Here is a 54528-nt window from a genome sequence, read left to right as displayed (position 1 = left end):
CGCAATAAAGCCCCGCAACACGATCATGGATGAAGGAAAAGTCGATCACCGCGTCGATCTTGCGCAGCAGGTGATCCTTCGGCACCAGACTGTCGAGCGTCACCATCTCAAGAGCCGTCTGGGTGGGAGCAGGTTTCTTCAACATGTCCCAATGAATCACAAACCCCCAGACGGTGCCAGGGGTTTGTCAGCAATCTGAGCCCCGCCGAAGCGGGGCTCTTTCAAACTCTGCCAAGCGACAGCGATTAGAGGCCGAGGCCGCCGAAACGCTTGTTGAACTTGGAAACGCGACCGCCGCGGTCCATGAGTTGCTGGTTGCCACCAGTCCATGCCGGATGCGACTTGGAGTCGATTTCGAGGTTCATGACTGCGCCTTCAGAACCCCAGGTCGAGCGGGTTTCGTATTCGGTGCCGTCGGTCATGACTACCTTGATCGTGTGGTAGTCGGGATGGATATCTGCCTTCATAACAATCTTCCTGCCATGCAACGTCCAATTTGACGCATATTCGTTGCGACAAGAGGACCGATTGAATAAATGAAGCCGCAGACGCAAAAGGCTACGGCTTCCCATTAGGATGGGCTGCCTATACATGAAGGCCGGCAGGATAACAAGAGCCATCAGCCGCGGATGAGCGGTGTCGAAGGCGATCGGAGACGAATTGGCATACGCAGGGCAACCCGAGGAAAAGAAGTCTCGTTCGCTGAAGCCGCTCGGCAGGTTGACACCCTATGTGATGCACTATCGCGGCATGGTCACAGGGGCGCTTGCCGCCCTGGCACTTGCCGCTGTCACTTCGCTTGCTCTGCCGCTCGCCGTCCGCCGCATGATCGACCATGGCTTCACACAGGCCGACGGCAGTTTCATCAACAGCTATTTCCTGATGCTGATGATCATGGCGATCGTGCTCGCCATCGCGAGCGCCCTTCGCTACTACTTCGTCATCACCCTTGGTGAGCGTGTGGTATCCGATTTGCGCCGCGATGTTTTCAATCACGTCACGCGCCTGTCTCCCTCGTTCTTCGACGTCAACCAGTCCGGCGAGATCGTCTCGCGCCTGACGGCGGACACGACGCAGATCAAGTCGGCTGTCGGCGCGACGGCCTCCGTCGCCCTGCGCAACCTCATTCTCTGTCTCGGCGCGATGGGCATGATGATCGTGACGTCGCCAAAGCTGTCCAGCCTGGTGATCGGTGCGATCCCGTTGATCGTCTTTCCGTTGGTCGGCTTCGGCCGCTCCGTCCGGAAGCGCTCGCGCTCGGCTCAGGATACGCTGGCCGACGCCTCTGCTTTCGCCAACGAAACGATTGCGGCCAGCCGTACCGTCCAGGCCTTCGGGGGCGAGGATGCCGCCGCCTCGCGTTACGGGATGGCCGTCGAAACCGCCTATGACGCTGCCCGGGCCGCAATTCGCTCGCGCGCCCTGCTGACCGGCATCGCCATTACCCTCATCTTCGGCAGCGTCGTCGCCGTTCTCTGGGTCGGCGCCCATAACGTCCTCGCCGGCACGTTGTCGCCAGGCACTCTTGGCCAGTTTCTTCTCTACTCCGTCATTGCCGCAGGCTCGCTCGGCGCACTCTCCGAGGTATGGGGCGAGCTCTCGCAGGCCGCGGGAGCGGCCGATCGGCTGACGGAATTGCTCGACGAGGTTTCCCCGATTTCCGCACCGGCTGCGCCCGTTGCCTTGCCCGCTCCGGCGCAAGGCCGTGTCCAGTTTACCGACGTGCATTTCGCCTATCCCTCACGGCCGGAGCGATCCGCGCTGCATGGCTTGAATTTCGGCGTCGCTCCCGGCGAAACCGTCGCGATCGTTGGCCCCTCCGGCGCCGGAAAAAGCACCGTCTTCTCGCTGCTGCTGCGCTTCTATGACCCGCAGAAGGGCGCCGTGATGATCGACGGAGTGGATGCACGCAGCAGCGACCCCGACGAACTGCGGAAGCGCCTAGCGATCGTGCCCCAGGACGTCACGATCTTTGCGGCTTCCATTCACGACAACATCGCCTTCGGCCGTCCCGAGGCAAGCCGCGAAGAGGTGCGGGCCGCCGCGATCGCTGCACAGGCCGACGAATTCATCGCTCGTTTGGAGAAGGGATACGACACCGAGGTGGGAGAGCGCGGCATCACGCTTTCCGGCGGTCAACGCCAGCGCATCGCCATCGCCCGCGCCATCCTCAAGGACGCACCGGTCCTGCTTCTCGACGAAGCGACGTCGGCCCTGGACGCCGAAAGCGAAACGCTTGTGCAGAAGGCCCTCGACGGGTTGATGACCGGCCGCACCACGCTCGTCATCGCCCATCGCCTCGCGACCGTGCTGAAGGCCGACCGTATCCTCGTCATGGATCAGGGACGCGTTGTCGAAGAGGGAACACATCAGAGCCTCATCAGGGAGGGCGGCATATACGCCAAGCTTGCGAGGCTGCAGTTCGAAACCGGCGCCGGGGACTTTCTCGCCGCTGCAAGATGATTGCCTGACCACACGCTCTTCCTCGACCCCCGGCCTCCGCCGGTTGCAACGGCGTGTAATCTTTGCGTGTATATTGACATAATGCACGCAAAGATTACACCCGATTTATGGGTGAACGCCATGTCGTCGCGTTCTGAGGGGAGGCTCAGTTGAACTCGATAAGCTTTGCCCAGATGCTAGTCGTTCTCGTCGCCGTAGCCGTCGTCATATCGATGCTGCTGTGCTATCGCTCGCTGCGGGAGGCCCGGGATTGGTCGCTCACCGATGCCTTGTCGGAGGAAGTCGCCTTGACTAAGACTGATACGGCCGGAAACGCCATTGATGCCGCCGGCAATGCGCTCGCAGCAGGGCAAGTCCCTCTCACCGTCACGATGATGAAGGCGAGCTCGAGCCGCTTTATCGCGCTTGTCGGAACCGTCGCGATCCTGATGCTCTATGTCGGCTTTGGCCTTGCCTCCTCCATCGCTTCGCCAGCGGCAACGAGATCCCCGATATGACGAAGGGCGCCAACTTCTTCTATTCCGGCCTGGTGCTCTTTGCGCCCTACCTGATCAACAAGTTTTCGTCGGTCTTCTCGATCTTCAAACCGTAAGACCTATACATCAGGGGCGTATGTCGTCCCTGACGGCCCGTCAGTCGCGTCGGTTGCAAAGCGCGCAAATATCCCGATGGAATAGTTGCGTTTTTTGTTCTAGGCTGCACCTGCAGATAGGACAACATCCTGATTCCGGGAGAAAAATCGATGTATAAGTTCGAAGTTTACAAGGACAAGGCTGGCGAGTTCCGTTTCCGTTTCAAAGCTCCGAATGGCGAAGCCATGTTCGGCTCCGAAGGCTATAAAGCCAAGGCATCGGCGCTCAGCGCCATCGAATCCATCAAGAAGAATTCTCCCGGCGCAGAAGTCGTCGACACGACGAAGGCTGAGGCCTGATCACATAAGGCGGCGCCACAAACGCCGCCTTTAAACTGCCCGCCCGGCTACCCTGGCGGAAAAGATGCAGCCGCCGAGGAAGGTTCCCTCGAGCGCATTGTATCCGTGCATACCTCCACCACCAAAACCCGCCACTTCACCCGCCGCATAAAGCCCCGGAACCGGATCGCCACCATGGCCGATCACGCGCGCGGATAGATCCGTCTCCAGACCACCGAGCGACTTGCGTGTCAGGATGTGCAGCCGCACGGCAATGAGCGGCCCGGCCCTGGGGTCAAGCAGTGCATGCGGCCTGGCCGTCCGCATCAAGCGATCCCCGAGATAGCGCCGCGCCCCTCGAATGGCGACCACCTGTGCGTCCTTGGCAAAGGGATTGGCGATCTCCCTGTCGCGCGCCTCGATCTGCGTCCTGAGGCGGCTCGCATCCACACGTTTTTCACCCGTCAACCCGTTCATGCCGTCGACAAGCGATTCCAGCGTGTCGCGAACGACGAAATCCTCGCCTTTGTCCATGAACGCACGAACCGGCCCCGGCGGCTCCTTGCCCAACCGCTTGAGAAGCAGGCGGATATCCTTGCCCGTGATATCGGGATTCTGCTCGGAACCGGAAAGGGCAAACTCCTTCTTGATGATTGCCTTGGTCAGGATGAACCAGCTGTGGTCCTGCCCGGTTGCGCAGATCGCCTTCAGAGTCCCCAGCGTATCGAAGCCGGGCATCGCTGGCGGAGTAAAGCGGTTACCCCAGGCGTCGCACCAGAAGGAGGAGGGACCCGGCAGGATGCGTATGCCGTGATTGCGCCAGATCGGGTCCCAATTCCTCACGCCCTCCGTGTAGTGCCACATCCGATCCGAATTGATCTCCCGCCCGCCAGCACGCTCGGCGATCTCGATCATTCGACCGTCTACATGGGCGGGCACGCCGGCGACCATTTCGGCCGGGGGCCGCCCCAACCTATCGACCGGCCATCTCCGGCGCACCGCGTCGTGATTACCCCCGATACCCCCTGATGTGACGATCGTCGCGCCGGCCCGAACCTCGAAGAGCGCCGAAAACATACGGTTTGTCTCCCGCCCTCGCACGGAAGCATCGGGCTGAAGGACCGAGCCGCGGGCGCCGCAGACGACGCCGTCCTGAACGAGAAGATCATCCACCTGATGCCGGAACAGAAGCGTAACAAGGCCCTTCGCTTCCGCTTCGCGCACGCGGCGAACAAAGGGGGCAAGCACAGCCGGCCCGGTTCCCCAGGTCACATGAAAGCGCGGTACGGAGTTTCCGTGGCCGTGCGCCAAGCCGCCTCCCCGCTCGGCCCAACCGACCACCGGGAACCAGCGCATTCCCTGCTGATAAAGCCATGAACGCTTTTCGCCTGCGGCGAACTCCAGATAGGCCTCTGCCCAGCGACGCGGCCAATAGTCTTCCGGCCTGTCGAATGACGCGGACCCCATCCAGTCCTGTCGCGCCAGGCCGAGGTTGTCGCGAATGCCCAGCAGCCGCTGTTCAGGGCTGTCGACGAAGAACAGCCCGCCCAGAGACCAGAATGCCTGCCCACCGACGCTCTGTTCGCCCTCCTGCTCGACGATGCAGACCTTCCGTCCGCGCTCCGCTGCCTCCGCCGCCGCCACAAGCCCGGCAAGTCCTGCGCCGATGACCAGCACATCACATTCAATCAAAGCATTCTCCCCCAAACGACACGAGCCTACGCGGAGCCCCGCCCGGCGACAACGCCACTTTTCCGCCGTGAAATTTTTTTGGCCGGATGTCGAAATGAGCCAACGCCGAGTCTCATTCTCTCGGAACGGTCTACCGCCGATCCCCCAAGCGTTGCAGCTTTCTGCTTTTGGTTCTTAGATGCCTGCACGCCGGTCAACACAACCATTCTGGAGGAATACAAATGCAATACGCGCTCATCGTTCGCGAATCGTCGCGGGATTTTGCCCGCCGCGCCGATCCCACCTACCGCGACGGCTGGATCGCCTACACGCAGGCTCTGATCCAAGCCGGCATCATGACCGGCGGCGCCGGCCTGACCGCGCCCGAAACCGGCACGGTGGTGCGGCGCAAGGGCGAGGACCACGACGTGCAGGATGGTCCATACCCTGAGGGCAAGGAGCAGTTGGGAGGCTTCTATCTGATCGACGTACCCGACTTCGATACGGCGCTCGAATGGGCGACCCGGGTTCCGGTCTCCGCAGAAGGTTCGGTCGAAGTGCGCCCTCGCCTTCAGATGTGAGGCGGACATGACGGTCGAAGCCGAACGCGTCGCCGAAAGGGTGGCGCGTCAATCCTATGGCAAGCTGGTCGCCTTCCTGGCGGCCCGCTCCCGCGATCTGCCGGCCGCCGAGGATGCGTTGTCACAAGCGCTCGTCGATGCTCTGCGGGTCTGGCCGGAACGCGGCATCCCCGACAGGCCGGAGGCGTGGGTGCTGGTCGCTGCGCGGCGCAACCTCATGCGAGCTGCACGCCGTCGATCCGTTCGCGAGAATGCGCGACCAACGATCGTCCTGGCCTTCGAGGAGGCCGAGGCGAGGATGAACGAAGTGGCCACAGACGCGTTGCCCGACGAACGCCTGAAGCTGCTTTTCGCCTGCACTCATCCGCAAATCGACAAAGGCATTCACACGCCGCTGATGCTGCAAGTCGTGTTGGGCATCGACGCAAAAGCAATCGCGCAGGCCTTCGTGGTTTCGCCTGCCGCCATGGGCCAGCGGTTGGTCCGGGCCAAGGCGAACATTCGCGATACCGGCATCGGGTTTGCCATACCCGATCGACACTCGCTGCCCGAGCGTCTGTCCGCCGTTCTTTCCGCAATCTACGCGGCCTACGGGCTTGGTTGGGACAATCTCGATGGCGCCGATGGCGGTTGCAGTGGCCTTTCCAGCGAAGCCATCTGGCTCTGCCGGGCGCTGCTTTCAATGCTTCCCGAAGAGCCAGAGGTGATCGGTTTGCTTGCCCTGATGCTCTATTGCGAGGGTCGACGTGCCGCGCGGCACAATGCCGAGGGCGAGTACATCGCGCTCGACAAGCAGTCGACGGATCGCTGGAATGCGATCATGCTCACCGAAGCCGACACGCTGCTCCGCAAGGCAGGCGCCGCCAACCGCTTCGGTCCGTTCCAGTGCATGGCCGCCATTCAATCCGTTCATGCCGCCCGGCGGCTGACAGGCCTGACGGACTGGGACGCTCTCGTGATCTTGTATGATGCGCTGCTGATGATGCAACCGACGATCGGCGCCCGCGTCAGCCGTGCCGCCGTCCTCGGTCGCACGAAGGGACCCAAAGCTGGGCTGGCGTCTCTCGACGCCATGGACGCAAAGGAAGTCAGAGCCTACCAGCCCTATTGGGCCGTTCGCGCGCACTTGCTGACGGAAGTTGGAGACTATCCGGCGGCAGAGGCCGCCTACCTTTCGGCAATCGGCCTCAGCGACAGCCCGGCGGTGCGCTGTTTCCTGATGGATCGCCTCACCGACGTTCGGTCGGGCGTCGCGTAACCCTACTTCTCGGTCAGCTTGAGCTCGATACGACGGTTGGTTGCGCGCGCCTCGGGCGTGTCGCCTGGTGCGATCGGCTGGAACTCGCCGAAGCCGGCGGCGACGAGACGGTCGGCCGGCACGCCGTGGGAAATCAGGAACTTGACGACCGAGATCGCACGTGCGGACGACAGCTGCCAGTTATCGACATATCGTCCGGTGCCCGCGAGCGGCACATTGTCCGTATGCCCATCGACACGCAGTACCCAGTTGATCTCAGGCGGAATTTCCTTGGCAACGTCGAGGAGCGCCGTCGCAAGCTTTGCCATCTCGACCTGCCCGTCCGGATTGAGATCCGCACTGCCCGAGGGAAACAGCACTTCCGACTGGAAGACGAAGCGGTCGCCGACAATCCTGATATTCTCGCGGTCGGACAGGATCTCGCGCAGGCGCCCGAAGAAGTCTGACCGGTAGCGGTTGAGCTCCTGCACGCGTTGCGCAAGAGCGACGTTCAGGCGCCGTCCGAGATCGGCGATCTTCGCCTGCGAACTCTGATCCTTCTGCTCGGAAGCCTGCAGAGCAGCTTCGACAGCGGCGATCTGGCTGCGCAAGGCGGCGATCTGCTGGTTGAGAAGCTCGACCTGGCTCATCGCCCGGTCACTCATCTGCTTCTGTTCGTCGAGTTCCTTCGTCAGGTTGCCGACACGTGCTTCCGCAGCGCTTTGTCCGCCCGACCCAGCATCAAGGAGCGCCTTCAGGCGGGATCTTTCGCTCTCGGCGGACGCTAGGGAGGCCTGCAGATTGGCGACGCTATCCTCGAGGTCCTGCTTGCTTCCCTTCTCCAGGGCGAGAAGCTGCGTCAATTCGTTGATCTGGCTGTTCAGCCGATTCAACACCTCGTCCCGGCCCGTAATCTCACGGCTCAGGATATATTGTCCGACCACGAAGACGGTCAGCACGAACATGATGGAGATCAGCAGTGTCGATAGTGCATCAACGAAACCTGGCCAGTAGTCCACCGCGCGTTGGGGGCGACGATTGCGGGCAAGAGCCATAGCTTACTTGCCCTCGGTCTTTTCGGGTTGCTGCATGCGTTGAGAGCGTTCGCCTGAGCCGTGCTTTTCCTGCGAGCCGATCCTCTCAGCCAGGCGATCGAGCGTGCGCCGCATCGCCTTCGTCTCGTCCTGCTGCGCCTCGATCCAGTCGCGAAGCATCTGCTGTTCATTGCGCATGTTCTTGACTAGGCCCTGAATGCCTTCGGCAAGGTTTGCCATTGCCGCAACCGACCTCTGGGTGCCGCCGCTGCCTTCCTCTGAGATCCGGCGCATATATTCGGAGAGCGCCCGAACGTCGTCCGGTGAGACCGCCGAGTTGGGATTGATGGTCGGGATCGCCACATCGGAGCCGACGTCGGTCACTGACGAAAGCCAGTTCTCCAGCTCCATGTAGAAGCGGTTCTGAGCACGGCCTGCCTGCAGATCAAGGAAACCCAAGATGAGCGAGCCGGACAAGCCAAGCAGCGACGACGAGAATGCCTGGCCCATGCCCGAAAGCGGCATCGAAAGCCCCTCCTTCAGCGCTCCGAGAACATCGGTCGAACCGTTCGAACCCGCGTCGAGCGTCTGAATAACCGAGCTGATCGAACCGATCGTGCCGATAAGACCCCAGAACGTACCAAGCAGGCCGAGAAAGACGAGGAGGCCGATCAGGTAGCGCGACACGTCGCGCGATTCATCGAGGCGGTTGGCAATGGAATCGAGAATGGAGCGAAACGCCGCCGTCGAGATTCCCGCCGAAGCGCTGCGGCTGCCGATCAGAGTCCGCATCGGAGCAAGCAGCTTCGGATTGCGGCCGACCTTGTCGGCGCTGCCTGCAGCGCGGAACGAATTGAACCACCGTACTTCCGGGCGCAACGACAGCACATGGCTGAAGACGAGGATGATACCGACCGCCAATACGCCGAGGATCAAACCGTTAAGGCCCGGATTGTGCATGAAAGCGGTCTGCGTCTGCCGGAAAAGAATGGCTGCGATGAACCCGACGATGATCAGAAACAGCACCATCGTCCAAAGAAACGGCATCGGACTGGAAAGTTTATAGCTGTAATTACCCGTGGTTTTTTCGGTCGAGCCGAACTCAGCCACATTCACATTTTCCATAGGTTCCGCAGCCTCCGGATTCATTTCAGCCGGAGACTAGAGCAACATTGTGCCGAATTGAAGTATGCGCGGAACGAAAACCGTGCCTTTACAACAGCGATTTACCGAGCCGGGATCGGGCGCTTGGCGACTTCAAGCAATGCCTTTTGGATATACTCGTTGCCTGCAACCACCGAGCCCGTCTCGAGAATGGACGAGCCGCCTTCCCAATCGGACACGTAGCCGCCGGCTTCGCGGATGAGCAGGATGCCCGCAGCGATATCCCAGGCCGACAACGCAGTTTCCCAATAGCCATCAAACCGACCTGCAGCCACATAGGCGAGATCGAGCGACGCCGCGCCCATGCGACGAATCCCGGCAACTTCGCCCATGACGTGCCGGAGTTCAACGAGGAACTTGCCGTGGTTTCCGCGGCCGAGGTGCGGCACGCCGCAGGCAATGACGGAATCAGACAGCACGCGGCGTGCGCCGACACGCAGACGGCGATCGTTCAGGAAGGCGCCGCCGCCGCGTTCAGCGGTGTAGAGTTCGTCCGTCGCAGGATTGAAGACGACACCAGCCACGATTTCATTGTTGCGCTCGAGCGCGATCGATACCGCAAACATCGGGATGCCGTGCAGGAAGTTTGTCGTGCCGTCGAGCGGATCGACGATCCAGCGATGCGCTCCGTCCGTGCCCTTGATTTCCTCGCTCTCTTCGCCGAGGAAGCCATAGGTCGGGCGGGCCTTCAGCAGTTCGTCCTTAACGATCTTTTCGGCCTTGCGGTCGGCATTCGAGACGAAATCGCCCGGGCCTTTCACCGAGACCTGCAGGTTCTGCACTTCCCCGAAATCACGTCCCAGCGACTTGCCTGCCTTGATGGCAGCCTGAACCATGACATTGAGGAGAGCTGAACGAGCCATGTGAGCACTTTTCCTTGAGCGGTAAACGGTATGCGCTGTCAGGGTGGGAAAGGTCCCTGATCGCCGGAGAAGGCGGCGCTCGATAAGATTGGCGGCCTCAAGACCACAAAATCGGGAAAATTTCAAGAGGAGACCGTAGAACCACGACGCCGACGGAGAAATGCGACTCAAATATTTCTGGACAGATTGATCCGGAATTGCTATTTGCGTGTCCATGGCAAGGCACAAGGAATTCGACAAAGACAATGCTCTCGACGCTGCGATCGGCGTCTTCTCCCAGCATGGCTATGAGGGCAGCTCCACCGACACCCTGCTTGCGGCGATGAAGATCAGCCGGCAGAGCATGTATGATACCTTCGGCGACAAGCGCAGTCTCTACCTCCAGGCTCTGAAGCGTTACAATACCGACAGTATTCTGCGCATCATCGCGGACATGCAAAACGGCGCGCAACCGCTTGATGCCCTGGAGGCTGCCCTGTTCGCCTTCGCATCTCGACCTGCCTCGGAGGCGTCGAAGGGCTGCCTCGGCGTCAGCGCGATTTGCGAGTTTGGCCGCACCGACGCAGATGTGGCGACCTTGACTGACAGCGCCTCGGCAATGCTTGCCAAGGCAATCTTCACGCTGCTGAAGGATGGCCAGAGGAAAGGCCAGCTATCGGCGGAAATCGATCCCGAAACCGCCACCCAGTTTCTCGGTGCCACCCTATCCGGCATGAAAGTCAGCGCCCGCAACGGCGCAAGCCCCGAAACCCTGCGCACCATCGCCAGTCTCGCAATCCGCAGCCTTCGATAACAGCCCAATCGAAGAGCGCTGATTTTCCGCACCCTATTCTAGATTAAACAGTCCAATAAGGAGAAATGAAAATGACGAAACCACTTGAAGGAAAGGTCGCAATCGTGACCGGCGGCTCACGCGGCATCGGCGCGGCGATCGTTCGCAGGCTGGCGATGGATGGCGCCACAGTCGCCTTCACCTTTGCCAATTCCAAGGAGAAAGCTGAAGCAATCAAAGCTGAGATCGAGTTGAAGGACGGCAGGGCACTTGCCATTCAAGCCGACAGCGCGGATGCCGCAGCACTGCAGCGAGCCATCGACAAGGCTGCCGATCACTTTGGCTCCATCGACATTCTCGTCAACAACGCAGGAATCCTGTTGTTGAATAGCTTGGAAACCTTCCCTCTGGAGGACTTCGACCGCATGTTCGCCGTCAATGTGCGGGCCGTCTTTGCCGGCACGCAGGCCGCAGCGAAACATATGCATGAAGGCGGTCGGATCATCACCATCGGCAGCGTGACCGCGGAACGCAGCGGCTTTCCGACATCCGCTGTCTACAGCATGACCAAGGGCGCAGTCGCTGCGATGATGCGCGGCCTCGCGCGCGATCTCGGCCTGCGCGGCATTACCGTCAACACGATCCAGCCCGGGCCTACCGAGACGGACATGAATACCGATCCGCATGCCAATGAGATGTTGAAGGGGTTGATTGCCCTCGGTCGCATGGGAAAAGACCGCGAGATTGCAAGCCTTGCGGCCTATCTCGCAAGTTCAGAAGCGTCCTTCATCACCGGCGCCAGCCTGACGATCGACGGCGGCTATCTCGCCTGAGACAGAAAGCCGGCGGCACGAGCCGCCGGTCCGTTCAGAGCCTTTCAGGGGTTAAATCACTGAAGCCGGCGGAATTTGTTGGCAGCATCGATGGCCGCCTTCTGCTGGTCGTCCTCGATGCCGAGATAGAAGTCTTCAAGTTCCGGGTCGGGCAGACCGGCGCGGCGCGACAGGACATACCATTTCGCGGCCTCGACAGGATCCGGCTTGGTTCCAAGCGCGTTGATATAGAGGTGCGCGAGCTTGTTCTGCGCAACGACGTTGCCACGATTGGCGGCAAGCCTCAGCCACTGGAAACCCTTGACGAAATCGCGCGGGCCGTTTTGACCGTTGACCAGCCAGATGCCAAGATCGACTTGGGCGGTGTCGAAGCCGGCATGCGCAGCACGTGCCATCCATTCGCGCGCCAGCTGCTTCTTTTCCTCCGGCAAGTCGGGCAGCGAGGCGTAAATCTCCGCCACCGCATACTGCGCGTCGGCGATGCCCTGTTCGGCAGACTTCTCATAATAAGGCAGGGCAAGCTTCAATCCCTTGTCGCCGGGATTGTCGGTCGTGAGGATCTGGCCCCAGTTGAATTGCGCCGAAGCATTTCCGCCATCGGCCGCCTTGTGCATGTATTCGTCGGCCTTGGCCTTGTCGCGCTTGACGTACCGGCCCTCGATCAGCATCAGCGCGTATTTGAACATTGCTGCAGCGTCGCCGCCTTCCGCACCCTTGCTGTACCAGAAGGCCGCGTTCTTCATGTCGCGTTTGACGCCCAGCCCGTCCGCCAGAAGCTCACCCATAAGCGTCTGCGCTGCCGGATCGCCGAGTTGTGCGCGGGCCAGAGCCTTTTCCATCGCCGTCAGATAGTAGCCGCGCTGATAGGCGCCGTAGGCCTCATCGACAACGCCCTTATAATCCTTTTCCGGCGGCAGGTCCGGCAACTTCGCACCCATGCGGTCGAAAACGCCAACGCCCGTCGAGGGTCCCGTGCCATCGGTCTGCGGCCGCCCGGCTTTGAGCGACTCTGGGGCGGTCGCCAGTGGCCGTGTCACGACATTGTCGACAACCTGGGCCGAAGCGCCATGGGTAAATCCCACCAAAATGGCGACAGTAAAGGCAGCGGACAGGCGCAGATGACGGGCTAGGATCGGCATGAGCGCGATATCAATCCTCAAACCGTGGCGCTTTTTCGTCCAAGAGCGCATTGATCTCGGCGACGATGGACGGCGCACGCCCGGCGTCCGCGAAAACCGCCAGCCGCAGCGCGACGAACTCCGCGCCGGTTTCGGCAACGGCCAGTGCGGAAGCTGGATCCGTACCGCCCATCACGATGCATGGGATCTCGATCATCGAAGCCCACCACTCGCCGAGCGCGATGTTCTTGGGGTGCGCCTCCGGCTTGATGTCGCCGTCGAGCTTGCCGAAGAAGATGTAGTCCGGTCGCTCCTCGCCGATCTCAAGCGCATGGTGGCGATCAGCGGCATTGCCGCCGCCGACGATCAGCTTGTCGGCATACTTGTCGATCGCTTCGGAAATTTCGCTCGCCGGACCGGTCAGATGCAGGCCATCCGCCTTGCTGCGCCCGACGACGCGGCTGTCGCCCGCTAGCAGTGCGGCCGCACCTGACTCCTGAATGATGGGAACCAGCTTCTCGGCGTGCTTCTGGAACTCGCCGTCATTGAGGCTGTATTGCGGTACGATCACCGAGGCGACGTCACCGCCCTTCAAGGCGTCGCCGACGATCTTCGCCTTCTCGTCGACATCGGCAATGTCGGGCGCGATCAGAACTAGGCGGCAGCGGTTTTCCGGTTCGGTCATGAACTCTTTCCATTTACAGCAGGACAGGTCGTTTTGCGGCCTATCTGCACTCGTCTCGTGTGAGTAGTTCCGTTAGACGGGACTGGCAAGTGGAGGATTTCAAAAGCATGCCGATGGACTTGTCATTTTACTACGCCGCCGTTCCTGCTGTCATCCTCGTCGGATTGGCGAAAGGCGGCATGGGTGATGCCTTGTCGCTGATCGGATTGCCGTTTCTCGCTCTCGTCGTCTCGCCCGTTCAGGCCGCCGCGATCCTGCTCCCGATCCTCGTTTTCATGGACATGATCTCGCTCGTGATCTGGCGCGGACACGGCGACTGGACAACGCTGAAGATCATGCTGCCGGGCGCATTGTTCGGCATCGGGCTCGGCTGGGCGACTTCGGCGCTCGTTCCAGGCAATGCGCTTCGCGTCGTCATCGGCGCGGTCACCATCCTCTTTTGCCTTCGTTACTTCTGGAACAACTTCGGCCCGGCAGCCGGAAAGCATACGCCACCTCGAGCCCAACGGCCGCTGCTTGCGACGACGTGGGGAAGCCTGTCCGGCTATGGCAGCTTCGTCGCTCATGCCGGCGGAGCACCGTTCCAGATCTATGCCTTGCCGCTGCAGATGCAGCCACGGGAGTATACGGGAACCAGCGTCCGCTTCTTCGCAATTCTCAACGCCGTCAAGCTCATACCCTACTTCGCGCTCGGCCAGCTCGACACGCAGAACCTCTCCACATCGGCCACGCTGCTGCCGTTCGCGCCGCTTGCGACGATTGCCGGCGCCTGGTGCGTGCGCCGGATGAAGCCCGCGATCTTCTACCCTTTCATGTACGCCATGGCGCTCATTGCCGCCGTCCTGATCGCGAAGGAAGGCTTGGGTTTCTGACAATTTTGGGTTTCGTTGCGTCGCACAATTTCCTTGCCCGATTGCGCCGTTTGACGTAGCGTTTTCGCTATGTCGAACGTGGATCCCTTCACCGCGATAGCCGACCCTCACCGGCGCTTCCTGCTGGAGGAGTTGCGACGCGCGCCGAAGACCGTGAGCGAACTTGCCGAGGGGTTGCCGATCAGCCGCCCCGCCGTCTCCCAGCACCTCAAGGCGCTGCTGGACTGCAATCTGGTTTCGGTGACCGCAGAAGGCACCCGACGCATTTATGCGGTCAACAATCGCGGCTTCGACAGGCTCAATCTCTGGCTCGATCAGTTCTGGGCCTAGCCCGACCGCTCAAACGAAGGACGCCGGCTCGCGACTTTCCGTCGGAGCCGGCGCCATAACCGCCTGTCGAGCACGAACTGGTCTAAGCTTTTGGTGAAATTGGAGTTTTGCCCTCCTCGCCTAGGGCCGCGTTCGTTGATTTATTGCATCCTACTCAATGGAAGGATGATTTAAGGCGCTCAATCTCGTCCTTGATCCGCAATTTTCTGCGTTTGCACTCAGCTACTTCATTATCGTTTCGGGAGGGGGATGTCATAAGCGAATGCAACTCCTCCTCGAGAGCAACATGCTTTTTCTGGAGTGACTCAAGATGAGCTTGAACAGTCATTTGACCCTTCCTTCCTCTTACCTCTCCCCGGCCAACACCGCCGGAGATCCAAGGCGTCAACCCTTCGACTGTGACATATTTTTGAAGCCTTGTCGAAGGTGAAAGCAAGGAGAACACGTGGCAAAATCATGACGAACAGCCGCTAGCCGTTACCTCCAATTGGTGATAGGAGCTTGCGGAAATTATCGGCAGAACGGACGATGTCCGAAGACGGTTATGGGGAATGCAAAATGGCCGATCAGGAACAGGCGGAAATCAGGCTCATGGTCGCAAGACTGCGCCAGGAGCACGAGGATTACGACGCCGCCATCAACGCCATGATTGCCACTGGATGCGACGCATTGCGCATCCAGCGCATGAAGAAGAAGAAATTGGTCATCAAGGACAAGCTGTCCAAGCTGGAAGACCAGATCATCCCTGACATCATCGCCTGAAGGGAACGCCGTGACGATGACAGACAGACCATCCGTTGCCATCATCATGGGAAGCCAGTCCGATTGGGAGACCATGAAGAACGCCGCCGACACGCTGGAGGCGCTCGAAATTCCCTATGATGCGCGCATAATATCGGCCCACCGCACACCGGATCGCCTGGTGAACTTCGCAAAGTCCGCCCGCGATGAAGGCTTCAAGGTGATCATTGCTGGCGCCGGCGGCGCGGCCCACCTTCCCGGCATGGCCGCAGCCATGACGCCGCTGCCAGTTTTCGGCGTCCCGGTCCAATCCAAGGCACTGTCAGGTCAGGACAGTCTTCTTTCCATCGTCCAGATGCCGGGCGGCATCCCGGTCGGCACGCTTGCCATCGGCAAGGCGGGTGCGATCAACGCTGCTCTTCTGGCAGCAGCCGTACTGGCATTGTCGGACGAAGAGATTGCCGACCGGCTCGACGAATGGCGCGAGCGCCAGAGCGCCGCGGTAGCCGAATATCCGATGGACGACCTATGACAGTAAGAACGATCGGCATCATTGGCGGCGGCCAGCTCGGCCGCATGCTTGCCATGGCCGCTGCACGACTGAACTTCCGCACCGTCGTCCTGGAACCGCAGGCCGACTGTCCAGCAGCGCAGGTCGCCAACGGACAGATCGTCGCCGCCTACGACGATCCTGCAGCGCTGGCCGAACTTGCGAAGGCTTGCGACGTCGTTACCTATGAGTTCGAGAATGTCCCGGTAACCGCCGCCGAAACCCTTGCAAGCAAGGTCCCGGTCTATCCACCGCCGAAGGCTCTCGAGGCCGCACAGGATCGGCTGGTCGAAAAGCGCTTCATCAATAGATGCGGCATCCCGACGGCGGGCTTCCACGCGGTCGACAGCCAAGCCGATCTCGAAGCGGCCCTGAAGGACTTCGGCGGACGCGGCGTTCTCAAGACCCGCCGCCTCGGCTATGACGGCAAGGGACAGAGAATATTCCGCTCCGCAGCCGATGCGCCGGATGGCGCCTTTGCAGCACTCGGCAACGTGCCGCTCATTCTCGAGAGCTTCGTTGCCTTCGAGCGCGAGATCTCGATCATCGCGGCGCGCGCGGCCGACGGCACCGTCGCCTGCTACGACCCAGCCGAAAACATTCACCGCAATGGCATCCTGCACACGTCGACCATACCCGCGTCCATCGCTGCGGAAACGGCAGCCGCCGCCAGCGAAGCCGCCGAGAAGATCCTGGCGGCGCTCGGCTATGTCGGTGTCATCGGCATCGAATTCTTCGTGCTCGCGGACGGCAGCCTGATCGCCAATGAAATGGCGCCCCGTGTCCACAACTCCGGTCACTGGACGGAAGCCGCTTGCGTTGTCTCGCAATTCGAGCAGCATATCCGTGCCGTCGCCGGCCTGCCGCTCGGCAATGCCGACCGCCACTCGGACTGCGTCATGCAGAACCTGATCGGTGACGATATTCTGGCCCTGCCCGACTGGCTGCAGCGACCCGACACGCTGGTCCACCTCTACGGCAAGACGGAATCCCGCCCCGGCCGCAAGATGGGCCACGTCACCACGTTGACCGCAAAATTGCCGGTTTTTCCCTGACAAAAGCCGCTTCGGCCCCGGGAAAAACACCGTCATGTGGTTGACACAGCGGAACCGTCGGGTTATCTGCACGCCCAACCTGAAGAGCGCGCCCTGAGCGCGCTTTTGAATGTAATAGATACGGGCGAATGTGAATTCCCCCTCAAACATCGCGGATCAAAACAATGAAGATCAAGAATTCGCTCAAGTCGCTCAAGGCTCGTCATCGTGACAACCGCCTGGTTCGCCGCAAGGGCCGCATCTACATCATCAACAAGCTGAATCCGCGCTACAAGGCTCGTCAGGGCTGATATAGCGCGCCTGTACGGCTTCGTGGCATTCTGCGCCCGCCGTCCGGGGATTGCTTCTGCAATCAAATCAAATTGCTTTGATCTTCAGCGATGGCGGGCTACTATGTCCGCCATGCGTTTTTTTGCTATGACCTGCGCGGCGTTGCCGCTGTCCCTTTTCTTGTTCGCTCCTGTTTTCCCTGCCGCAGCTGCGGACAAGGATGTCATCGTCGAGCAGCCGGACGCAAACCTCTCACCCAAGCAGCATGTGAATCAGCTCTTCGAACAGCTGAAGCGCGAGCGCGACCCTGACAAAGCAAGCGGTATCGCCGATGAAATCCGTACCGAGTGGAACGACTCGGGCAGCGCGACCGTTAATCTCCTGATGCAGTGGGCCGACAAGGCGATCCAGGAGAAGCGCACCGCCGCCGCCCTCGACTTCCTCGATCAGGCGATCGCCCTCAAGCCGGATTACGCAGAGAGCTGGAATCGCCGGGCGACGCTCAACTACGCCAATGACAACTATCGCAAGTCCATGTCCGACATCGAGCGCGTGCTTGACATCGAGCCCCGCCACTTCGGCGCGCTCTCCGGCATGGCCGCCATTCTAATGGAAACGGGCAACGACGCGCTGGCCCTGAAAGCCTGGGAACGTTTCCTGGCGATCTATCCTGCCAATCGAAGCGCCCAGGAGCAGATGAATACACTCTCCGAAAAGCTGGCCGGCAGCCGCACCTGATCTTGACGGCGGCGCGCGCAGCCCAATCTTAGCCTCGGTTACGTGATTTCAGCAGATATTGCCATGCTTGCCGAAGCTTCCGCTTTCATTGCCTCTGTTGCCGCCGCTGTTGGCTACTCCATCTACATGGAACGGCAGTTCGAGGCCAATTATCCCAATATTGGCGAACTTACCGATATCGGCGGTTACCAGCTGAATGCCGTCCATGTTCCACGTCCCGCAACCGCCGATCTACCGCCGCTGGTCTTTATCCACGGAGCAGGCGGCAATCTGCTCGATCAAGTCGGCGCCTTCCTGGGATCGCTAGAGGGCCGTGCCGAGATGCTGTTCGTCGACCGGCCGGGTCATGGCTACTCGGAACGCGGCCGCCCCGAGAATGCCCTGCCGTCCGGACAGGCGGACGCGATCGCAACGCTGATGGAGAAGCGGGGAATCAAACGGGCTATCATCGTTGGCCACTCCTTCGGCGGCGCCATCGCGGCCGCCTTCGGCGTGCGCCATCCCGACAAGACGGAAGGCCTGCTCTTTCTCGCCCCCGCGACTCATCCCTGGCCGGGCGGCATCGATTGGTATTATCACCTAGCTGCAATGCCCATGCTCGGCTGGCTCTTTACCCACGCCATTGTCGTGCCGCTAGGTTTGCGACGGCTGGAGCAGGCGACGATGAACGTCTTCCGTCCCAATCCGCGCCCGGAAGACTATATCGCGAAGACAGGCCCCACCTTGGCGCTGCGTCCGCGCGCCTTTTACAACAACGCCATCGACTGCACCCGCCTGCTGGCTTACCTCAAGGCGCATTCTCCGCAATATTCCAGGATCACCGCACCTGCTGTCATCATCACCGGTGACAGCGATGCCATCGTCTGGGAACATATTCATTCGCAGGGGCTGGCCCGTGATATCGCCGGCTCCGAACTAGTGAAGATACAGGGCCTCGGCCACAAGCCGGACTATATGGTCACCGACGTCGCCATTGCCGCCATGGAGAAGATCGGCGGCGCCGCTCGCGACCTCCAGGCCGCCGCCCGCCAGGCCGAGCACCGCTTGGTGCACCAAAAGCCCGCGCGGCCGCCAGACATTGCCGCGCCCTTCGGCGATCCAGCCAGCCTGTCCGGGCCCGTCGCAACCGAAAACTAACCTTTCAGTAACGGAACACACCACTGCTGAGCGCAGTGCATTGCCGAGCGCTCGTTGCGTCCCATATCCATCGCACCGTCATGCTTTGAGGGAAGTCATGGATCAGCCCAACATCAGAATATTCGCGGTTGCCGCCGCACTGTCGCTCTCACTTGCACCGTCGGCGTTCGCCGCCTCGCCCGCGCCCGTTGAAGCCGAACATGGCATGGTGGTGACCGCACAGCATCTGGCGACCGATGTCGGCGTCGGTGTCCTGAAGAACGGCGGCAATGCCGTCGATGCCGCGGTTGCGGTTGGCTACGCCCTCGCGGTCGTCTATCCGACGGCCGGCAACATCGGCGGCGGCGGTTTCATGACGATCCGGCTGAAGGACGGGAAGACGACATTTCTCGATTTCCGCGAGCGCGCGCCGCTCGCAGCCACCAAGACGATGTATCTCGATGCGAAGGGCGATATCGTTCCCCGCGCCAGCCTCGACGGCTATCTCGCCGTCGGCGTGCCCGGATCCGTGATGGGCTTCGAGACGGCGCGAGAAAAATACGGCACGAAGTCGCGACAGGATCTGCTGGCGCCCGCCATTCGCTACGCCAAGGAAGGCTTCACGCTGGAACAAGGCGACGTGGCCAACATTTCCGGCAGCGCCAAGAGGCTTGCGAAGGATGAAGCCGCTGCAAAGATCTTCCTGAAAGCAGAAGGAAAGCCATACGCCGCAGGCGAAAAACTGGTGCAACCCGACCTCGCCGCCGTTCTTTCCAGCATCGCCGACAAAGGGCCAGACGCTTTCTATAAGGGCATGCCGGCCGACGCGATCACCAAGGCGAGCCAGGCGAAGGGCGGCATTCTCGCCAAGGAGGATTTCGAGCAGTACGCGGTGCGTGAACTGAAGCCCGTCGAATGCAGCTACCGCGGTTATAACATCATCTCCTCGCCTCCCCCCTCCTCCGGTGGCGTCATCATCTGCGAAATCCTCAACGTGCTCGAGGATTACCCGCTCTCCTTCCTCGGCTACGGTTCTGCTGAGACGGTTCACCTGATGGTAGAGGCGATGCGCCATGCCTATGTCGACCGCAACGCTGCCCTCGGCGATCCCGACTTCGTGGAGAACCCGATGTCGACATTGCTCGACAAGAGCTACGCCAAGGCGATCCGCGCCAAGATCGATCCCTATAAATCCGGCACGTCGGCCGACCTGAAGCCGCTCGGAGCCAAGGAAAGCGTCGAGACCACGCATTATTCCATCATCGACGATGAAGGAAATGCCGTCGCGGTCACCTATACGCTGAATGGTTCCTTCGGCGCTGGCGTTGTCGCGCCCGGCACCGGCATCCTGCTCAACAACGAGATGGACGACTTCACCTCGAAGCCTGGCGTTCCGAACCTCTACGGTCTCGTTCAGGGCGAGGCCAATGCGATTGCGCCGAAGAAGACGCCGCTCTCCTCGATGAGCCCGACGATCGTGACCAAGGACGGCAAGCCCTTCATGGTCATCGGCAGCCCCGGCGGATCGCGCATCATCACCATCACCCTCGAGGCGATCCTCAACGTCATCGATTTCGGCATGGACATCAGCCAGGCGGTCAACGCCCCACGCATTCACCACCAATGGCAGCCGGACAAGATCTATCTCGAGCCCTACACGCTCTCGCCTGATACGATCCGGGCGCTGATCGCCATGGGCCATACACTGGATGACGGCAGCGGCCCGCCGCAATGGGGGCAGGCCGCCGGCATCCTTGTCGGCGGAAAGAGCCTCGCCGATATCGAGAAGGGTGGCGGCGCACGCTACAACGGCGCGATGGACAGCCGCGCCTCCGAGGGCTCCGCCGGCGGATACTGATTGTCGGATGCGAGCGCGGAGGTAGTCGCCATTGATGCTGGCGCGTAGTATGGCGCTTTTCGTGTCACGGTGACAAAGTCGTCGTTCACAAGCATCACGTGTAGCCTTATGCAGGGGCGTACCGTCATTCGAAAGAGTCTCCATGACCAGCATTGAAATGATCGTTGCCGCCCGCGCCCGTCTGCGCGGACATGCGCGCCGCACACCCCTTCTCTCCTCTCCCTTCATCGACGAGCTTGCCGGACGGCGGGTGTTCGTGAAGGCCGAGTGCCTCCAACATACCGGCTCCTTCAAATTCCGCGGAGGCTGGTCCGCCGTTTCCGCACTCGATTCGGCCGTACGCGCGCACGGTGTCATCGCTTTCTCGTCAGGCAATCACTCGCAGGGTGTGGCGCTCGCCGCCAAGCTTCATGGCGTGCCTTCGGTGATCATCATGCCGTCGGACGCCCCGAAACTGAAGATTGCCAACACCCGCGCCCTCGGCGCCGAAGTCGTGCTCTACGACCGCGCCACACAGGATCGCGACGCCATCGGCGCCAAGCTTTCGGGCGAACGCAAGCTGACCCTGATCAAGCCGTTCGACGAGCCCCAGGTGATCGCCGGCCAGGGCACGACGGGTCTCGAGATCGCCGAACAGGCGGAAGAGGAAGGCATCAAGGCTGCCGAGGTGCTGGTGCCCTGCGGCGGCGGCGGCCTGACGTCGGGGATCGCGCTTGCGCTCGAGGCTAGCGCGCCTGCGTTCCGCGTGCGTCCCTGCGAGCCTGAAGGCTTCGACGATACGACACGGTCGCTGGCCTCAGGCAAGATCGAGCGCAACGCGGCGATGACCGGCTCCATCTGCGATGCGATCATTACCCCACAGCCCGGCAATATCACCTTCCCGATCCTGCAGCGCCTTGCGGGCCCCGGTATCGTCGTGACAGACGAGGAGGCGCTTCGCGCCATGGTGATAGCCTTTGTGCGACTGAAGATTGTCGTCGAACCGGGCGGCGCGGTCGCCCTTGCCGCAGCGCTGTTCCACGGCGATGAGATGGAGGAAGACAACGTCGTCGTCGTCACCTCGGGAGGCAACGTCGACGCCGATATCTTCGCCGGCGCACTGGCCCGGCACGGGTAGAGGCAGAACAAGCCTGCCCACCCCGTCTCTTACGCTACGCAGCCTTGTAGCGCGCCGCGGGTGCCGACCGTGACAGGTTCGGCATCAGCGCCTGGCGTGCATCCTCGTAGGCCTTCAGCAATCCGGCATCCTCGAGGGCCGGGATCGTCGCGAATTCACCTTGGTCAAAGCCGGAAAGAGACGCATCCACCATGTCTTCCGCCTGCATGACGATCTCGGTCGGCAGGTGTTCGACCGGCGTACCGGCAATGCCCCAGAATTCGGTCGCCGTCGCCCCCGGCAGCACCGCCTGAACGCGGATATTCTTATCCGCCAGCTCGTGCTTCAGCGATTGGCTGAAAGCAAGAACGAACGCTTTGCTTGCCCCATAGACCCCATTCAGAACTTCAGGCGCGATCGCCACGATCGACGCAATGTTGATGATCGAGCCGCCGCCGCGGGCCGTGAAACCGGGCACGGCTGCGTAGGTCAGCCGCATCAGCGCTGTAACGTTGAGATCGACCATCGCCTGCATCTTGTCGACATCGGAGGCCAGCAGCGGCGCGGTGCCGCCGACGCCGGCATTGTTGACCAGAAGGGTGATGCTGCGGTCGTTCTTCAACACCGCCTCGACACGCGCCAGATCAGCCTTGTTGCCGAGATCGGCAGGCACCGTTTCAACCGTCCTGCCCGTCTCCCGGGTCAACTTGGTCGCAAGCTCGGAAAGGCGCTCGGCATTGCGCGCGACTAGAATGAGATCGTAGCCCCGCTTTGCGAGCCGGTGGGCGTAGATGGCGCCGATCCCCGATGATGCGCCCGTAACGAGTGCGGTTCCTTTGTGCTGCTCGGTCATTGTCGTTCTCCGTGTTGGGCAACAGCGCCTGCTGTTGGCCTGAGGAGAGTCTTACGCCTGATTGCCAATGTCTTGAATGTCATATAAACAACCTTTTAGGACAAACGGAGTTTCGAACCATGCAGCGCATTGCCGTCCTGCTCTTTCCCGGCTTTCAGATGATGAGCCTCGCCGCCATCTCCGCCTTCGAGTTCACCAACCTCGAACTCGGCGAACAGGTCTACGACATCGCCTATCTCTCCGAGACCGGTGGGCCGGTGCGCGGCTCCTTCGGTGTCACGATGGAGACGACGCGGTTCGACGATCCCGCTTTCGATACGCTGCTGGTGTCGGGCGCCGTCGGCATCAAGCTGCCGACCCCAGGAGAAGGCGAATTCATCCGCAACGCGCTTGCCGCCTCCCGCCGCGTCGCCTCGATCTGCACCGGTGCATTTCTGCTTGCCGACGCGGGTGTGCTGGACGGCCGGCGCTCCACGACGCATTGGCTGCTCGCTCGAGAGCTGCAATCGCGCTACCCCAAGGTCAGGCTCGAAGAGGATCGCATCTTCATCATCGACGGCTCTGTCTGGAGCTCGGCGGGCATGACAGCCGGGGTCGATCTGGCACTTGCCATGGTTGAGAAGGATCACGGCGCCGACATCGCCCGCGCCGTTGCCCGCAAGCTCGTCGTCTACCACCGCCGGGCCGGTGGCCAGTCGCAGTTTTCCGCGCTGTTGGAACTGGAACCCAAATCGGACAGGATCCAGAAGGCGCTGGCCCATGCGCGCAGCAACCTGAAGAACACGCTATCCGTCGAAGAACTGGCAGAAGCAGCGGCGCTCAGCCCCCGCCAGTTCAGTCGGACCTTCCGCGCCGAGACAGGGCAATCGCCCGCAAAAGCGGTGGAGAACCTGCGCCTCGAGGCGGCCCGGCTGATGATGGAACAGGGCCGGCATCCGATCGACGTCGTTGCCACGGAGACAGGCTTCGCGGATCGTGAGAGGATGCGACGCGCATTCCTGCGCGCTTTCGGCCAGCCACCGCAAGCGATCCGCCGCAACGCGCAGCGCGAATATCAGGCATAGGCTCTCGCCGCCGGGCGGACCGCCTGCGGCACGACATCAGCGACGGCCTCCCTCACCGATTGCAACATGATGGACGCAAGCCGCGCCGTCGCCGGCCCGGGCTCCGCCTCGGCGCGATGCAGGACGAGACCGAGCGAGGAAAGCTCCGGCAAGCCGGCTGCGTCTGCGACAAGCGGCTTGACCTTTCGCGGCAGCCCGATCGGTGTGCGGATGGTAATGCCGAGCCCAGCGGCCGTCGCCGCCCACAATCCGCCGAGGCTCGGACTGACGAAGGCAAGCCGCCACGGAATGCCCGCCGCGTCGAGCGCCTTGGTCGCCGCGGAGCGCAACAGGCACGGGGCTTCCAGCGAGGCGAGCGGCATCGGCTCGCCGCCGCCGAGGCTCCAGTCAACAGCTGCTTCCGCCGGCCCGATCCAACGCATCGGGACTTCGGCGATCTGCTCGCAATGCGGCGTCAGCGTGCCATCGCTCCACGCGAGTGCCAGATCGAGCTTTCCTGATGTGACGCGCTCGATCAATTCGACATTGCGCACCACGCGCGCCTCGATGCGGACCTTCGGATGCGCGCGCGCAAAACGGCCGAGCACGTCGGGCAACAAGACCTCGCCGAAATCCTCCTGCAATCCGAGCCTCACCCAGCCTTCGAGCTCGATGCTCTTTACCGCTGCAGCCGCTTCGTCGTTGAGTTCCAGCAGCCGCCGCGCATAGGCCAGCATCGTCTCGCCGGCATCGGTGAGCGCAAGGCCGCGCCCCGCCTTGCGGAAGATCGGCGTGCCCGCCTGCTCCTCGAGCTTCTTCAACTGAGCGCTGACCGCCGAGGTCGAGCGGCCGAGCCGGTCAGCCGCTCGCGCGAAGTTGCCGAGCTCCATTCCGGTCGCAAAGGTTCTGAGAACATCGAGATCGAAGATCGTCCGTCGCATCACTTTCGTCCCGTTTTTGTGAATCGTATGTTCAAACAATTCTGATTTTCAGCATTATCGTGGCGTGCGATGCTTCTCCTGTCAAGAATTCACTCAAAGGAACTCGCCATGCCTTTTGTTCGTATCTCTCTACTGCGCGGCAAGTCGCCGGAGTATTTGCGCGCTGTTGCGGACAGCATTCATCGCGCCATGGTCGAGACGTTCAACGTGCCGCCCGCCGATCGTTTCCAGATCATCCACCAGCATGAACCGGGCGAACTGATCTTCGACCGCAACTATCTTGCCGGACCGCGTTCCGACGACTTCGTGCTTTTCGCCATCACCGCCGGAAAGCCGCGCTCGACCGAGACCCGCCAGGCCTTTTTCAAGCGGGCCACCGAGCTTCTCGGACAATCGCCGGGAATCCGGCCGGAAGACATCATGATCGTCGTCACCACCACATCACCGGATGAATGGTCGTTCGGCGACGGAAAGGCGCAGATGAGCGAACCCGGCTGGGAAGCCCGCGCCTTCGGGAGTGCGGCATGATGGGCAACCCTGAACGTATGACGATCCAGCGTCCGGGCAATGCCGTCCGCTCGCCCGTTGATATTGCCACCGCACCCTTCTGGGTGGAGATGCTGCTGGAAGGAACAGCCGACGGCGAGAACACGGCGATGCGGGCGACGCTCGATCCAGGCACGATCACACGCTGGCACAGGCATCCGCGCGGGCAGCTGCTCTATGTTCTATCAGGCAAGGGTCTGGCGCAACGCGAAGGTGGGGCAGTCGACGAATTGCTGGTCGGAGATGCTGTCTGGTTCGCCGCCGGCGAGAAGCATTGGCACGGCGCCGGACACGACAGCCCGTTCAGCTATCTCAGTATTCAGGCAACCGAAGCCGGCCGCAACGTCGACTGGCTTGAGCCGGTGGAGATCCTCTCATGATGGCGATGCAGTACAGCTTCACCCTTCCGGCCGATTACGACATGTCGATCATCGACCGGCGCATCCGCGACAAGGGACCGATGCTGGACGGATTTCCCGGTCTCGGCTTCAAGGCCTACCTCAGTGCCCGCAGAGGCGAGTTCGGATCCCGCGAAAACCTCTATGCGCCCTTCTATCTCTGGCAGCAGCCGGAGCGCGCCAGCGACTTTCTTACCGGCACCGGCTTCGAGGGACTGATGCAGTCCTTCGGCTGGCCTCGCGTGAAGACCTGGATCGCATGGCACGCGGAAACCGCCTCCGCGATTGCAGAGGCAAAATTCGCTACCACAGAGATAGTCGCCATCGAGCCCTATTCCCCGCTCGCCGAGATCAGAGACGTGGAGGTCAGGCAGGCGCAACGAGAAGCACGACAGGCCGACGTCCTGGCCTCGGTTTCGGCCTTCGAGCCGACCAACTGGACGCTGGTGCGCTTCAGCTTGCGCCGATCGGCGCCGCTCATTGCAGGTTCAGGCCAGATCTATCGTGTTGGACACGTATCACTGCCCTAAATCAGGCCGCCGCCCGACGATAGAGCGCAAGCGAACCGGCCAACGCCAACAGCGTGCAGCCGCAGGCGCGCTCAAGCCACAACGCGCCGTTCGTCGTGAGGAATCGGACGGCCTGCACGCCGAACACGGCATAGGCCAGCATGATGATGAAATCGAGGGAGGCGAACACCAGTGCCAGCACGCCATACTGCGTTGCCTGCAGGCCGGTCGGATCGATGAACTGCGGTAGGAAGGCCGAAAAGAAGAGGTAGCCCTTCGGATTGGTGACTGCGACCATGAAGCTCTTCAACGCGATCGAAACCGGCGTCCCGCCCGCATCCGCCGCCCCCTGCCTCAACGCCGCATCGATCGTGCCTTTCGACCAGAGCATCATGATCCCGAGAAACGCCAGATAGGCTGCCCCAACGTACTTCAGGGCCGAGAACCAGAATTCGGAAGCCGCGAGCAGTGCCCCGAGACCGATCGCAACGGCGCCGATCAGGACAAAATCCGAGAGCACCGCTCCAACCATGCCGGCAGCGGCACGCCTGACACCGTAGCGGGAGCCGTTGGTCATTGCCAGGAGTACGGTCGGCCCCGGCGTGGCAATACCCACGAAGGAAACGACTGCGAACGCAAGAAGTGTGACTGTCTGCATGGTGCCCTCCCGATCTCTGCAGGGGAAACTTGCATGTGCATCGGCCATACACAAGGGGCGTGGGCTGACTGAAATCGGCATAGGGGGCGCTCGATGTGATCGCACCCCTGCCACACCACCCGGCATGCGGGTCCGCACCGGGCGGTTCGAGAGATTGAGGTTAGACGAGCCTGGGCATTCCAAGTTGGTCAACCCATCTAATGGTGAGGGTGGCGTTAAGGAGCTTGCCGCTGTTGCGCCACCAGCGACCGGCATTTGCTGCCACTTGCTGGGCCACCCCAGGTTTCGCTCCCCTTGCCATCATTTCCCGAAAGATCGTCCTGCCGTGCTTCCATTGCTTGAGCTGGATTGCCCTCACACGATGGCGCATCCACTCGTCCAGCGCTTGCCAGACCCGAGGTGTTTGCGCCAGCCGGAAGTAGGCTTTCCATCCGCGCACGAAGAGGCGCAGCCGTTCTGCCACCGCTTTCAGGGATCGACCCGTCACGCGCGGTGTCAGTTCGCGAATGCGCTCCTTGAACGCCTTGATTGCCTTGTCGGCAACCCGTCTCTTGACCACCCGCCCTGGTGCTTTGAAGAAAGCATAGCCGAGGAATTTGCTGCCGAAGACGGTGGCAACGGCGCTCTTGGTCTCGTTCACCTTAAGGCGAAGTCGGCCATAGAGACGCCGCAGCAGAGCCATCACCCGCTTGCCCGCCCGCTGTGACCGCACGTAGACGTTACAGTCGTCGGCATAGCGGCAGAAGGCATGGCCCCGCTGTTCAAGTTCCTTGTCCTCATCCAGCAACACATTGGCCAGAAGTGGCGACAGCGGCCCACCCTGCGGCGTGCCTCGGGTCCGCTTGAGGACCACACCCCCATCAACAATGTCGGCGTTCAGATAGGCCCGTACCAAGCGGATCACGCCGGGATCGCGGATTTTCTTGCGCAGACGGTCGATCAGGATGTCATGGTCAACCCGGTCGAAGAATTTCTCCAGGTCAACGTCCACGACAACCCGCCGTCCGGACTGCACGAACGATTGCGCCGCCAGGACGGCATCGTGTGCACTCCTTCCGGGACGGAAGCCGTAGCTGTGCTGACTAAAAGTCGGATCAAGAATAGACTGGAGGACTTGCAGGAGCGCCTGTTGGATCAGACGGTCCAGCACCGTGGGGATGCCAAGCTCGCGCTCGCCGCCCCCTGGCTTCGGGATCATCACATATCCGGTTCTTGTCCATCGGCCCGCAGGTTCGATCCACGCTTCCTCCCCACGGTTGGTCACCCTGCCGCAGTTGCGCTTCACTTCGCTCGCTGTGACCAGCTTACGGTGGGACTTCCACCCACAAGAATGCGCCCATGCTGGGCGCACAACAAAAAGAGCCGTCGCCTAGGTCAGGCGACGGGCTTTCGTTCAATCCCTACGGAAAATCTTAGACGCCGCTCTGGCCGTCGGAGCCGATATAGGCGATGCGCAGCATGTTGGTGGCACCAGGTGTCCCGAGCGGCACGCCGGCCGAGATAATGATGCGGTCGCCCGGCTTGCCGAAGCCTTCATCGGCTACTATGCGGCAGGCACGGTTGACCATGTCGTCAAGGTCGGTCGCGTCATGCGTGACGACGCAGTGCAGGCCCCACACGATGGCAAGGCGGCGAGCCGTCTGGATGACAGGCGACAGCGCCAGGATCGGCACCTGCGGGCGCTCGCGCGAGGCGCGCAAGCCGGTTGTGCCTGACGAGGTATAACAGACGATGGCCGACAGGCGCAGCGTCTCGGCGATCTGCCGGGCCGCGAGCGAAATCGCGTCGGCGCCGGTTGCCTCCGGCTGCGCACGCTGCGCGTAGATAATACCAGGATAGTGCGGCTCGCGCTCGATGGCGCTGGCGATCGAGGCCATCGTCGAGACCGCTTCGACCGGGTAGTCACCCGAAGCGGATTCCGCCGATAGCATCACCGCATCGGCGCCTTCGAAGACGGCCGTGGCGACGTCGGACACCTCGGCGCGGGTCGGAACCGGCGCGGAGATCATCGATTCCAGCATCTGCGTCGCGACGACGACCGGCTTGCCCGAACGGCGGCAGGCGCGGATCAATTGCTTCTGGATGCCCGGCACGGATTCGAGCGGCATTTCGACGCCGAGGTCACCACGGGCGACCATGAGCGCGTCGGACAGCTCGATGATTTCCTCGATGCGCTCGATCGCCTGCGGCTTTTCGATCTTCGACATGATGCCGACACGGCCGCGCGCGATCTTGCGCACTTCAGCCAGATCTTCCGGGCGCTGCACGAAGGAGAGCGCGACCCAGTCGACATCGTCGGTTTCGAGAACAGCTGCGAGGTCGGTGCGGTCCTTGTCGGTCAGAACCCCGACGGTGAGCAGCGTGTCGGGAAGGCTGACGCCCTTGCGGTCGGAAATCTTCGTGCCGGAAATGACCGTCGTGAGGATGCTCTTGCCGTCGCACTTTTCAGCGCGCAGGGCGAGCTTGCCGTCGTCGATCAGCAGGCGGTGACCGGGCTGCACCGATTCCAGAATTTCCGGATGCGGCAGGAACACGCGGGTGGCGTCGCCGGGAATGTCCTTGTTGTCGAGCGTGAAGGTGTCGCCCGGCTTCAGGTCGACCTTGCCTTCGGCGAACTTGCCGACGCGCAGCTTCGGGCCCTGCAGGTCGGCAAGGATGCCGATCGGACGGCCGGAGCGCGCTTCGACGGCGCGGATACGCTTGATCAGCGTGCGCATCACGTCATGGCTGGCGTGGCTCATGTTGATGCGAAAGACGTCGGCACCGGCCTGGTGCAGCTTCTCGATCATCGATTCCTCGGACGAGGCGGGTCCGAGGGTGGCGAGGATTTTAACTTTGCGGTTGCGCTTCATTGATTCGGGCTTTCTTGGGTGCCTGGGGTATCGGAAAGTTGAACCATCCAGCTGCCCTGGCGGCCCGTGTCATATTCCTTGAACCCCATCTTTTGATAGCCACGGGCGTAGCAATCATTGACTCCCGTGATCTTGAACTCGTTTTCCGCCACGCACATCTGCACGTCACCCGTCCATCGGCCTCCCCGGGCAGCGTCTTCGGCGTAGAGATAATAGTATCGGGACTGCAACTCCCCCTCGATCAGCGTCGCACAGGTCGTCGCCGGCACTTGCCACCAGCCTTCCGTCATCCAGCCATCCTTGGCTCGATATCCGATCGCCACGCCCACCAGATTCTGCGTTCCGTTGCACACACGGAAATCCGCGCGGGCCACATCGGCAATGAAGAACGGCGAGAACGCCGCAAGGACAAAAAGGGCAAAACGGGCAAGCGGCCCGGAACGCGTAAGGAAACTTGGCGCGGTCTGGATCAACACGACTTCCAATTGGCTCCCGGTTATTCGATGTTTGTGCTTTCTTGCGCTGCCTCCCGGCGAATGTCAACGCAATGCTAATCGATTATATCCTAGATGACCGGCCGTACTTCGGCCGGGCCGCAGCCTTTGCTTGCCAAGCGCGCTTGAACCCATCGGTGACGCGTGCGATCAAAGACGGCCCCGTAAACTGCGATCGACATTTCATCCATGAGCACTTTCAAATCATTTGAACTACTAGCCGGCGATCATGACAAAGGCATGGTGCTGCTCGGCGATCACGCGATGAATCGACTGCCGGAGCGCTATGGACGACTTGGCTTGCCGGACAATGCCTTCGAGCGCCACATCGCCTATGACATCGGCATCGAGGGACTTGTCAGGAACCTGTCGACGAGGCTCCGAGTGCCCGCCGTCCTGGGCGGCTTTTCGCGGTTGCTGATCGACCCGAACCGGGGCGAAGACGACCCCACGATGATCATGAAGATATCGGACGGCGCGATCGTGCCGGGCAACCATCCGATCACCGTGGAGGAGTGGAATTACCGGATCGAAACGTTCCACCGGCCCTATCACAATGCCGTCAGCGAAACGATCGACAGAGTCGCCAACAAGACCGGGAGTGCGCCGCTCGTTCTCTCGCTTCATTCCTACACGCCGGTCTGGAAACACTTTCCCCGCCCCTGGCACGCAGCCGTTCTGTGGGATACCGACAAGCGCGCAGTCGCCCCCTTGCTTGATTTGTTGCGCAGCGATCCCGATCTCGTGGTCGGTGACAACGAGCCTTACGACGGCGCGCTGAAGGGCGATACAATGTATCGACATTGCATGCTGACCGGCATTCCGCACGCGCTGCTCGAGGTACGCCAGGATCTGATCGGCGACGAGCCGGGTATTGCCGCGTGGGCGGACCGTCTCGCACCGATCTTCGAGACCATGAATGCCGATCCGGCACTGCACGAGTACAACGTGCATGTGTCGCGCACCGGTCCGTACGAATAAAGGAGACCGAGATGGCCGCCCTGACGAGACAACAACAGACCGAATTCGAGGCTGCGGCTTTTCGTCGCCTCGTGGAGCACCTGCGCGAGCGCAGCGATGTCCAGAACATCGATTTGATGAACCTTGCGGGCTTCTGCCGCAACTGCCTGTCCAACTGGTACCGCGAAGCAGCCGAGACGGACGGAGTTCCGCTCTCCAAAGACGAATCGCGCGAAATCGTCTACGGCATGCCGTATGACGATTGGAAGAACCTCCACCAGAACGACGCCTCGGCGGAGCAAAAAGCAGCGTTTGAGCTGAACAAGCCGCACAAATAATTCCTGTGCGGCTCGAATCGGCTTGACCCCGGACACGCTTCGCGGCAGTCAACGCCATCCGAATTTTCCCACCCCCAATCAGGAGAACACGATGTCTGATGCTCATGGCGTCGCCCGCGATCAGCTTCGCGCCTTTGTGGAGCGCATTGAACGCCTGGAAGAAGAAAAGAAGACCATCGCCGACGACATCAAGGACGTCTACGGCGAAGCCAAGGGCATGGGCTTCGATACCAAGATCCTCAAGAAGGTCGTTGCGCTGCGCAAAAAGGACGAGCAGGAACGTATGGAAGAGGACGCAATCCTCGACACCTATCTGCATGCACTCGGCATGATCGAAGCTCCGCCGGAAGGCTGATCGTTTCGCGCCTCACCTTCAAAGCCGCCGACATTCTCGGCGGCTATTTTGTTTGCGATTGGGTCGGGCAGAACTTATCTGCCGGCTTCCTTGGCCGCCTTCTCGATCACGTCAGCAACCTTTTTCGGCTGCGAGGCGAAGACCGCGTGACTGGACTTGATCTCGGTGACCACGCTGCCGGCACGCTTTGCCATGGTCCGCTCCAGTTCGGGGTTGATGGAGCGATCCTCGGTCGCCACGATGGACCAGCTCTTTTTCGTCCGCCAGGCAGGTTCCCCGACTTTGGTGCCAAAGACCTCTTTCGCAGCAAAGACCTGTGACTGCGCCACGAAGGCTGCTTCGGCCTTAGGCAGGTCGGCGGCAAAATCGGCGTGAAAGACGCTTGGATCGAGATAGAGATACTTGCCGTCCTTGGTTTCCTTGATGCCCTTTCCGGCCGGAGGCTTTGAGCCCGCAAGAGTAGCTACACTTTCGCCCTTGTCAGGCTGGAAGGCCGCCACATAGACAAGTCCCTCGACATGCGGGTTCCGGCCGGCTTCCGTAATGACCATGCCGCCATAGCTATGCCCGACCAGTAGCGTCGGCCCATCCTGCAGGTCCAGCACGCGGTTCGCCGCAGCGACGTCGTCGGCGAGCGAGGTCAAAGGTTCCTGTACGACCGTAACGTGAAAGCCGCGCCGCTCCAGGATTTCGGTGGCCTGGCGCCAGCCGGATCCGTCGGCGAAGGCGCCGTGAACAATGACGATGTTCTTGATGTCAGCGGCCTGGGACGCAAAGGCGATGACGCTGGTGGCGAGTGCCAGTGCGAAGGTGGAAACGATACGGCGGTTCATGCGGTCGCTCCTTTAATCTATGGGATGCCGGGCTTGAAATGGTCGGGAGGCGCGGCTGAGGTTGAAAACGTGGGTAATCTGGTCTGCGCGACGTATCGCTGATATGTCAGGCTCCATCGTGATATGTAACGCAGTGTAGGAAGCTCAACCCTGTGCAAATTTGCGTGGGAACGCTGCGCCCGCCGCCCTCGCCAATGCTCATAGAATAAGCATTGAAACAAATTGCTTGATTTTGAGGCGTCGTTCGCGCATTCAATGCCGCACAAGGGACTTCGACCTTGGCCTCAGAGATCATAGGGCAAGACAACCGCAGCATGGCACCTTTCGCGATATCAATGCCGACGCTATCTCATCTGACGCAAATCCCTGACGACCGGCGGTAGACCCCGTGGCCAACCGCTCTTCCAAGCCTGGTGACCTCAACGTGCTCGTCATCGACGAGAACAGCATCCGCGCGTCGATCATCGATGTTGGCCTGCGGGAGGCAGGCTACGACAACGTCACGATCATCGACGACATGAACGGCCTCGCGAGGCGTATCACGGAGATCAACCCCGACGTCATCGTCATCGACCTCGAGAACCCGAACCGCGACATGCTGGAAAGCATCTTCCAGATTTCCCGCGCGGTTAAGCGCCCCATTGCAATGTTCGTTGACAAGTCGGACGAGGCCTCCATCGAGGCCGCCGTCGAGGCCGGCGTCTCCGCCTATATCGTCGACGGTCTGAAGCAGGAGCGTGTCCGCCCGATCCTCAAGATGGCGATCAGCCGTTTCAATGCCTTCTCGCGCCTGAACCGCGAGTTGGAGGAAACGCGCGGCGAACTGGAAAACCGCAAGCTGATCGACCGCGCGAAGGGATTTCTGATGCGATCCCGTGGACTGAGCGAAGATGAGGCCTATGCGCTCATGCGGCGAACGGCCATGAACCAGAATAGAAAAATCGTCGAGATTGCCCAAAGCCTGATCACGGCTGCGAGCCTTCTGGATCCGGGAACCGACGCATGACGAGCACACATCAGATCACCGCCGGCTTTCTGCCGCTTCTCGACAGCGCAATTCTGGTCGCCGCCAAGGAGAAGGGCTTTGCAGCGGAACAGGACATCGAGCTGAGGCTCGTGCGTGAACGCTCATGGGCGACGATTCGCGACCGGCTTGCGGTCAGCCATTTCGACGTGGCGCATATTCTCGGCCCCATGCCGATCGCCTGCAATCTCGGACTGACCGCGCCGGCGCCGCGTATGATCGTGCCGATGGCGCTTGGACTTGGCGGCAATGCCGTGACTGTCTCCGCCGACGTCTGGAGCGAGATGGCCGCATGCGGTGCCTCGCCCGATCTCGACGCCCACGCGAGCGGCCTTGCCCTGCGGCGCGTCATTGATAACAGGAACGGCGAGCGTCTGCGCTTCGGAGTCGTCCACCCCTATTCAGGTCATAACTACGAGCTGCGCTACTGGCTCTCCGCAAGCGGCATCGATCCCGACAAGGATGTGGAGATCGGCGTCCTGCCTCCGCCCGATATGGCGGACGCGCTGACATCAGGCCTCATCGACGGCTACTGCGCCGGCGAGCCATGGAACACACTCGGCGTGCTCCATAACCGCGCGCATCTGGCGACGGTGAAGGCCGCCATCTGGAAATCGAGCCCTGAAAAGGTGCTTGGCGTCAACAGCCGCTGGGCCGACGGGCATCCGGAAGCGCTCGCGGCCCTCCTGCGGGCGCTTTACACGGCCTCCCGCTGGTGCGCCGACATCCGCAATCACGAGGAGCTTGCCAAGCTGCTCGCGAAGCCCGCCTATGTCGATCGGCCTTTGGAAAGTCTGCTACCCGCATTGACCGGTCTGCTGCACATTGGCGGGAAGGAGACGCTGAGCATCAAGGACTTCTTTGTCCCCAATGCCAAGGCAGCGACGTTCCCTTGGAAGAGCCACGCCTTGTGGTTCTACACGCAGATGGTTCGCTGGGGGCACATCCGGCATACCGCAGAAAACCAGCAGATCGCCAACGACACCTACAGGCCCGATATTTACCGAAGCGCCTTGAAGGCGCTTGATGTCTCGATGCCGGCGGCGAGTTCGAAGGTGGAGGGTGCGCTCAAGGTCGAGACGCCCGTCGGCTCGAGCGGCGCGCTAACCCTTGGGCCGGACGGCTTCTTCGACGGCGGCCTGTTCGATCCCGATGACGTCGACAGCTATATCGCGAGCCAAGCTCGCCGCTGAGCACGTGCTTATTTTATACGCATTGCACAAATTTTAGAGTGATTGTTGCACGTGCGTTGACACCGAAGACGTTCGCGGGATCTCCGCGACCAACGATTTTCATTCAAAACCAATAGCTTACTAAAACTGGCACGGCCCTTGCTTTGTTATAAGCAGGCCAACAGGCCAAGAATTCCGCGTCCAACGACGGGCGCCCACAGCAAAGCCGCTGATCAGGATATCTCGCGCACGTCTAGTGAAAGCGCGCCCTGACCAGCGGCTTTTTGTTTTTAACCCCTAGCGATGGATAGGCACGACCTTGTCGGGCCCCGGAGAAGCCATGTCTGTTATCAGGAACACGCAGTCCATGTCCGCCGGCGAACCAGCCAAAGCATTGTGGATGTCCACGATTGCCTTCACCCTCTGTTTTGCCGTCTGGACGATCTTCGCGATCATCGGCATCCGCATCAAACAGGATCTCGGCCTGAACGAAGCCGAGTTCGGATTGCTGGTCGGCACGCCCGTTCTGACCGGTTCGCTTGTCCGTATCGTCCTTGGCATCTGGACCGGCCGTTATGGCGGCCGCCTCGTCTACACGCTCACCATGCTGGCTGCTGCCCTGGCGACCTTCCTCCTCTCCTATGCCCAGACCTACACGCAGATGCTGATCGCCGGCCTCGGCGTCGGCCTTGCCGGCGGCTCCTTCGCAGTCGGCGTCGCCTATGTCTCGCCCTTCTTCCCGCCTCAAAAGCAGGGAACGGCGCTCGGCATCTTCGGTGCCGGCAACGTCGGCGCCGCAGTGACCAAATTCGCGGCACCCTTCGTCTTGATCGCCTGGGGCTGGCAGGCGGTTGCTCAGATCTGGGCGGTCGGCCTGGCATTAATGGCAATCGTCTTCTGGTTCACCACAACGGATGATCCGGCCTTCCGCCTTCGCCGCGAGGGCAAGGTTGCCTCCAAGAGCCTGGCACAGGAATTCGCGCCGCTGAAAAACGTCCAGGTCTGGCGTTTCTCCCTCTACTACTTCTTCGCCTTCGGCGGTTTCGTTGCCCTGTCGCTGTGGCTGCCCCGCTATCTGGTCGGTGTTTACGGCTTCAATCTAGCAACTGCTGGCATGGTCGCAGCCGCTTATTCCATTCCGGGCAGCATCTTTCGTGCGTTCGGCGGTGTTGTCTCCGACAAGAAGGGCGCCCGCAGCGTGATGTATGTGATGTTCGCCGTCGCAGCTGTCGCGACACTCATCCTGTCACTCCCGGCTGCCGGCGCAAGCGCAACGGTCGGCATCACGCCTGCGGTCTTCATCGTCGTCATCTTCGCTCTCGGCTTCGTCATGAGCCTCGGCAAGGCCGCCGTCTACAAGCACATCCCGGCCTACTACCCTGAAAGCGTCGGCGCCGTTGGCGGCATCGTCGGCATGATGGGCGGCCTTGGCGGCTTCATCCTGCCGATCGCCTTCGGCTTTCTCAAGGATATGACCGGCCTCTGGTCGAGCTGCTTCATGCTGCTCTTTGCGATCGTGATCATTTCGCTGGTCTGGATGCACCTGTCGGTCAAGCAACTCGACCGCCGTGGCCTCTCCGCCCAAGCCGTCGCTGCCACCTGATCTGAGGACCTGAAACCATGACTGAGAAGCTTGTCATCATCGGCAACGGCATGGCGCCCGGGCGCATGCTCGAGCACCTGTTCGAAAGGACGCCGGGCCAATATCAGGTCACGATCTTCAACGCCGAGCCGCGCGTCAACTACGACCGCATCATGCTCTCGCCGGTTCTGTCCGGCGAAAAGGACTACGAAGAGATCATCATCCACGGCGATGGATGGTACATCAAGCACGGCATCACCCTCTACAAGGGCCACAAGATCATCAAGATCGACCGTGCGGCCAAGACGGTCACGTCGGATCACGGCGTCACGGAAAGCTACGACAAGCTGGTGATCGCCACCGGCTCCGTGCCCTTCATCATTCCCGTGCCCGGCAAGGATCTGCCCGGCGTCATCACCTATCGCGACCTCGACGACGTGCAGGCGATGCTGCTCGCCGCCCAGTCTCGCGAGAAAGCGATCGTCATCGGCGGCGGCCTGCTCGGCCTTGAAGCGGCGGCCGGCCTTGCCTCTCGCGGCATGGACGTCACTGTCCTGCATGTCATGCCGACACTGATGGAGCGCCAGCTCGATCCTGCTGCCGGCTATCTCCTGCAGAAGGCAGTGGAAGAGCGAGGCATCAAGGTCATCTGCAAGGCCAATACCAAGGCCATCATCGGTAACGGCAAGGTCGAGGGCATCGAGCTCGACGACGGCCGTATCATTCCGGCGACCCTCGTCGTCATGGCGGTCGGCATCCGCCCGAGCGTTGGGCTCGCCAAGGACGCCGGCATTGCCGTCAACCGCGGCATCGTCGTCGATGACGGCATGCTGACCTCGGACGGCAGCATCATGGCGCTCGGCGAATGCGCCGAAGTCGGCGGCATGGTCTACGGCCTTGTCGCTCCGCTTTACGAGATGGCCCGCGTCGCCGCCTCGCATCTATCCGGCGACCGTTCCGCTGCCTTCGTGCATTCCGACACGCCGACCAAGCTCAAAGTGACAGGCATCGAGCTCTTCTCGCTCGGTGACTTCGCCGATGGCGACGACCGAGAGGAAATCGTGCTGCGCGACGCCTCAGCCGGCGTCTATAAGCGCCTCGTGTTGAAGGACAACAGGATCATCGGCACCGTGCTCTACGGCGAAACCGCCGACGGCGCCTGGTTCAACGATCTGAAAAAGAAACAGACCGATATCAAGGAAATGCGCGAAACGCTGATCTTTGGTCAGGCCTACCAGGGAGGGTCGCCGCTGGACCCTATGGCGGCCGTTGCAGCCTTGCCGGATGACGCGGAAATCTGTGGCTGCAACGGCGTATGCAAGGGCAAGATCACGTCGACGATCACGTCCAAAGGCCTGACGTCACTGGACGACGTGCGCGCCCACACCAAGGCGTCCGCCTCCTGCGGCTCCTGCACCGGCCTCGTTGAAAAGCTGATGACGCTGACGCTTGGCGACAGCTACAACCCGGCCGCCGTCACGCCGATGTGCACCTGCACCGAACTCAGCCATGACGACGTCCGCCGCCTCATCAAGGCCAAGGGTCTGAAGAGCATCCCTGCCGTCATGCAGGAGCTCGAATGGAAGACGTCGTGCGGTTGCGCCAAGTGTCGCCCGGCTCTCAACTACTACCTCGTCTGCGACTGGCCGGACGAATATGCCGACGACTACCAGTCGCGCTTCATCAACGAACGCGTCCACGCCAACATCCAGAAGGACGGCACCTATTCCGTCGTTCCGCGCATGTGGGGCGGCGTGACGAACTCCAACGAACTGCGCGCCATCGCTGATGTCGTCGACAAGTTCGAAATCCCGATGGTGAAGGTGACGGGCGGCCAGCGCATCGACCTGCTCGGCATCGAGAAGGAAGACCTGCCGGCTGTCTGGGCCGATCTCGGCAAGGCAGGATTTGTTTCCGGACAGGCCTATGCCAAGGGCCTGCGCACGGTGAAGACCTGCGTCGGCTCCGATTGGTGCCGCTTCGGCACGCAGGACTCCACCGGCCTCGGTATCCGCATCGAGAAGTTCATGTGGGGCTCCTGGACGCCGGCGAAGCTGAAGCTCGCCGTCTCCGGCTGCCCGCGCAACTGCGCCGAAGCGACCTGCAAGGATATAGGCGTCATCTGCGTCGACTCGGGTTTCGAGATCCACTTCGCCGGCGCCGCCGGCCTCGACATCAAGGGCACGGAGGTCCTCGGCCTCGTCAGGACCGAGGACGAGGCGCTGGAGCATATCGTGGCGCTGACACAGATGTATCGCGAGCAGGCCCGCTATCTCGAGCGCATCTACAAGTGGGCAAAGCGCGTCGGCTTGGAGGAAATACGCCGCCAGATCATGGGCGACGCCGACAAGCGCGAGGCTTACTACGATCGCTTCGTCTTCTCCCAGAAATTCGCCCAGGTCGATCCCTGGTCGGAGCGCGTCTCCGGCAAGGACAAGCATGAGTTCAAGCCGATGGCGACCATCGGTTACCCGCAGGCCGCTGAGTAAGGAGATTGATATGAACTGGATTTCAATCGGCGACATCTCCGACATTCCGCTGCGGGGCGCTCGCTGCGTGAAGACACCCCAGGGAAAGATCGCCGTCTTCCGAACGGCCGAAAACGAGGTCTTCGCCATCGAGGACCACTGCCCGCACAAGGGCGGGCCGCTCTCCCAGGGCATCGTCCATGCCAAGGCAGTCACCTGCCCGTTGCACAACTGGGTGATCTCGCTCGAAACCGGCAAGGCGCTCGGCGCCGATGAGGGCGAAGTGCGGACCATTCCCGTCCGCAACGAGGACGGCGCCCTCTACATCGCGCTCGAAAGCCTGATGATGGCAGCCGAATGATGCAGAAAGAGGTCAAGACAACCTGTCCCTATTGCGGTGTCGGCTGCGGCGTCATCGCCAAGCTCGCGGAAGACGGCAAGGTGTCCGTCAAGGGCGACCCGGACCATCCCTCCAACTTCGGGCGGCTGTGCTCGAAGGGCTCGGCGCTCGGAGAAACCGTCGATCTCGACGGGCGCATCCTCCATCCGGAAATTGCGGGGGAGCGGGCGGAATGGGGACAGGCGCTTGACCTCGTCGCGCAACGATTTTCCGATGCCATCGCCGAGCACGGCCCCGATTCCGTTGCTTTCTATGTGTCCGGCCAGCTGCTGACCGAGGACTACTATATCGCCAACAAGCTGATGAAGGGCTTCATCGGTTCGGCCAACATCGACACCAATTCGCGGCTCTGTATGTCGTCCTCCGTCGCCGGTCACCGCCGCGCCTTCGGCTCGGACACAGTGCCGGGTACCTACGAAGACATCGAGCTTGCCGATCTGGTGATCCTCACCGGCTCGAACCTCGCCTGGTGCCACCCGGTCATCTACCAGCGGCTGGCGGCGGCCAAGGCCGCGCGCCCCGGCATGAAGGTCGTCGTCATCGATCCGCGGCGGACGATGACATCAGATATCGCCGACCTGCATCTCGCCATCCGCCCGGACAGCGATGTTGCCCTTTTCGTCGGCCTTTTCGAACACCTGATCGCAAGCAACGCCATCGACCAGAACTACGTCGCCGAACATACCAACGGCTTTGCGGAGGCCTTTACGGCTGCCACAGGCGTCTCCTTCAACGAGGTGCTTGATATGACCGGCCTGCCGGCCATGCAGCTTCGCGAATTCTACCGCCTCTTTGCCACGACCGAGAAGGTCGTCACCTGCTACAGCCAGGGCGTCAACCAGTCCTCATCTGGCACCGACAAGGTCAACGCCATCATCAACTGTCATCTCGCCACCGGCCGCATCGGCCGGCCGGGCATGGGCCCGTTCTCGCTCACCGGCCAGCCGAATGCGATGGGTGGCCGCGAAGTCGGTGGGCTTGCCAACATGCTTGCCGCCCACATGGCCATCGAAAATGCCGAGGACCGCGACCGTGTCCAGCGCTTCTGGAATGCGCCGGCCATTGCGCAAAAGCCGGGCCTGAAGGCCGTCGACATGTTCAGGGCTGTCGCCGACGGCCGCATCAAGGCGCTCTGGATCATGGCGACCAACCCGGTTGTTTCCATGCCGGATGCCGACGCCGTCGAGGCCGCCATCAAGGCTTGTCCCTTCGTCGTGGTCTCCGATGTCCTGAAAAGCACAGACACCGCCCGTCACGCCCATGTCCTTCTGCCCTCGCTCGGCTGGGGTGAGAAGAGCGGCACTGTCACCAACTCCGAGCGCCGCATCTCCCGCCAGCGCCCCTTCCTCGATGCACCGGGAGAGGCCCGCGCCGACTGGTGGCAGCTTGCCGAAGTGGCGCGTCGCATGGATTTTGCCCAAGCCTTCGACTTCAGCTCCAATGCCGAAATCTTCGACGAGCACGCCGCTCTCTCCGCCTTCGAGAACAACGGCCGTCGCGACTTTGATATCGGCGCATACGTCGGCTTGAACCGTCAGTCGTACGACGAACTCCCCCCTTTCCAGTGGCCACAGCCCGCAGGCCACAACGCGACCGAGACCCGCTTCTTCGCCAAGGGCGGCTTCTACCACGCCGACGGCAAGGCACGTTTCATCGCCGTCGAACCGGTCGCCTCGGATCGCACCAGCGCCGACTATCCCTTCACACTGAACACCGGCCGTATCCGCGACCAGTGGCACACGATGACCCGGACGGGCAAAAGTGCGCGGCTCTCCTCGCACATCGCCGAGCCCTTCGCAGAGCTTCATCCGCGCGACGCCATCGAGATCCGCGTCGGCAATGCCGGCCTCGTCGAAATCGAAAGCCCTCACGGCAAAGCCCTGGTTCGCGCCCTGATCACCGAGCGCCAGGCGCGCGGCAGCATTTTCGTACCGATGCACTGGAACGATCAGTTCGCCGCGAAGGCACGCATCGACGCCGTCGTCGCACCCTTGACCGACGCAATCTCCGGCCAGCCGGCATCGAAGAATGGTGCGGTTGCTGCTCGACGCTTCAAAGCGGCGCGCTACGGCTTTGCCGTTTCCGCAGCCAAGCCTGATCACCTCGATGCCGCCTATTGGGCGCTGGCAAAGGCCGAAGGCGGCTGGCGAGTGGAGCTCGCCTTCGACCAGCCGGTCGAGGACTGGTGCACGTGGTGCCGCAGCACCTTCGCTATTCCCGAGGGCGTCGAGCCGCTTGGTTACGCCGACCAGCAATCCGGCGATCTGAGGCTTGCCTTCTTTGGCGGCCAGCGACTGCTTGCCGCCTTGTTCCTGGCGCGCGAACCGGTGGCTGTTGCGCGCAACTGGGCGATCTCTCAGCTCACCGCCGAGCACACCAATCTGCGCAAGCGCTTCGCTCTCGTTGCCGGTCGCCCGGGCGCAGACAAGCCCGATCCGGGTGCCACCGTCTGCTCCTGCTTCGGCGTCGGCGTCAACCAGATCGTCGCCGCTGTACGCGGCGGCTGCCACAGCGTCGAAGCCGTCGGCAAGGAACTCAATGCCGGAACCAACTGCGGCTCGTGCCGCGCCGAAATCAGGGGGATCATCGATGGATGTCTTGCAGCAGCCGCGGAATGAAGCACCCGCCCGCATGGAACCGCTTGCCAAGCTGCCGGTGTTCTGGGCACTTGAATCCAAGCGCGTGATCGTCGCCGGCGGATCCGATGCCGCCGCCTGGAAAGCCGAGCTTCTCGCTGCCTGCGGCGCGGAGGTGCATGTCTACGCCGACGCGGTTTCCGACACTTTCGAGAAGCTGATCTCGCGCGGCGCCGAGCATCCTCGGGGCAGTTTCGTCCGTCACTGCCATGGCTGGAATGAAACCATCTTCGCCGGCGCGGCCATCGCCATCGCCGACTGTGAGGAAGAGGACGAGGCGAAAGCCTTCTTCGACGCCGCCCGCATGGCCGGCGTCCCAGTCAACGTCATAGACAAGCCTGCCTTCTGCCAGTTCCAGTTCGGCTCCATCGTCAACCGCTCACCCGTCGTCGTCTCGATCTCGACGGATGGCGCCGCCCCGATCCTCGCCCAGGCGATCCGGCGTCGCATCGAGACATTGCTGCCTTGGACACTGAAGGGTTGGGCTGAACTCGCTCAGACATTGCGCGACCGGGTCAATGAACGACTGACTCCCGGCCCGCTCCGCCGCGCCTTTTGGGAGCGATTTGTCGATCGCGCCTTTTCAAGTTCGGATACGCCGGAGGAGGGCGTCGGCGGGCTGCTTCTCGAGGAGGCCGACAGGCTTCGGGAAGCGCCCGCCCACTCCTCGCGCGGTCGCGTGACGCTGGTCGGCGCCGGCCCGGGTGATGCGGAGCTTCTGACGTTGAAGGCCGTCCGCGCCCTGCAAGCCGCAGACGTGATCCTCTTCGACGACCTGGTTTCTTCAGAGGTTCTGGAGCTTGCCCGGCGAGAAGCCAAGCGCATGTTGGTTGGCAAGCGCGGTGGCCGCACAAGCTGCCGCCAGGAAGACATCAACGCCATGATGGTGAAGCTCGCCAAATCAGGCAAGCGGGTCGTACGACTGAAGTCCGGCGATCCGATGATCTTCGGCCGCGCCGGCGAAGAGATTGCCCATCTCGATCGCGAAAACATCCCCGTCGATGTCATCCCCGGCATAACAGCCGCAAGCGCCATGGCCTCCCGCCTCGGGATTTCGCTGACGCATCGCGACCATGCCCAATCCGTCCGCTTCATCACCGGCCATTCTCGTCATGGCGGCCTGCCGATCGATGTCGACTGGGCCGCTGTCGCCGATCGCCACACCACAGCTGTCTTCTACATGGGTGGCAGGACGGCACCGCTCATCGCCGACCGGTTGATCGAGGAAGGCCTGCCGCCGGAAACGCCGGCCATCATCATCAGCGACGTGAGCCGTTCGACCGAACGTGACTGGAGCGGCACGCTCGCAACCATCCCTGAGGGAATTGCGGCGATCGGCTACGACAATCCGGTACTGATTGCGGTCGGCAGTGCGCTTGCAGCACGCCTGAATGTTCGCGACACGAACGGTTTCGACGGTGATCATCGTTTGGTCATGGGTGCGCGCTGATGCAACTCCACAAGATCGCCCCCGCCCTCCTCGTTCTTGCCATTGCCTTGAGCTGGCCGCGCTTCTGCAGCATCTTTCGCGGCGAAACACAGGCCGCGGTGGCAACTGCGCCGCTGACCATGATCGCCAGCGCCGTCAGCCTTTCCGCTCTCGGATTGGCCTTCGCCGGCAACGGACCATGGCTCGGCATGCTGATCGCGGCGCTAGGCCTGCTTCTCGGCTGGACGATGCGCACGCCGGCGCCGCCGTTTGCCATCTCGCTTTCCGCGCTTAGTCTAGCCGCATACCTGCAGTTCGGACCGCCCACTCTCTTCTAGCCGCCATTCAGGCCGCGATCCGCGCCGTCCGTTCCGGCAGCATGTGGGCCGTGGCGCTTAGCAGGTCCGTCTGCGAGATGAGCCCGACGACATGGCCGGTGGGATCGACGATGACAACGGCGTGGGTGCGCCCGTCCGTCAAGACGGGCAACAGACTGACGGCCGGCGCATCTGGAGGAGCGGTTGCCGCCGTCACGATATGGCCGGCAACCTGCTCGGCCTGCATCAATTCGCGCAGCCCGACCGTGCCGATCAATCGCCCACTGCCATCCTTAACGGGCAGCGTGCGGATGTTGTGCTTCAAAAGCAGCGCGCGCGCATCCTCCGCCGTGGCATTCTCCCCGACCGCAATCACATCACGCGACATGATATCGGCGCAGCTGACGGTGCCATGGGAACGAACGGCAGCCTCTACCTCGACCTGCCGCAGCAAGCGGCTCAAGTCACCACGATCGATATCGAACGTTTCCTCGAACTTCGCCAGCGCCGCGTCGACGTCTTCCTCGCGGAAGCCTATCCGTGTCACGGACGGCGGATCGATCGTCTGATGCGTATTGACCGGCGCCGGCACGGCGACGTGCGGATAGTTTCGCCGTCCCAGTTTATGGAAAACAATGCCGAGCGCCACCAGGATGCAGGAATTCAGCGCCACCGGCACAAAGGGGAAAAGCAGCCCCCAGCTCGCTACCGCCGGGCCGCCCAGCACGGCGGTCAGCGCCGCGGCGCCACCCGGCGGGTGAAGGCAGCGGGTGAACGACATGGCGCCGATCGCCAACGAGACGCCGACGCCGATCGCGATGATCGGTTCGTGAATGAAGTGTGCGGCGAGAATGCCCATCATGGCGGAGATCGTGTTGCCACCAATGATCGACCAGGGCTGTGCCAGCGGACTTGCCGGCACGGCGAAAAGCAGCACGGCCGAAGCCCCCATCGGCGCGACAATCAGCGGCAGGTGCGGGCCCTGGCCGAAAAAGTAGCCACAGACCATGCCTGTCAGCGCGATCGCAATCAGCGCGCCAAGGCAGGCAAGCATGCGCTCACGCAGCGTGGCGCCGGCGAGGATCGGCGAAAACAAGCGGCGGCCGAAGGCCTTGGGAGTGCTGGAATCTGACATGACGAACCGACAGTTTGTGAAACGAAGCGTGCGGGTTGCAAGAAGGTTGCGCGCAGAGGTCAGCCGCTTGGAGGTGAGAGGCCGTCCCTGCCCCTCGAGGCAATGAGGACATCGTGAAAAGCCTCGAACGCGTCCGATCGGTCACCCTTGCGGCGAACGAGAAAGGTCTCCACTGCGCCAATATCGCGGGTGACGATATCGGCGGGCCAGCGCAGAAGGTCGTAGACGGAGCGCGGCATGACGCCGAAGGCGTTGCCGGCGACAATGCTGGCGAGGATCGCATGATAGGAGCCGAGCTCGAGCGTGCGCGGCGAAGCGGCGTCCTCAGCCCACTCCTCGGCCATGCGCCGATAGGTGCAGCCTGGTTCCATCACGGCGAGCGTCCCGACACGCAGATCGGCTGCGGCTTTCACCTCGGGATGCTTCGGCGGAAGGACGAGGATCAGATCCTCGAGATAGATCCGCCGCGCTTCAAACCGGCCGAGGTCGAGATCGGCATAGCGCGTCTCGTCCAGCGACGTCTGCGGCGGCCGCGCGATCAACGCGCAATCCAGCTCTTCGGCGAGCACGCTCTGCATGAGCTCCCGTGTCGCCCCCATCGTCAATTGCAGGGAAACGTCGGGCCACAGCGACCCGAACCGCCTGATGACGTCGGGGAGTCGGCTCGCGGCCGTGCTTTCCATCGTTCCGACGCGCATCACGCCCGATGCAGCCAGCGGCCGCACGGCCTGCTTTGCTTCCACGGCCAGATCGGCAAGACGTGTCGCATAGGATAGAAAGATCGTGCCTTCGCGCGTCAACGACATCTTTTTGCCGTCTCGAGAAAACAGCGCCACCCCAAGATCCTCTTCGAGCTGCTGGACGCGCGTCGTGACGTTCGACGGCACACGCCCCACTGCGGCCGCCGCCTTCGTGACGCTGGAATGCGCCGCGACTGCCTTGAAGATTTCAATTGACGACAGATCCATATATTCGCTCGAAAAGAATACGGGAGGCGCTTTATTCTCTAAATGGAAACGAAAATCAACCGCTCTTTCTGGGATGTGACCGCGTTGCCCGATTTTTCCGCCCTGGCCCGGAAAACAAAAGAGCCGCCGGATTGCTCCGACGGCTCTTCGAAATTCTTGTTCTGTCCGACTTAGTTCGAGTCGAACTTCCGCACTTCCATGAAGTTGACCGCAGTGCCGCTGAAGCGGCCCGGATCGATGGAGGCTGTCTTCGTGAAGCCCTCGGCATAGACCGCGGTCGGCTGGGCACGAAGCGTCTGGCTGACGAAGCGAGGCGCCTTGACCGGCTTGGTGACCATTTCCATGCGGGCATTGGTGAGCGCCCACTGCGAGATGATCTTCTGCGTCAGCTTCGGCTCGGTGCGAACCGTTGCGCGGCTGGCGTCGGCCTCTGCCGCCTCATGCTTCGTCGGGCGGCCGCCCTTGGTCGGCAGGCCCTGCGACAGTCCATTCGCATCGGTCGGCTTCGGTGCATCGAACGCATCGCCGAAGCTTGCGGACTTCGTCGCCGGCACCAGAGCGGCAAGCTGCAATTGCGGCCTTTCGCCCGGAACCTTTTGCGGCATTGCCGCGTTAACAGCCTGCTCGACGCTCGTGACCGGCGCCTGGTTGGATGCGACTTGACGATCGCCATCAACATTTTGCTGGTCGAGGGCATCGGCAACGGCCGGAGAAAGCGTATCTTCCTGGTCCACCATGTCGTCCTCAGCTTCGGCATCGGCACTCGCCGCGGCCAGAAGCTTTTCGGCAAGCGCCGGTCGTTCACCCGGCGTCGGAACCGCTGCGAGATTCCCCGTCATCGCAGATGGATCAGCCGAGGCGACTTCCGCGTCTCCTGGAGAGCGGCGCGGTCCGAGTAGGGAAGGAACCGGTACGCTGTAGGCGCTGAGATCCGCGAACTGCTGCTGACCTTGCTCGGTCACAGCGGAAAGGGCTTGCTGCGCTGCATTTCCGGATTGCGGAGCGACGAGGGCGCTGGCCATCTCGCTACCGCCTGGCTGATTGGCGAACGCCGGACGCACCTGCGGAATCGGCGCGTTTACACTTGCGACTTCAGTAGCCTGCGCGGGCGCTTGCTCGCCGGGATTGGCGGCGTTCGGCATGTTAGCCGCTGGCGGCGTCGCCTTCGCGACCGCCACTGCTGCGCTGCTATCATCATCGGAGCTGTCTTCGGCCTCGTCGGCGCCGCCTCCAAACAGGGCTGCAAACAGCGTCTTATGCTTTGGCTGATCGCCGACCGACGAGCCCGAATAGGCGCCGGAGCTTGCCATCTGCACCTGCGTCGAGCTCACGCGACGCTTGTAATCGGCCACCGCCTGCTCGTAGCCCGGCAGCGGACGGCCATCCGATGGGATGTGCATCGTGTTGCCGTTGGGGAAGAGCCGGACCAGTTCTTCGCGGCTCATGCGCGGCCAGGCGCGGACGCCGCCGACGTCCATGTGGACGAAGGGAGAGCCGGATTTCGGATAGAATCCAACGCCGCCGACCTGCATTTTCATGCCGATGCCGCGCAAAGTGGCCAGTTTGACGTCGGGAATGAAGAAATCCATCGCCTTGCCAAGCATATGCTGGCTCTTCTCGGCGACGCCGGAATTGCGCGAACGCGACTTCAGCATGGCGTTGGTGGCCGGAGAACGGAAGCCGCAGACGACGTTGATGTAGTCGCGCGAGCCGCTCTGACGGTAGACTTCCCAGATGAGGTCGAAAAGGCGCGGGTCCATGTTCGTCGGCTGGTTCTTACGCCAGTCGCGAAGGAACCGGTTCAGTTGCTGGAGACCCTTCGGGTCAAACCGGCCGTTGCGCTTGTAGGTGATGACGGCTTTTTCGCCGGTATGGACGAAATAGAGTTTGAGACTACGCGTTTCGCCTGCCGCCTCGGAAGGCGAACTGACTAGAACAGGCGACGAAACGGCGAGTGCGAGAAGGGCGGCCATAGCCGTCCTAAACACCTTTCCGCAAAGGCCCGTGGACCTTGTGCGCCAGTTCAAGCGCGAAGGTCTCGTATTCCGATTCAGATCCGGCAACTCAATCCCCGTCAGACAGCCGATGGTCCCTCTTTGACACCGTTGACTGTTAAATGCGGTCACACGATGGCAAAAATGCCACACGCGTTCAACCTTTTCTTTACATAGTGAACAGCCCACTAACAAGTGGTTTATGTTTCGTAACAAAAGATGATTGCCGGAGTGTTAATTAGAAAACCTATGCCGCGTCCTTCAGCGGATTGTCGGGGTCTATGCCGTAATCCTTGAGTTTCCGGTACAATGTGGACCTTCCGATACCCAATTTCCGAGCCACTTGACTCATCTGCCCCCGATAGAATTTAAGGGCGAATCGGATCAGTTCTTCCTCCACATCCGCGAGCTTGCGCACATCCCCGGCAGGGTTTGTGCTCGCAATTGCGTTGTCGGGCGCCTCCGTGATTCGTGCAACCGCCTCTTCGACGCTGGCCTGATGGGCCGGATAATCGGTGGCTGAAAAGTCGTTTTGTCGATCGACACGCGTGTTGTCGGCGACCAGCGCCAAATGATCAACGACCTCGTATTCGGGCAGCTGTGCCGCAATCTGCGGGAAATCCGCTTCGGTCAGCTCACCGCCTTCGGCGAGGACCACCGCGCGGAAAATCGCGTTCTCGAGCTGGCGGATATTGCCCGGCCAGTCATAGGCTGTGAGCAAAGCCAATGCACCGGAGCTAACCGACATACGACGGCCGTTCTTCTGCTCGCTCGAGAAGCGCTCGGTGAAGACGCGCACGAGATGCGGAATGTCTTCCTTTCGCTTGCGGAGCGCGGGAATGGTGATCGGGAAGACATTCAGGCGATAGTAGAGGTCCTCGCGGAAGTGGCCGTTCTTGACCTCTTCGATCAGATCCTTGTTTGTCGCCGAAATCAGCCGGACATTGACCTTGTGCGCAGTGCGCGCGCCAACGGTCTCAATTTCCCCCTGCTGGACGGCGCGCAGCAGCTTGACTTGAACCTCGAGCGGCAGGTCGCCGATCTCATCGAGGAAGATGGTGCCGCCATCGGCTTCCATGAACTTGCCGATATGCTTTTCGGTGGCACCGGTGAAGGCGCCCTTTTCGTGGCCGAAGAGAATGCTTTCGACCAGATTGTGCGGAATGGCGCCGCAATTGACCGTGACGAATGGCTTGCCGGAACGGTCGCTGCCGGACTGGATCGCACGGGCGACCAGTTCCTTGCCGACGCCGGACTCGCCTTCAAGCACGACAGGAATGTTCGACTGCGCTGCGCGCTGCGCCAGATCGATGACGCGGAGCATTGCCGGGCTGGCCGAAACGATGTCATCGAAGCCGACGGCGCCGGAGCGCGATCGGCGGCCGGCGCGTGCCTTGACCTCGCGCTGGTCGAGCTTCAGGGCGTTGGAGATCGAATTGGCAATCCGCTCCGGAGAGACCGGCTTGACGACGAAATCGAAGGCGCCGGCGCGCATTGCCTGCACCACGGTCTCGATACCGCCCTGCCCTGTCTGGACAATCACCGGAACATGCGTGCCGAATTCGTGCAGTGCCTCGAGGAATTCGAGGCCCGTCATCTCCGGCATCATCAGGTCGAGAACGATGACATTATAGAGGCCGCTGCCTCTCTTCACCATCTCCAGCCCGATCCGGCCGTTTTCCGCCTGATGGACGACGTGGCCGTGACGCTCTATCGCGTTCTTGAGCAGTCGACGCTGGATCGGGTCGTCCTCGACGACGAGTATCTGCGCTGCACCCTTGAGCTCATGGTAACCGGTCATTGCTGCCTCACTTCATGCGAAACCTGAGAGGCACTTTGGCAGAAAGGCTTGAACATCCAGTTTTGAGAAACAATTGCATTTTAACGTTTGTGACGAGGCCGAATCCGACCCGAAACGGAGCTTGTGGGCAGGCGAAAGCCCCTTGATGCCAAGCCTTTAGCGGCATAGACAGTCAAGCCTGTCGCAAAAGAGGAAGAGGACCCCGATGATGAAAAACACGCTCTCCGGCACCGCCATTAATTTTTCGGCAAGTTCTGCTGCCTCCGCGACCGACGCCGCTCTGGGCGAACTGCCGACCTGGAAGCTGCAGGATCTCTACCCCTCCGCAACGTCCACGGCCTTTACCGCCGACATGGAGAAGGCCGGCAGACAGGCAATCGCCTTCGAAGAGAAGTGGAAGGGCAAGCTTGCCGATGCCGCGACAAAAAAAGGCGCCGAGGGCATCGGTCAGGCACTGAAGGAGTATGAGGCGCTGGACGACATTATCGGGCGCCTCGGCTCCTTTGCCGGCCTTACTTATTTCTCCGACACATCGAACCCGGTGAACGGCAAGCTCTATGGTGACGCCCAGACAAAGATCACCGAATTCTCCAGCCATCTGTTGTTTTTTGCGCTTGAACTCAATCGCATCGACGACGCCGTCATCAATGCCTGCATGGCAAACGACCCGGATGCCGGCCACTACCGACCCTGGCTCATCGACCTGCGCAAGGACAAGCCCTATCAGCTGGAAGACAAGCTCGAACAGCTGTTCCTAGAAAAATCGATGACCTCGGCGGCTGCCTTTAACCGCCTGTTCGACGAGACGATGGCGGACCTGCGCTTCGAGGTCGACGGCGAGAAGCTGCCGCTCGAAGTCACGCTGAACATGCTCCAGGAAAAGGATCCTGAGGTTCGCCATAAGGCTGCGATGGCGCTGGCGAAGACCTTCAAGGAAAACCTGCGCATCTTCGCGCTGATCACCAACACGCTCGCCAAGGATAAGGACATCTCGGACCGCTGGCGCGGCTTCGAGGACATTGCTGACAGCAGGCATCTTGCCAACCGTGTCGAGCGCGAGGTGGTCGACGCGCTGGCGGCTGCCGTCAAGGAAGCCTATCCCCGCCTCTCGCACCGATACTACAAGATGAAGGCAAAATGGCTCGGCATGGACCAAATGAACTTCTGGGACCGCAACGCACCGCTGCCGGAAACCTCCAATGCCGTGATTTCCTGGAACGAGGCGAAGGACACGGTGCTGTCGGCCTATGGCAACTTTGCGCCGGAGATGGCCGCAATCGCCAAGCGCTTCTTCGACGAGCAGTGGATCGACGCCCCCGTCCGCCCCGGCAAGGCGCCCGGCGCCTTCGCGCACCCGACCGTTCCGTCGGCGCACCCCTATGTGCTCGTCAACTATCTCGGCAAGCCGCGCGACGTGATGACGCTCGCCCACGAGCTTGGCCATGGCGTCCATCAGGTTCTGGCCGGCGCCCAGGGCGCGCTTATGTGCCAGACGCCGCTGACGCTTGCCGAAACCGCATCCGTCTTCGGCGAAATGCTGACTTTCCGCGCCCTTCTCGACAAGACCAAGGACAAGCGTGAGCGCAAGGCGATGCTTGCCCAGAAGGTCGAGGACATGATCAATACGGTCGTGCGCCAAATCGCCTTCTACGAGTTCGAGCGCAAAGTCCACACCGCCCGCAAGGCCGGCGAACTGACATCGGATGATATCGGAGAACTCTGGCTCTCAGTGCAATCCGAAAGCCTCGGGCCGGCGATCAAGATCTCGGAAGGCTACGAGACCTACTGGGCTTATATCCCGCACTTCATCCACTCGCCCTTCTACGTCTACGCCTACGCCTTCGGCGATTGCCTGGTGAACTCGCTCTATGCCGTCTACCAGAAGGCCGACAAGGGCTTTCAGGAGAAGTATTTCGAGCTTCTGAAGGCGGGCGGCACCAAGCATCATTCGGAGCTTTTGAAGCCATTCGGCCTCGACGCCACCGATCCGTCGTTCTGGAGCAAGGGGTTGTCGATGATCGAAAGGCTGATCGACGAATTGGAAGCACTTGATAAGAGCGCATAAGCTCTCGATCCAAAGGCAGGCATGACCAAGGCTGAACGCTACGTTCTGTTCCGGGATGACACGACCGGGCAAGTGATGCTCTTTTCCGATCCGTCGGAGATCATCATTGCCCGGACGCGCGCCGAGTTCCTTGCGGGCCTTGCCCGTATGGAAGAGGCAAAAGCCGCTGGCAAATGGCTGGCGGGCTACATGGCTTATGAAGCCGGCTACCTCTTCGAGGAAAAGCTCGCCGCTTTCCTGCCTGAAGGCCGGGAGACGCCGCTGCTCGCCTTCGGCGTCTTCGATACTCCCGAAGCCGGTATCCATCCTCTCGCGCAGCAGACACACCGCAGCGAAAACGACGAATTCCTGAGCGAGCCCAAGGCCGGTTGGGACTTTGCTCGATATAAAGAGCGATTCGATCGCCTGCATTGGCACCTACGTCAGGGCGATTGCTACCAGGCAAACCTCACCATGCCGATCACCGCCCGCTGGTCCGGCGATCCGCGCGACGCCTTCTGGTCGCTGATTTCGAGGCAGCCTGTGAAATACGGCGCGCTGGTCGATCTCGGCGGCCCCATCCTGCTTTCACGCTCGCCCGAGCTCTTCTTCCGCACCGACGAAGAGGGCTGGATCGAAACACATCCGATGAAGGGAACGGCAAAACGCGGGGCCGATGATACCGAGGACGCGGCAATCGTCGCCGCGATGCGCGACGACATAAAGACGCAAGCCGAAAACCGCATGATCGTCGATCTGCTGCGCAACGACATCTCGCGCATCACGGAGGTCGGCACCCTGGATGTCCCGAAACTCTTCGACATCGAGACCTATCCGACCGTCCACCAGATGGTCAGCCACGTGCAGGCGAAACTCCTTCCGAATCTGACCATTCGCGATATCTTCGCTGCCCTCTTTCCCTGCGGATCGATCACCGGCGCCCCAAAACTCAGTGCCATGCAGATCCTGCACGCGCTGGAAGACACACCGCGCGACGCCTATTGCGGCGCGATCGGCATGATTGCGCCCGGCGGCGGCATGCGCTTCTCGGTGGCGATCCGCACCATTAGCCTCTTTTCCGATGGCAAGGCGGTCTTCAACGTCGGCGGCGGCATCGTCTTTGATTCCACCGCCGAAGCCGAATACGAGGAGTGCCTGCTGAAAGCGCGGTTTGCGATCGGCGATCAGGAGATCGTGCGATGAACGACTTCTCGCTGCTCGAAACACTGCGTTGGGAACCCGAAGCCGGTTTCGTCAGGCTGCGCCTGCACCTGGCGCGCCTCTCCCGCTCCGCGCGCCGCATCGGCTTTCCAGACCCCACGGATGCTACCGCGAAACTGAAAGAAGCGGTTAGCTGCGCCACAACGGCACGGCGAACGCGTCTGACGCTCGACCGGCTGGGGCAGATCGAGATCACCACGGCTCCCTTCGCGCCGATCCCAGAAGGCACCACATGGAAGGTCCGGATTGCCGAAACCCGTCTCGATTCCGCCGACAAATTGCTGCGGATGAAAACGACGCGCCGTGGTGTCTACGAGACCGCACGCGCCGACTATCCGTCGTCCGAAGTTGACGAAGTTCTGCTTCTGAACGAGCGCGGCGAGGTCTGCGAAGGCACCATCACCTCAGTCTTTCTCGACGACGGATCAGGCGTGTTGCGCACGCCACCAATCTCCTGCGGCCTGCTCGCCGGCGTCTTGCGCACCGAGTTGATCTGCCAGCGCAAGGCGCGGGTTGGACGCATCTCTGTCCACGATCTGACAGCCGGAACACTCTATATGGGTAATTCGTTGCGCGGACTGATACCGGCCCGCCTCCTCAGCTAGGCCACGATCTTCAACCGATCGCGGCCGCTTTGCTTGGCGTGATACAGGGCTTCGTCGGCGCGGGCATAGACCTCGCGCGCCGTCTCTCCTGGCCGCAACTCCGCCAACCCTGCAGAGCAGGTGTAAGAGAAGGACGGTGCGGTGGGTATAGGACGCGCGCCGCGCACCATTCCGATGAGGCGTTCTATGATCAGTTCGGCCTGCGCCAGGGTCGTATCCGGCAGGATCAACATGAATTCCTCGCCGCCGATCCGCCCGAAGCTGTCACGTCGGCGGATAACCGGCTGCACGCGGCGTGAGAAATCAATCAGCACATCGTCGCCGAACTGGTGGCCATAGATGTCATTGATGCGCTTGAAGAAATCAAGGTCGATGATGCAGATGCAGCCCACAGTGCCGGGATTGGCAGAGGCCTGCCCCGCGATCAGGCTCTCCAGCGCCGCCATCATGAAGCGACGGTTGGAAATACTGGTCAACTCATCCGTCTGCGAGGCCCGCAGCGCAAAGTCGCGGTCCTGCCGTACGTCTCGCCCGCTTTGCTTCAGAGAGGTGATGTCGCTAGCAACACAAAGCATCCAGCCGTCTTTCTGCACGGTCTCGGTCATCCAGAACCAGCGACCGTCGACGACGTCGGTTTCGAACGCCCTGAACGGCAGCTTGCCCCGGCGCGATTGCGCGGAAACGAGCCAAGTCTCGAAATCAGCAGTGCGAATGATCGTCCCCTTGCCCGCCTTCGTATTGCGCCGCATGAGTTCCGACCACAAGGGAGTCTCGTCCGGTTCGATGGCGAAAGTCGAACGAAAGGCAGCATTTGCATAGCGCAACCGGTCTTCCTGATCGTAAACGGCGATCAGGACCGCGCTTTCTTCCTGCAATTCGGCAAGCCGCTCAGATATCTGGTTCATCCAATTGTTCCGGGGCACGCTGCAAACAATGGTTCGCACTTTGGCGCAGAGCTCAAAAAAGAAGATGGATGGCTCGGCGCCGATTGAATA

At 61.7% G+C, this 54528-nt stretch carries 54 protein-coding genes and 3 pseudogenes; 35 read left to right on the top strand and 22 right to left on the bottom strand.

The window, feature by feature from the left end; all coding sequences use genetic code 11:
- Nucleotides 1–145: pseudogene (locus tag IB244_RS13315) on the bottom strand (IS5/IS1182 family transposase); the annotation flags it as partial.
- 100 nt (nt 146–245) lie between these two features.
- Nucleotides 246–467, bottom strand: coding sequence for a 50S ribosomal protein L31 (rpmE, locus tag IB244_RS13310; RefSeq protein WP_007527409.1), 222 nt, complete (start codon nt 465–467; stop codon nt 246–248).
- 193 nt (nt 468–660) lie between these two features.
- On the opposite strand from rpmE, the gene IB244_RS13305 reads away from it, so the two are divergent.
- The 3 genes from IB244_RS13305 to IB244_RS13295 all read left to right on the top strand — a co-directional run bounded on the left by IB244_RS13305 (nt 661) and on the right by IB244_RS13295 (nt 3394).
- Complete coding sequence (locus IB244_RS13305; RefSeq protein WP_026372007.1) at nt 661–2463, top strand: ABC transporter transmembrane domain-containing protein; 1803 nt, start codon at nt 661–663, stop codon at nt 2461–2463.
- Between the two features lie 149 nt (nt 2464–2612).
- Complete coding sequence (locus IB244_RS13300) at nt 2613–2960, top strand: hypothetical protein (RefSeq protein ID WP_018858879.1); 348 nt, start codon at nt 2613–2615, stop codon at nt 2958–2960.
- Between the two features lie 245 nt (nt 2961–3205).
- Nucleotides 3206–3394 carry a YegP family protein gene (locus IB244_RS13295; protein WP_018858881.1) on the top strand — a complete coding sequence of 63 codons (189 nt, stop codon included), beginning with the start codon at nt 3206–3208 and terminating at the stop codon, nt 3392–3394.
- Between the two features lie 30 nt (nt 3395–3424).
- Here IB244_RS13295 and IB244_RS13290 read toward each other — a convergent pair whose 3' ends face one another.
- A complete protein-coding gene (locus IB244_RS13290; RefSeq protein WP_018858882.1) occupies nt 3425–5065 on the bottom strand; it encodes an FAD-binding dehydrogenase in 1641 nt (546 codons plus the stop codon).
- A gap of 221 nt (nt 5066–5286) precedes the next feature.
- Between IB244_RS13290 and IB244_RS13285 the strand changes: the two genes are divergently transcribed.
- Both IB244_RS13285 and IB244_RS13280 read left to right on the top strand, forming a co-directional pair.
- Entirely contained in the window at nt 5287–5625 is a 339-nt protein-coding gene (locus IB244_RS13285) for a YciI family protein (RefSeq protein WP_025660879.1), read from the top strand.
- Nucleotides 5626–5632: 7 nt separating this feature from the next.
- Nucleotides 5633–6883, top strand: a complete 1251-nt coding sequence (locus IB244_RS13280) for an RNA polymerase sigma factor (protein ID WP_169682586.1) — start codon at nt 5633–5635, stop codon at nt 6881–6883.
- A gap of 2 nt (nt 6884–6885) precedes the next feature.
- On the opposite strand, the gene IB244_RS13275 is transcribed toward IB244_RS13280, so the two are convergent.
- From IB244_RS13275 to IB244_RS13265, 3 genes are all read right to left on the bottom strand, one after another.
- On the bottom strand, nt 6886–7917 hold the full coding sequence (locus tag IB244_RS13275; protein ID WP_025660877.1) for a peptidoglycan -binding protein: 1032 nt from the start codon (nt 7915–7917) through the stop codon (nt 6886–6888).
- A 3-nt stretch (nt 7918–7920) separates the two neighbouring features.
- Nucleotides 7921–9021 (bottom strand): hypothetical protein, encoded by a 1101-nt coding sequence (locus tag IB244_RS13270; RefSeq protein ID WP_018858886.1) that lies wholly within the window; start codon nt 9019–9021, stop codon nt 7921–7923.
- Between the two features lie 101 nt (nt 9022–9122).
- The gene (locus IB244_RS13265) at nt 9123–9923 is read right to left on the bottom strand and encodes an inositol monophosphatase family protein (RefSeq protein WP_018858887.1); all 801 of its coding nucleotides are present in this window, start codon (nt 9921–9923) and stop codon (nt 9123–9125) included.
- Nucleotides 9924–10137: 214 nt separating this feature from the next.
- Between IB244_RS13265 and IB244_RS13260 the strand changes: the two genes are divergently transcribed.
- Nucleotides 10138–10716: a TetR/AcrR family transcriptional regulator gene (locus tag IB244_RS13260; protein ID WP_018858888.1), complete on the top strand. Its 579-nt coding sequence runs from the start codon at nt 10138–10140 to the stop codon at nt 10714–10716.
- Nucleotides 10717–10787: 71 nt separating this feature from the next.
- Entirely contained in the window at nt 10788–11528 is a 741-nt protein-coding gene (locus IB244_RS13255; protein WP_192304457.1) for a 3-oxoacyl-ACP reductase family protein, read from the top strand.
- A gap of 56 nt (nt 11529–11584) precedes the next feature.
- Here IB244_RS13255 and IB244_RS13250 read toward each other — a convergent pair whose 3' ends face one another.
- Together IB244_RS13250 and IB244_RS13245 are read right to left on the bottom strand one after the other, a co-directional pair.
- The gene (locus IB244_RS13250; RefSeq protein ID WP_018858890.1) at nt 11585–12667 is read right to left on the bottom strand and encodes a tetratricopeptide repeat protein; all 1083 of its coding nucleotides are present in this window, start codon (nt 12665–12667) and stop codon (nt 11585–11587) included.
- 10 nt (nt 12668–12677) lie between these two features.
- Entirely contained in the window at nt 12678–13331 is a 654-nt protein-coding gene (locus IB244_RS13245; protein ID WP_192304455.1) for a thiamine phosphate synthase, read from the bottom strand.
- 107 nt (nt 13332–13438) lie between these two features.
- Here IB244_RS13245 and IB244_RS13240 point away from each other — a divergent pair, with 107 nt between their 5' ends.
- A complete protein-coding gene (locus IB244_RS13240; protein WP_025660871.1) occupies nt 13439–14203 on the top strand; it encodes a sulfite exporter TauE/SafE family protein in 765 nt (254 codons plus the stop codon).
- Between the two features lie 69 nt (nt 14204–14272).
- A complete protein-coding gene (locus tag IB244_RS13235) occupies nt 14273–14533 on the top strand; it encodes an ArsR/SmtB family transcription factor (RefSeq protein ID WP_018858893.1) in 261 nt (86 codons plus the stop codon).
- A gap of 154 nt (nt 14534–14687) precedes the next feature.
- Here the strand turns inward: IB244_RS13235 and IB244_RS13230 are convergent, their stop codons facing one another.
- Nucleotides 14688–14861, bottom strand: a complete 174-nt coding sequence (locus tag IB244_RS13230) for a YdcH family protein (protein WP_018858894.1) — start codon at nt 14859–14861, stop codon at nt 14688–14690.
- A 230-nt stretch (nt 14862–15091) separates the two neighbouring features.
- On the opposite strand from IB244_RS13230, the gene IB244_RS13225 reads away from it, so the two are divergent.
- The 8 genes from IB244_RS13225 to IB244_RS13190 all read left to right on the top strand — a co-directional run bounded on the left by IB244_RS13225 (nt 15092) and on the right by IB244_RS13190 (nt 21978).
- Nucleotides 15092–15295, top strand: coding sequence for a YdcH family protein (locus IB244_RS13225; protein ID WP_025660870.1), 204 nt, complete (start codon nt 15092–15094; stop codon nt 15293–15295).
- A gap of 16 nt (nt 15296–15311) precedes the next feature.
- Nucleotides 15312–15806 (top strand): 5-(carboxyamino)imidazole ribonucleotide mutase, encoded by a 495-nt coding sequence (purE, locus tag IB244_RS13220; protein WP_018858896.1) that lies wholly within the window; start codon nt 15312–15314, stop codon nt 15804–15806.
- Nucleotides 15803–16879: a 5-(carboxyamino)imidazole ribonucleotide synthase gene (locus IB244_RS13215; RefSeq protein WP_192304453.1), complete on the top strand. Its 1077-nt coding sequence runs from the start codon at nt 15803–15805 to the stop codon at nt 16877–16879. Before purE ends, IB244_RS13215 begins: the two co-directional genes overlap by 4 nt.
- Nucleotides 16880–17043: 164 nt before the next feature.
- On the top strand, nt 17044–17169 hold the full coding sequence (gene ykgO / locus IB244_RS13210; RefSeq protein WP_003582204.1) for a type B 50S ribosomal protein L36: 126 nt from the start codon (nt 17044–17046) through the stop codon (nt 17167–17169).
- Nucleotides 17170–17272: 103 nt separating this feature from the next.
- Entirely contained in the window at nt 17273–17887 is a 615-nt protein-coding gene (locus tag IB244_RS13205; RefSeq protein ID WP_112646231.1) for a hypothetical protein, read from the top strand.
- 63 nt (nt 17888–17950) lie between these two features.
- Nucleotides 17951–19024 carry an alpha/beta fold hydrolase gene (locus tag IB244_RS13200; protein ID WP_192304451.1) on the top strand — a complete coding sequence of 358 codons (1074 nt, stop codon included), beginning with the start codon at nt 17951–17953 and terminating at the stop codon, nt 19022–19024.
- 97 nt (nt 19025–19121) lie between these two features.
- On the top strand, nt 19122–20861 hold the full coding sequence (gene ggt / locus IB244_RS13195) for a gamma-glutamyltransferase (RefSeq protein WP_192304449.1): 1740 nt from the start codon (nt 19122–19124) through the stop codon (nt 20859–20861).
- Nucleotides 20862–21003: 142 nt separating this feature from the next.
- The gene (locus tag IB244_RS13190; protein ID WP_018858901.1) at nt 21004–21978 is read left to right on the top strand and encodes a threonine/serine dehydratase; all 975 of its coding nucleotides are present in this window, start codon (nt 21004–21006) and stop codon (nt 21976–21978) included.
- A 34-nt stretch (nt 21979–22012) separates the two neighbouring features.
- Here IB244_RS13190 and IB244_RS13185 read toward each other — a convergent pair whose 3' ends face one another.
- Nucleotides 22013–22810: an SDR family NAD(P)-dependent oxidoreductase gene (locus IB244_RS13185; RefSeq protein ID WP_113161470.1), complete on the bottom strand. Its 798-nt coding sequence runs from the start codon at nt 22808–22810 to the stop codon at nt 22013–22015.
- 119 nt (nt 22811–22929) lie between these two features.
- On the opposite strand from IB244_RS13185, the gene IB244_RS13180 reads away from it, so the two are divergent.
- Entirely contained in the window at nt 22930–23874 is a 945-nt protein-coding gene (locus IB244_RS13180) for a GlxA family transcriptional regulator (protein WP_112646239.1), read from the top strand.
- Here IB244_RS13180 and IB244_RS13175 read toward each other — a convergent pair.
- Nucleotides 23865–24794, bottom strand: a complete 930-nt coding sequence (locus IB244_RS13175; RefSeq protein ID WP_018858904.1) for a LysR substrate-binding domain-containing protein — start codon at nt 24792–24794, stop codon at nt 23865–23867. The genes IB244_RS13180 and IB244_RS13175 overlap by 10 nt on opposite strands.
- A 108-nt stretch (nt 24795–24902) precedes the next feature.
- Here IB244_RS13175 and IB244_RS13170 point away from each other — a divergent pair, with 108 nt between their 5' ends.
- Genes IB244_RS13170 through IB244_RS13160 form a run of 3 tightly spaced genes read left to right on the top strand, consistent with a single transcriptional unit; the run spans nt 24903 to nt 26268 of the window.
- On the top strand, nt 24903–25322 hold the full coding sequence (locus IB244_RS13170; RefSeq protein WP_018858905.1) for a tautomerase family protein: 420 nt from the start codon (nt 24903–24905) through the stop codon (nt 25320–25322).
- Nucleotides 25319–25720: a cupin domain-containing protein gene (locus tag IB244_RS13165; RefSeq protein WP_169682578.1), complete on the top strand. Its 402-nt coding sequence runs from the start codon at nt 25319–25321 to the stop codon at nt 25718–25720. Before IB244_RS13170 ends, IB244_RS13165 begins: the two co-directional genes overlap by 4 nt.
- Nucleotides 25717–26268: a DUF4865 family protein gene (locus IB244_RS13160; RefSeq protein WP_192304447.1), complete on the top strand. Its 552-nt coding sequence runs from the start codon at nt 25717–25719 to the stop codon at nt 26266–26268. Before IB244_RS13165 ends, IB244_RS13160 begins: the two co-directional genes overlap by 4 nt.
- A gap of 1 nt (nt 26269) precedes the next feature.
- On the opposite strand, the gene IB244_RS13155 is transcribed toward IB244_RS13160, so the two are convergent.
- The 4 genes from IB244_RS13155 to IB244_RS13140 form a co-directional block, all read right to left on the bottom strand.
- The gene (locus IB244_RS13155) at nt 26270–26905 is read right to left on the bottom strand and encodes a LysE family translocator (protein ID WP_192304446.1); all 636 of its coding nucleotides are present in this window, start codon (nt 26903–26905) and stop codon (nt 26270–26272) included.
- Nucleotides 26906–27065: 160 nt separating this feature from the next.
- Entirely contained in the window at nt 27066–28103 is a 1038-nt protein-coding gene (ltrA, locus tag IB244_RS13150) for a group II intron reverse transcriptase/maturase (protein ID WP_192304444.1), read from the bottom strand.
- A gap of 214 nt (nt 28104–28317) precedes the next feature.
- A complete protein-coding gene (gene pyk / locus IB244_RS13145) occupies nt 28318–29757 on the bottom strand; it encodes a pyruvate kinase (RefSeq protein ID WP_192304442.1) in 1440 nt (479 codons plus the stop codon).
- On the bottom strand, nt 29754–30242 hold the full coding sequence (locus IB244_RS13140) for a DUF1036 domain-containing protein (protein WP_025658050.1): 489 nt from the start codon (nt 30240–30242) through the stop codon (nt 29754–29756). Before IB244_RS13140 ends, pyk begins: the two co-directional genes overlap by 4 nt.
- A gap of 198 nt (nt 30243–30440) precedes the next feature.
- Between IB244_RS13140 and IB244_RS13135 the strand changes: the two genes are divergently transcribed.
- From IB244_RS13135 to IB244_RS13125, 3 genes are all read left to right on the top strand, one after another.
- On the top strand, nt 30441–31232 hold the full coding sequence (locus IB244_RS13135; protein ID WP_192304440.1) for an N-formylglutamate amidohydrolase: 792 nt from the start codon (nt 30441–30443) through the stop codon (nt 31230–31232).
- 11 nt (nt 31233–31243) lie between these two features.
- Entirely contained in the window at nt 31244–31549 is a 306-nt protein-coding gene (locus IB244_RS13130; RefSeq protein ID WP_018860293.1) for a DUF1244 domain-containing protein, read from the top strand.
- A 91-nt stretch (nt 31550–31640) separates the two neighbouring features.
- Nucleotides 31641–31904 carry a DUF2312 domain-containing protein gene (locus IB244_RS13125; protein WP_007527482.1) on the top strand — a complete coding sequence of 88 codons (264 nt, stop codon included), beginning with the start codon at nt 31641–31643 and terminating at the stop codon, nt 31902–31904.
- 74 nt (nt 31905–31978) lie between these two features.
- On the opposite strand, the gene IB244_RS13120 is transcribed toward IB244_RS13125, so the two are convergent.
- A complete protein-coding gene (locus tag IB244_RS13120; protein WP_113471949.1) occupies nt 31979–32737 on the bottom strand; it encodes an alpha/beta hydrolase in 759 nt (252 codons plus the stop codon).
- Between the two features lie 388 nt (nt 32738–33125).
- Between IB244_RS13120 and IB244_RS13115 the strand changes: the two genes are divergently transcribed.
- The 8 genes from IB244_RS13115 (at nt 33126) to IB244_RS13080 (ending at nt 43786) form a co-directional block, all read left to right on the top strand.
- On the top strand, nt 33126–33743 hold the full coding sequence (locus IB244_RS13115; protein ID WP_192304438.1) for an ANTAR domain-containing response regulator: 618 nt from the start codon (nt 33126–33128) through the stop codon (nt 33741–33743).
- Nucleotides 33740–34954, top strand: a complete 1215-nt coding sequence (locus IB244_RS13110) for a CmpA/NrtA family ABC transporter substrate-binding protein (RefSeq protein WP_169682296.1) — start codon at nt 33740–33742, stop codon at nt 34952–34954. Before IB244_RS13115 ends, IB244_RS13110 begins: the two co-directional genes overlap by 4 nt.
- A gap of 319 nt (nt 34955–35273) precedes the next feature.
- A complete protein-coding gene (locus IB244_RS13105) occupies nt 35274–36536 on the top strand; it encodes an MFS transporter (RefSeq protein WP_025658044.1) in 1263 nt (420 codons plus the stop codon).
- Between the two features lie 17 nt (nt 36537–36553).
- Entirely contained in the window at nt 36554–39004 is a 2451-nt protein-coding gene (gene nirB, locus IB244_RS13100) for a nitrite reductase large subunit NirB (protein WP_018860288.1), read from the top strand.
- Nucleotides 39005–39014: 10 nt separating this feature from the next.
- Nucleotides 39015–39344 (top strand): nitrite reductase small subunit NirD, encoded by a 330-nt coding sequence (gene nirD / locus IB244_RS13095; protein ID WP_018860287.1) that lies wholly within the window; start codon nt 39015–39017, stop codon nt 39342–39344.
- Nucleotides 39344–42001 carry a nitrate reductase gene (locus tag IB244_RS13090; protein WP_113471950.1) on the top strand — a complete coding sequence of 886 codons (2658 nt, stop codon included), beginning with the start codon at nt 39344–39346 and terminating at the stop codon, nt 41999–42001. Before nirD ends, IB244_RS13090 begins: the two co-directional genes overlap by 1 nt.
- Nucleotides 41973–43469: a siroheme synthase CysG gene (gene cysG / locus IB244_RS13085; protein WP_192304436.1), complete on the top strand. Its 1497-nt coding sequence runs from the start codon at nt 41973–41975 to the stop codon at nt 43467–43469. The genes IB244_RS13090 and cysG overlap by 29 nt, the downstream gene beginning before the upstream one ends.
- Nucleotides 43469–43786 carry a hypothetical protein gene (locus tag IB244_RS13080; RefSeq protein WP_192304433.1) on the top strand — a complete coding sequence of 106 codons (318 nt, stop codon included), beginning with the start codon at nt 43469–43471 and terminating at the stop codon, nt 43784–43786. The genes cysG and IB244_RS13080 overlap by 1 nt, the downstream gene beginning before the upstream one ends.
- A gap of 7 nt (nt 43787–43793) precedes the next feature.
- Here the strand turns inward: IB244_RS13080 and IB244_RS13075 are convergent, their stop codons facing one another.
- The 5 genes and pseudogenes from IB244_RS13075 to IB244_RS13060 form a co-directional block, all read right to left on the bottom strand.
- On the bottom strand, nt 43794–44900 hold the full coding sequence (locus tag IB244_RS13075) for an HPP family protein (RefSeq protein ID WP_192304432.1): 1107 nt from the start codon (nt 44898–44900) through the stop codon (nt 43794–43796).
- A gap of 59 nt (nt 44901–44959) precedes the next feature.
- Nucleotides 44960–45868, bottom strand: coding sequence for a LysR family transcriptional regulator (locus tag IB244_RS13070; RefSeq protein WP_113471945.1), 909 nt, complete (start codon nt 45866–45868; stop codon nt 44960–44962).
- 170 nt (nt 45869–46038) lie between these two features.
- Complete coding sequence (locus tag IB244_RS13065; RefSeq protein WP_192304430.1) at nt 46039–47931, bottom strand: DUF882 domain-containing protein; 1893 nt, start codon at nt 47929–47931, stop codon at nt 46039–46041.
- Nucleotides 47932–48109: 178 nt separating this feature from the next.
- A pseudogene (locus IB244_RS33080) lies at nt 48110–48334 on the bottom strand (helix-turn-helix domain-containing protein); the annotation flags it as partial.
- A gap of 65 nt (nt 48335–48399) precedes the next feature.
- A pseudogene (locus tag IB244_RS13060) lies at nt 48400–49663 on the bottom strand (sigma-54-dependent transcriptional regulator); the annotation flags it as partial.
- Nucleotides 49664–49871: 208 nt separating this feature from the next.
- Here IB244_RS13060 and IB244_RS13055 point away from each other — a divergent pair.
- Genes IB244_RS13055 through IB244_RS13045 form a run of 3 tightly spaced genes read left to right on the top strand, consistent with a single transcriptional unit; the run spans nt 49872 to nt 53533 of the window.
- Complete coding sequence (locus IB244_RS13055; RefSeq protein ID WP_409564062.1) at nt 49872–51728, top strand: M3 family oligoendopeptidase; 1857 nt, start codon at nt 49872–49874, stop codon at nt 51726–51728.
- 21 nt (nt 51729–51749) lie between these two features.
- Nucleotides 51750–52910, top strand: coding sequence for an aminodeoxychorismate synthase component I (locus IB244_RS13050; protein ID WP_018856044.1), 1161 nt, complete (start codon nt 51750–51752; stop codon nt 52908–52910).
- The gene (locus tag IB244_RS13045) at nt 52907–53533 is read left to right on the top strand and encodes an aminotransferase class IV family protein (protein ID WP_169682309.1); all 627 of its coding nucleotides are present in this window, start codon (nt 52907–52909) and stop codon (nt 53531–53533) included. The genes IB244_RS13050 and IB244_RS13045 overlap by 4 nt, the downstream gene beginning before the upstream one ends.
- Here IB244_RS13045 and IB244_RS13040 read toward each other — a convergent pair.
- Nucleotides 53530–54438 (bottom strand): sensor domain-containing diguanylate cyclase, encoded by a 909-nt coding sequence (locus IB244_RS13040; protein WP_169682311.1) that lies wholly within the window; start codon nt 54436–54438, stop codon nt 53530–53532. The genes IB244_RS13045 and IB244_RS13040 overlap by 4 nt on opposite strands.
- Between the last annotated feature and the right edge of the window lie 90 nt (nt 54439–54528).

The organism is Rhizobium sp. RHZ02 (genome assembly GCF_014851575.1).
Lineage (GTDB): Bacteria > Pseudomonadota > Alphaproteobacteria > Rhizobiales > Rhizobiaceae > Rhizobium > Rhizobium altiplani.
The sequence above is the reverse complement of the archived record's forward strand: the minus strand, read 5'-3'. Positions and strand labels throughout refer to the sequence as shown.

Bases quoted from the DNA above. Each gene is read 5' to 3' on its own strand.
- rpmE (WP_007527409.1), bottom strand. From the start codon at position 467: ATGAAGGCAGATATCCATCCCGACTACCACACGATCAAGGTAGTCATG.
- IB244_RS13295 (WP_018858881.1), top strand. From the start codon at position 3,206: ATGTATAAGTTCGAAGTTTACAAGGACAAGGCTGGCGAGTTCCGTTTC.
- IB244_RS13285 (WP_025660879.1), top strand. From the start codon at position 5,287: ATGCAATACGCGCTCATCGTTCGCGAATCGTCGCGGGATTTTGCCCGC.
- IB244_RS13280 (WP_169682586.1), top strand. From the start codon at position 5,633: ATGACGGTCGAAGCCGAACGCGTCGCCGAAAGGGTGGCGCGTCAATCC.
- IB244_RS13275 (WP_025660877.1), bottom strand. From the start codon at position 7,917: ATGGCTCTTGCCCGCAATCGTCGCCCCCAACGCGCGGTGGACTACTGG.
- IB244_RS13270 (WP_018858886.1), bottom strand. From the start codon at position 9,021: ATGGAAAATGTGAATGTGGCTGAGTTCGGCTCGACCGAAAAAACCACG.
- IB244_RS13265 (WP_018858887.1), bottom strand. From the start codon at position 9,923: ATGGCTCGTTCAGCTCTCCTCAATGTCATGGTTCAGGCTGCCATCAAG.
- IB244_RS13260 (WP_018858888.1), top strand. From the start codon at position 10,138: ATGGCAAGGCACAAGGAATTCGACAAAGACAATGCTCTCGACGCTGCG.
- IB244_RS13255 (WP_192304457.1), top strand. From the start codon at position 10,788: ATGACGAAACCACTTGAAGGAAAGGTCGCAATCGTGACCGGCGGCTCA.
- IB244_RS13250 (WP_018858890.1), bottom strand. From the start codon at position 12,667: ATGCCGATCCTAGCCCGTCATCTGCGCCTGTCCGCTGCCTTTACTGTC.
- IB244_RS13245 (WP_192304455.1), bottom strand. From the start codon at position 13,331: ATGACCGAACCGGAAAACCGCTGCCGCCTAGTTCTGATCGCGCCCGAC.
- IB244_RS13240 (WP_025660871.1), top strand. From the start codon at position 13,439: ATGCCGATGGACTTGTCATTTTACTACGCCGCCGTTCCTGCTGTCATC.
- IB244_RS13235 (WP_018858893.1), top strand. From the start codon at position 14,273: ATGTCGAACGTGGATCCCTTCACCGCGATAGCCGACCCTCACCGGCGC.
- IB244_RS13230 (WP_018858894.1), bottom strand. From the start codon at position 14,861: ATGACTGTTCAAGCTCATCTTGAGTCACTCCAGAAAAAGCATGTTGCT.
- IB244_RS13225 (WP_025660870.1), top strand. From the start codon at position 15,092: ATGGCCGATCAGGAACAGGCGGAAATCAGGCTCATGGTCGCAAGACTG.
- purE (WP_018858896.1), top strand. From the start codon at position 15,312: ATGACAGACAGACCATCCGTTGCCATCATCATGGGAAGCCAGTCCGAT.
- IB244_RS13215 (WP_192304453.1), top strand. From the start codon at position 15,803: ATGACAGTAAGAACGATCGGCATCATTGGCGGCGGCCAGCTCGGCCGC.
- ykgO (WP_003582204.1), top strand. From the start codon at position 17,044: ATGAAGATCAAGAATTCGCTCAAGTCGCTCAAGGCTCGTCATCGTGAC.
- IB244_RS13205 (WP_112646231.1), top strand. From the start codon at position 17,273: ATGTCCGCCATGCGTTTTTTTGCTATGACCTGCGCGGCGTTGCCGCTG.
- IB244_RS13200 (WP_192304451.1), top strand. From the start codon at position 17,951: ATGCTTGCCGAAGCTTCCGCTTTCATTGCCTCTGTTGCCGCCGCTGTT.
- ggt (WP_192304449.1), top strand. From the start codon at position 19,122: ATGGATCAGCCCAACATCAGAATATTCGCGGTTGCCGCCGCACTGTCG.
- IB244_RS13190 (WP_018858901.1), top strand. From the start codon at position 21,004: ATGACCAGCATTGAAATGATCGTTGCCGCCCGCGCCCGTCTGCGCGGA.
- IB244_RS13185 (WP_113161470.1), bottom strand. From the start codon at position 22,810: ATGACCGAGCAGCACAAAGGAACCGCACTCGTTACGGGCGCATCATCG.
- IB244_RS13180 (WP_112646239.1), top strand. From the start codon at position 22,930: ATGCAGCGCATTGCCGTCCTGCTCTTTCCCGGCTTTCAGATGATGAGC.
- IB244_RS13175 (WP_018858904.1), bottom strand. From the start codon at position 24,794: ATGCGACGGACGATCTTCGATCTCGATGTTCTCAGAACCTTTGCGACC.
- IB244_RS13170 (WP_018858905.1), top strand. From the start codon at position 24,903: ATGCCTTTTGTTCGTATCTCTCTACTGCGCGGCAAGTCGCCGGAGTAT.
- IB244_RS13165 (WP_169682578.1), top strand. From the start codon at position 25,319: ATGATGGGCAACCCTGAACGTATGACGATCCAGCGTCCGGGCAATGCC.
- IB244_RS13160 (WP_192304447.1), top strand. From the start codon at position 25,717: ATGATGGCGATGCAGTACAGCTTCACCCTTCCGGCCGATTACGACATG.
- IB244_RS13155 (WP_192304446.1), bottom strand. From the start codon at position 26,905: ATGCAGACAGTCACACTTCTTGCGTTCGCAGTCGTTTCCTTCGTGGGT.
- ltrA (WP_192304444.1), bottom strand. From the start codon at position 28,103: ATGATCCCGAAGCCAGGGGGCGGCGAGCGCGAGCTTGGCATCCCCACG.
- pyk (WP_192304442.1), bottom strand. From the start codon at position 29,757: ATGAAGCGCAACCGCAAAGTTAAAATCCTCGCCACCCTCGGACCCGCC.
- IB244_RS13135 (WP_192304440.1), top strand. From the start codon at position 30,441: ATGAGCACTTTCAAATCATTTGAACTACTAGCCGGCGATCATGACAAA.
- IB244_RS13130 (WP_018860293.1), top strand. From the start codon at position 31,244: ATGGCCGCCCTGACGAGACAACAACAGACCGAATTCGAGGCTGCGGCT.
- IB244_RS13125 (WP_007527482.1), top strand. From the start codon at position 31,641: ATGTCTGATGCTCATGGCGTCGCCCGCGATCAGCTTCGCGCCTTTGTG.
- IB244_RS13120 (WP_113471949.1), bottom strand. From the start codon at position 32,737: ATGAACCGCCGTATCGTTTCCACCTTCGCACTGGCACTCGCCACCAGC.
- IB244_RS13110 (WP_169682296.1), top strand. From the start codon at position 33,740: ATGACGAGCACACATCAGATCACCGCCGGCTTTCTGCCGCTTCTCGAC.
- IB244_RS13105 (WP_025658044.1), top strand. From the start codon at position 35,274: ATGTCTGTTATCAGGAACACGCAGTCCATGTCCGCCGGCGAACCAGCC.
- nirB (WP_018860288.1), top strand. From the start codon at position 36,554: ATGACTGAGAAGCTTGTCATCATCGGCAACGGCATGGCGCCCGGGCGC.
- nirD (WP_018860287.1), top strand. From the start codon at position 39,015: ATGAACTGGATTTCAATCGGCGACATCTCCGACATTCCGCTGCGGGGC.
- IB244_RS13090 (WP_113471950.1), top strand. From the start codon at position 39,344: ATGCAGAAAGAGGTCAAGACAACCTGTCCCTATTGCGGTGTCGGCTGC.
- cysG (WP_192304436.1), top strand. From the start codon at position 41,973: ATGGATGTCTTGCAGCAGCCGCGGAATGAAGCACCCGCCCGCATGGAA.
- IB244_RS13080 (WP_192304433.1), top strand. From the start codon at position 43,469: ATGCAACTCCACAAGATCGCCCCCGCCCTCCTCGTTCTTGCCATTGCC.
- IB244_RS13075 (WP_192304432.1), bottom strand. From the start codon at position 44,900: ATGTCAGATTCCAGCACTCCCAAGGCCTTCGGCCGCCGCTTGTTTTCG.
- IB244_RS13070 (WP_113471945.1), bottom strand. From the start codon at position 45,868: ATGGATCTGTCGTCAATTGAAATCTTCAAGGCAGTCGCGGCGCATTCC.
- IB244_RS13055 (WP_409564062.1), top strand. From the start codon at position 49,872: ATGAAAAACACGCTCTCCGGCACCGCCATTAATTTTTCGGCAAGTTCT.
- IB244_RS13050 (WP_018856044.1), top strand. From the start codon at position 51,750: ATGACCAAGGCTGAACGCTACGTTCTGTTCCGGGATGACACGACCGGG.
- IB244_RS13045 (WP_169682309.1), top strand. From the start codon at position 52,907: ATGAACGACTTCTCGCTGCTCGAAACACTGCGTTGGGAACCCGAAGCC.
- IB244_RS13040 (WP_169682311.1), bottom strand. From the start codon at position 54,438: ATGAACCAGATATCTGAGCGGCTTGCCGAATTGCAGGAAGAAAGCGCG.